Genomic DNA, 48,617 nt, shown 5'->3' with positions numbered 1-48,617 from the left:
GGTATTTTTGAGACTTGTGTCACAGCCTCATTCTTTAATTCGATAGACTGAACTGATAATCACGCTGTCAAAATCAACGAGACATTGATCCCAATCCCTTTATAAGGGGCCTGGGTTGTAATATTGATTTTGTTATAGTTATTACCTATAACTGATTCTTAAGGATCGATATTTCCCAAACTCCAAGAATTCCCTTATAGTGTAGCTATGACAAGGAGATGATCAAATGACGAATTATTCAAAACGATTTTTAACAGTGGGTTCTCTACTGCGACCGCAATCCCTACTCAAGTATAAGCGCGAGATTGAACAACGAGAAGATATCAGCTATCCCTTTTATCAGGATCTTCCGGGATATGAGGAAGCTGAGCAAGCTGCCGTTAAAGAAGTTGTAGCTAAGGAACTTGAGCATGGATTGAGCGAAATTTCGGATGGCGAGTACCAACGTTCCTTTTGGCATTTAGACTTTGTATGGGGCTTACAAGGGATCGAACGATTCATCTGTGATTCAGGTTATCATTTTTATGAAAAAGATGAAAAAGGGCATAAGCATGACTTCGAAACCCGTAAAGATATCGGACTGCGTGTTACTGGAAAATTATCCGGTAAGAACCATCCCTTTATTGATCACTTTAAATTGGTTAAATCATTGGCTCCTGATCATGTAAAGGTTAAGCAGACCATCTTTGCTCCAGGACATTTTTATTTTGAATTACTGGCATTAGAAGCAATCGGACAAAAAGATCAATATTATGAGGATTTAGCCACTTTTAGACAGGATGTTGTCAATGCCTATCAAGAATTCGTTAAAGAATTAGCAGAGGCAGGCTGTCAAATTATTCAATTAGATGATTGTGTTTGGGCCAGTTTTGCCGGTGAAGGGGATCAACTACACTTAGATTCATTAAATTTTGACTATTCAAACTTCTCTAAGCAGGATCTAGCCCAACAATTAATCGATCTTAATAATGCTGTAGCAGATTATGCTCATGAATTAGGTTTGAAAGTCTATGCGCATAATTGTCGTGGAAATTACGCTTCTCGTGCTTTTACAGAAGGAGCCTATACTGAAGTGGCAGAGTTTTTCTTAGCACGCCAGCACTATGATCGTTTCTTTTTAGAATGGGATGACGAACGAGCTGGAAGTATCGAAGCTCTTGCGGTCTTCAAGGACCGTCCAGAAGTAGAGGTAGTATTAGGGGTGCTATCTTCTAAAAGCGCTGGTTTAGATGATGAAAATCGTGCCTTAGCCTTATTAGAAGAAGCAAGCAAATATATTCCTAAAGAAAATCTTTACCTCTCTCAACAGTGCGGCTTCGCTTCTTGTGACTGTGGTAATGAATTAACAGAAGAACAACAATGGGCTAAAATTGACCAAGGTCATGAAATTGCCTACAAATTTTTTGCTGAATAAAAGAAAGACGGTGTTAATATGAAAAAATTGATAAAAATCTTAGCTTTAGCTTTACTTATCCTTACGAACGTTTTCCCACTATCCTTTGTTAATGCGGAAGATAAGCCCTTTGATGGCCAAAAAGTTCGCATTGGTGTTGTTGGAAGTGAAGATGAAGAAATTTGGAAAGATGTGGCCAAGCGTGCCAAAGAACAAGAAGGTATCGATCTAGAAGTCGTGCTATTTACAGATTATAATATGCCCAATCAAGCTTTAACGGATGGATCCATTGATTTGAATGCCTTCCAACATGATGTCTTCTTAGAAAATTGGAACAAAGAGAATAAAGGGGATATCGTAACTCTAGCCTATACGGTAGCTGTGCCAATTCGTATTTATTCAACAAAATACACTTCCTTAGAGGACTTACCTGAGGGCGCTAAAATTGCGGTTAATTCAGCGCCTACGAGTCTCAGCTATGATCTATTCAGCCTTCAAAGAGCGGGCTTAATCACTTTAAAAGACAACGGCGAACTCTTACCAACCCCTAGAGATGTTGAAGAGAACCCTAAAAATATTGAATTCGTAGAGTTAGAAGCTGCTCAAATACCAGCTGTAATTGAGGATGTGGATGCTGCTTTTATTGATGACTCCTTCTTAGAATCGACGCCTTTTGAACCTGCGGATGCGATTTATATTTATGGAGATACCCCTGAAACGATTAACCTCGATCGGGTTAATAATATTGCGGCTCGCGGCGAAGATAAAGATAATCCACTTTATCAAAAAATTGTGGAACTCTATCAAACGGATGAAACCAGCAAAAAGATTGAAGAGGTCAAACATGGCGGAGCTATTGCTGCTTGGGATTTAGTAAAAGAGGCTAAAAGTGCCCAATAACTAGTCATGAGCATCGTTAAACAGACTGCTTATTTAGAGAACTGAATAACAAAAAAGGCCCAAAGGATTGGAAAATCTTTTGGGCTTTTTGCTGTAAAAAATCATAATGCGATCAATTAAATAATGCATTAATAAATGAATAACGCCTTTAATCAGCCAATTCAAGAACAATTAACTGCTAAAAAAGAGTCTTTGATGCAGCATCAAAGACTCTCAAATAAATAGATCTGGCCAAGCCTGTCGTCATCAATCGCTTAAATAAAAAGCATTAAGAAAAATGTCGGTTTTTAAATCATTGAATGAGCCAACAGCATGGACTGGTAAACAAAAGGTGTATTTAACGATGACGGTGTTTCATCACATCAAGTTGATTCAAGGCTTTCTTGAGATCAAGCTCAGCCATCTGATAAGCACGAATATCTTGATTAATCTCGGCTTGCTTCATCGCATCTTCAGCCAATGTCTTCTCCATGGAGGTCCTAGCATCATCAATATCTCTGGCCCGAATTGCCATATTTGCAATGATATTGACCTCATTATCTCTGACTTCTAGCAATCCGCCATTGATCGCAATATAATCTTCGGGTGTTTCTTGATTAAAAGTTGTTACAATGACTGCCGAAATATCTAAGGCCGTCATCATTGCAATATGATCAGGCAGAATAGTCCGTCCTCCATCTACGGATTGAACATGGACTTTAAGCGCTTCTTCATTGTACACTAGACCATTTGGCGAGACAATCTGAACTTGCAGGCTCTTATTGGTCTGACTCATGCCAATCAACTCCTAATTTTTTAGCTTTGGCAATGGCTTCGTCAATATTTCCGACATTACGAAAAGCTTCTTCCGGTAAGTTATCATACTTTCCTTCAAGAATCCCTTCAAAACCAGCAATCGTTTCTTTGACACTGACATAAGACCCAGGAATTCCCGTAAAGGCTTCAGCCACATGGAAGTTTTGTGATAGGAAAAGTTGCATCCGACGAGCCCGTTTAACGGTAAGTTTTTCACTATCGCTTAACTCATCGACTCCTAAAATAGCAATAATATCTTTGAGATCCTCATAAGCTTGGAGGGTCTGTTGTACTTGGCGAGCGACCTTATAGTGTCGTTCACCTACAATCTCTTCCGATAGAGCAGAAGAAGAGGAAGCCAATGGATCGACTGCCGGATAAATACCTTGTTCGGTTAGACGACGTTCCAGGTTAGTGGTTGCATCCAAATGTGAGAAGGTCGTAGCAGGAGCAGGGTCTGTATAGTCGTCCGCAGGTACATAAACCGCTTGAATGGAGGTGATGGAACCAGATTTAGTTGAAGTAATCCGTTCTTGCATGGCCCCCATTTCAGAAGCTAAAGTCGGTTGATAACCCACGGCTGAAGGCATCCGTCCTAGTAGGGCAGAGACTTCTGAACCCGCTTGAGTAAAGCGATAGATATTATCAATAAAGAGAAGCACGTCTTGATGTTTAACATCTCTAAAGTGTTCAGCAATCGTTAGTCCAGACAGGGCAACCCGCATTCTAGCACCAGGCGGTTCATTCATTTGACCGAAAACCATGGCGGTATTTTTAGAAACACCGGACTCTCTCATTTCGCTGACTAGGTCATTTCCTTCCCGAGTCCGTTCACCAACCCCGGTAAATACCGATAAGCCGCCATGTTCTTGGGTAATATTATGAATTAATTCTTGAATCAAGACGGTCTTACCAACACCGGCTCCACCAAAGAGTCCAATTTTTCCTCCTTTTAGGTAAGGAGCCAGTAGGTCGATGACTTTAATTCCTGTTTCTAAGATTTCAAAGTTAGGGCTCAATTCGGAATAAGCAGGGGCTTGAGCGTGGATAGGAGAACGTGGAGTCTCCTTAGAAATAGCTGGTCCGCCATCAACCGTATCCCCTAAAACATTAAAGACTCGACCAAGGGTTGCATCGCCAACCGGCACTTTGATGGCCTCTCTTAAGTCAACAACAATCATACCACGAGATAATCCTTCAGTCGCTTCCATAGCGATCGTCCGTACGGTATCGTGTCCAATATCAAGAGCTACTTCCAAAATGACTTGACGGTGCTCAAAAACTAATTCCGTTGAAAGTTCGCCTTCAATATCAGCATCTGTTAAATCCGTGACAATAAGGGCGTGGTGGATATCAGGCGTTCCAAATTCGAGAGGAAAGGAGACATCCACAACCGGACCGATTACTTGGGTAATGTGTCCAATACGCATGCGTTATTTACCTTCTTTCTTTTTGTTGAGCTTGAGCACCAGCAACAATTTCGATGATTTCATTCGTTACTTTGACTTGTCTTTCTCGATTGTACTTTAATCTTAATTGGTCAATCATAGAATTAGCATTGTCTGTTGCAGACCGCATTGCGGACATGCGAGAAAGGTGCTCAGCGGTTTTGGCCTGAAGAAGGGCACCATAGACATTAGACTCTATAAATTGAGGAATTAATCCCTCTAGAACTTCTTCAGCACTGGGTTCAATTATATAAACTTGCTCTAAATTTTCTTTTTTATCCTTTACTTCTTGAGGATCTACCCGGCGGTTGAGTGCCACAACAGGTAGCAATTTATCCACACCAAATTTGGAACTAGAACCGGAGGCGTAATGATGATAAACCAAATAAAGAATATCGACCTCTTTTTCTACATAAGCAGAACGTAATTGTCGAATAAAATAATGGGCTTCTTCATAGGTGGGTTGGTCAGAAAGGGGATAATAGCTACGGGCAATTTGATAGCCAGCATCCTTGACATATTTTTCACCAGTATGTCCCAAAGTGTAAAAATAAAGTTGATCTTTGGAATAATCAGAATTCTTTAGCCACTCATCTAAGCCATGTAATAGGTTGCTATTATAAGGGCCGGCTAATCCTTTATCCGTGGTCACTAAAAAGATCCCAACTTTTTTAATCGGACGATCCGTAATAAGGCTTTTGATATCCATTTTATTAAAGTTAGGGGGAGTGACTTTCAAGGTGTAATAAAGTTGATCAATGGTATGTCTTAGATAGTCAATATATACTTGATAGGATTGAGACATCTCAAGCAGATGATTAACCTTATTGCGCGATACCATTTGCATAGCATTTGTGATCTTCGCGGTCTTTTGAGTTGCAAGGATCCTCTTTTGAATTTGGTTAAGCGCCATTATTCATCACTTCCTGCTTCAATGGATAAATTATGGCTGAGTTTAAAGGACCGACTGACATTACTCAATATTTCTTGAAGGGCGTCTTCATCACTGATAGCTTGATTGTTTTCAAGATTCTTAAGTAAGGTCATTTCATTTCTTTCTAGATGGTCCGTCAACTCTAATTCAAACTCGTGAATTAAATTCAATGGAATATCATCATAGAAGCCATGACTTAAAGCAAAGAAGTTTACGATTTGAACGCCAGCTCGCACTGGATGGTGAAGCGGTTGTTTGAGGACTTCCACAATGCGTTGACCGCGATTCAATTGACGAGCGGTCATTTCATCAATATCAGAACCAAAGGACGAGAAGGCCTCTAATTCACGGTAGGAAGCTAAGTCCAATCTTAATGTCCCAGAAACTTGCTTCATCGCTTTTAACTGAGCAGATCCGCCCACACGAGAAACGGATAGTCCGGCATTAATCGCTGGTCGAACGCCAGAGAAGAAGAGGTCACTTTGTAAGAATATTTGTCCATCAGTAATCGATATCACATTGGTTGGGATATAAGCAGAAATATCGCCGGCTTGAGTCTCAACAATTGGAAGTGAGGTAATAGACCCGCCACCCAATTCGTCGGATAGTTTAGCAGAACGTTCTAGGAGGCGTGAGTGTAAGTAGAAAATATCACCAGGATAGGCTTCCCGACCAGGTGGTCGTTTCAGCAAGAGCGACATTTCACGATAAGCAGCTGCTTGCTTAGATAAATCATCATAGATAATTAAAACATGCTTTCCTTGATACATAAATTCTTCCGCCATCGCTGTTGCGGCATAAGGTGCAATATAAAGCATTGGAGCCGGTTTTGAGGCAGAAGCCGTCATTACAATGGTATAGGGAAGAGCTTGATAATTATTCAAGGTTTTAACGATGTTTTTAACGGTCGATTCCTTTTGTCCGATGGCAACATAGATACAAATCATATCCTTGCCCCGTTGATTAAGAATGGTATCAATCGCTAAGGATGTTTTCCCAGTTTTTCGGTCACCAATAATGAGTTCCCGTTGTCCTCGACCAATCGGTACGAGGGAGTCAATGGCCTTAATCCCAGTCTGTAAGGGTTTTTTAACCGATTGACGTTCCATTATGCCCGGAGCAGGTGCTTCAACAGGACGAAAAGATGTGCTTTCAATAGGGCCTAAGTCATCAATTGGACGACCTAATGAGTCGACAACCCGTCCTAATAGGGCTGAACCGACAGGCACCTCCATGGTTTTATAAAGTCGGTGAACAATGTCTCCTTCATGAATATGTTCGTAGGAGCCAAATATGATAATCCCCACTTGGTTGCCTTCGAGATTTTGAACCATTCCAATCGTTCCATCCATGAATTCAACCATTTCACCGTACATGGCCTGGTCCAGCCCCTTACAAAAAGCAATTCCATCTCCAATATAAGATACGGTTCCGACTTCCTCCATCTTGTCGACTACCTGATATTTTTTAATACGATCTAACACATCTTGCGTAAAATCTTTTTCTAAGGTCATTCAATCACCTCTTCCGTTTGAATGTTCTTAATTTCTTCTTTAATTTGATGCAGCATATTTTGACCGGAAAGGTCGTAGTAGAAGCGTTCACTTTGAATCCGTAATCCAATGATCAGTGATGGATCAACAATGGTAATAAAGGATTGGACGTCTTGCTTTGTAATTCGAATAAATTCTTTTAAAATTCGAATCTTGTCATTCTTTTCCAAAGGAATCGCTGAAGTTAGAAAGACCCGATCTCCAAGGGGGACTGGTTCATCCTCACTAGCTTCCGGTAATGGTAATAAGCCTAATTCTTCTAGAACTTCTTCTAATAAATCATCTTCATATTGAACTGAGCGATTATCACTGGCTGCTAGTAGTTCAAGATCATTTAAATTTTGACTTGTACGTTTACTTGGTTTGTTCATCGGCTTGCTCCAATCTTTGGATAAAACGTTCAATCATTTGCCGATGATCTTGGGTACTTACTTCACGTTCCAAGACTTTTTCCGCCATTGCTGAAGCCATTGTAACCACGGATTCTTGCATATCTCGAGCAAAACTTTGACGTTTTAATTCGAGGTCTTCCTCAGTAGACTGAATCAAGTGCGCCTGCTCTTGGTAAGTCTCGGAAAGAATGGTATCGTGTAGTTTTTCAGCTTCTGCGTTTGCTCGACGAATAATCTTATTGGCTTCAATTTGAGCATTCGCTAAGCGTTCTTCCAACTCAGTCTTTGTTTGTTCACTGGATTCTTTAGCTTTAGCCGCCGCAGAAATATCCGATTGAATTTTTTGTTGACGATCTTCAAGGTTTTTATTGAAGGGTTTCCAGGCAAAATGATAAATAACAAATAACAAGATTGAAAAAGATAAGAGAGTCAGCAGGCCTTCACCTACGATTAATGATGAATTCAATGATGTCACTCCTTTATTTATGATTAATTCGAGAAGATTAAGATAAAGGCGATAACTACCGCCATAATTGGGATAGCTTCAATTAATCCAACCCCTAGGAACATTAATGTCCGAATCTTAGAATCAAGTTCAGGTTGTCTAGCGACCGATTCAATCGTCTTAGAAATAACCAATCCGTTACCAATCGAAGCACCTAATGCAGCTAAACCAACAGCTAATGCAGCAGCTAATGTATTCATATAAATAAAACTCCTTTAATTGTTAATTTTTTTCAATTTTATGTGATAAATAAACCATGGTTAAGGTTGTGAAAATATAGGCCTGAATAGCTCCAATAAAGACAGAAAATCCTTGCCAAGCAAATTGCAAGGGGAGGGCAAGCGGCCAAGTTACTGGCGTAAAAGCCATGGCAAAGCCAGCAATTAAGCCAAGCAAAATTTCACCAGCGAAAATATTACCAAACAAACGTAAGGCCAGGGTGGTTGTATTAATCGTTTCTTCAACCACTTGAATCGGTAATTTAACGAGATTGGGGGTTAAATAAAAGTTCTTAAGATGTCCCAATAAACCCATTTTTTTAATGCCCATTAGATGGCCCGATAAGATTGAGATCACAGCTAGCGTAACCGTAACGATTGGATCTGCCGTTGGGCTACGCCAGTAAGAATATTCATGACTCTTAATTAAAAAGGGGAGTCCAATCATATTCGCGACAAAAATAAATAAGAGGAAAGTCATTCCTAAAACGACATATTGGGGTTTGTGTTGCCCCAAGGTCGAATCACAAATTCCTTCAACAAATTCAATAATGGATTCCATCATAACTTGGGCTTTAGTCGGTCGATCAACCGATAAATTGTGACTGGTCCACAAGCAAAAACCTAAAACAATCAGAATAACGATGAGCATTGCCAATAAGGTATTTAAGTTAAAGGACAGACCTAAAAAATTGACAATGGGCGTCTTTTCCATTTACATCCCTTCTTTCCAAAGCAATATGGAGTTATTTTACGCCTTTACTTAAAATTTTCAAGGCAATTGACTAAATTTTTAGCCACCCCTACCCATTATAGAATTAAATACTTGAATTGCAAATAGTCTTCATGGCTATCATAAAGCTATTTATGCTTATTTTAAGCCGAGTATGTATCATTCTAACTAATTGTCTCAAATAATTGTTAGAAATTAATTTTAACGCCAAAAGAGACTGTCACTCAATGAGTACAGTCTCTTTTATTAATCTTCTATAGGGTGGGGATTAATTGTTTGAGATAAGCCCTAAATTCATCTTTAATTTCGGGATGCTCTAAAGCAAAATGAATGGATGCTTCCAACATTCCTTTAGGATCTCCTACTTCAAACCATTCTCCTTGATAATCATAGGCCAATAGAGGATGGTCTTTTGCATATTGAATGAGGGCATCTGTTAATTCGATTTCGCCGGTGACTCCCGCTTGCAATTGGTCGAGAATGGGGAAGATGTCCGCTTTTAGAATATAACGGCCAGCTGCAGCCATATCTGAATTAACTTTTTGGTCAGGCTTCTCGATCAATCCCTTGATGCGATACATCAAATCTTGATCCATGGAGTCCACTTCTAGCATGCCGTAGCGTTTGGCTTTACTTTCATGAACCCGAACACCCGCAATAATAGCTTGGTTCCATTTTTGATAGAGTTGAATGAGTGATTGAGAAAGATTTTCTCCTTTAGTAATATCATCACCTAATAATAGAAGAAATGGATCCTGTCCAACAAAGGTTTTGGCGTGGAGAACCGCATCCCCTAAGCCCTTAGGATATTGTTGGCGGGTATAATGAATGGTTAAATTAGAAGTTTGAGTCGCTAATTCTAGTAATTGATGCTTGCCTTTGGACTTTAAATTTTGCTCCAAAGCAAAGTTGGCATCAAAATGATCTTCAATTTCCTGCTTACCTTTTCCAGTGATAATTAATATGTCTTCAATTCCTGCCGCAATCGCTTCTTCCACAATAAATTGAATGGCCGGCTTATCAATAATAGGTAGAATTTCTTTAGCAATCGCTTTGGTTGCTGGTAGAAACCGTGTCCCAAGACCGGCTGCTGGAATCACAGCCTTGGTTACTTTTTGCTGTTTTTCATGAGTCATAATGGTCTCCTCTCATTAATCAAGCTTTAGACTTTTTAAATAGTCGATTAGCCCAGGACGAAATTCCTCTTGGGAGAGGGCATAGTCGATCATGGTTTGCATATAACCTAATTTATTTCCGACATCATAGCGTTTCCCTTTAAACTCTAAGGCAAAGACACGTTGGGTTTGATTAAGACGGTCGATGGCATCGGTTAGTTGAATTTCATTTCCAGCACCTTCCTTTTGTGTCTCTAATCGATCAAAAATCTCTGGCGTCAGTAAGTAACGACCGATAATTGCCAAATTAGACGGCGCTAAATAGGGGGCTGGCTTTTCGACAAACCGCTTAACATTATAGACATCTTTTTTATATTCCCGTTCTGGATCGATCACACCGTATTTATCAGTTTCCTCAGGATCCACGGGCATCACAGCAATCGCTGAAGCATGTGTTTCATGGTAGAGTTGAATGAGTTGTTGGGTTAGGGGAATGGTATCCGTCATTAGGTCATCACCTAGCATGACGACAAAGGGCTCATCACCCACAAAATGCTTAGCTTGCAAGACCGCATGTCCCAAGCCCTTTGGGTAAGACTGGCGGGTATAAAAAAGATTGATCTCATTCAATTGTTTAATCTTTGTCAATAATTCGGCCTCTTCTTTTTCAGCCAAGGCATATTCCAATTCTTCATTCGCATCAAAGTGATTTTCGATGGGGCGCTTGGATCGACCAGTAACAATCAGAATATCTTCAATTCCAGACTGAATGGCTTCTTCAACTATAAATTGAATCGTCGGCTTATTGACTATCGGAAGCATTTCTTTCGGCATGGCTTTAGTAGCCGGTAAAAAACGAGTCCCTAAGCCAGCAGCAGGGATAACAGCTTTTCTAACTTTCATATTAGTGGCCTCTCTATCATTTTTAATCATCTAAAGGCTATTGTAACGGACTTTTATAGGGGCTTCAAGCTTCTTACATTGCTTATAAAAATGAAAAAAGTATGATATTATCTGCTTAGGACTAGTCGATGACTAAAAAAATGGCTATAATAGGTCTATCTTCAGAAAGGAAGTTATTATGAAATCATTTAATAAGTTAGTTATCGTTTTTTTGGCTCTTGTCACATTTACCATGAGCTTGTTACCAAGTGTCTATGCCACAGACTTTAATAAGCCTTTTTCCATTCTATTAATGGGGATTGATAGTGGTGGCCTGGGACGGACTGAAAAGGGTCGTTCAGATGTAATGATGGTAGCAACCGTTAATCCGGATACGCAAGAAATTGCGGTTACTTCAATTCCTCGCGACTCCTATGTTGAGATTCCAGGACGCGGCATGGATAAGATCAACCATGCTTATGCCTTTGGAGGTCCCGAATTATCCCTACAAACCGTCAAAAATTGGTTAGGCATCGAGCTGAATGATTATGCCGTAATCGATATGCAGGGGTTGGTAGATATGATCGACTCAGTGGATGGCATTGATATTGTTCCTCCAGAAAGCTTTGAGATTGATGGTTATCAATTCGAAGAAGGTAAGTCCATTCATCTTGATGGCGATAGTGCCTTAGCCTATAGCCGTGAACGTTATAATTCGGGTGGCGATTATGCTCGTCAAGAACGTCAAAGACAGATTATTCTTAGCTTTATTGATAAAGTAAGACAAGAATCGAGCGATATTCCTTCAATGATCAGTGTCGTCAACTCTCTACGGAAGTTTGTTGACACGAATGTCTCCATGATTGATGTTGGTAAATTTGCTTTGAAGCATTCTGATTTTAATCCAAACATTGAATTTAACCAATTGCAAGGTCAGGGCTTTAAAAAAGATGGCGTTTATTATGAACAAATTGACGAGTCCTCACTAGCCCAAATCAAAGATGTAATGACTCGTCTTTTAGAGAACTAGGAATTTTAAGCATTCCAATCCCGTTAACTACTTAACCTAGCTGTTATCTAGTATCTCATTTTAAAAATATTAGAGGCTGCGACGCTTGTCTCAGTCTCTTTTTTTAAAAAGAATGGATTGAAAGGAGAAGGAGATCAATGCTAAAAATTAAGCCTTGTTTAACGAATGCTCATCTGAAGCAGATTGCACTGACTTGTATGATTATTGACCATCTAGCAGCTGCTTTAATTGCACGAGGTTATCTATTAGCTTATTGGCAAAGCCAACCACAGATTGTCGAGAGCTTAATCGGTCTTTATCCCATATTACGTAATATTGGTCGAATTGCTTTTCCACTCTACTTATTTACTCTGGTGGAAGGCTACCATCATACACATAGTTTTAAACGCTATCTAGAACGCCTATTGCTATTAGCCTTCGTCTCAGAGATTCCTTTTGATCTTGTATTATCTGGAAGGATTTGGGACTGGAGTCATCAAAATATTTTTTTTGAGCTGAGCTTATGCCTCTTATTATTTGTCAGCTTGGATCATTTTAAAAATCAGCCCCTTTGGCGAATCCTCATTTTAGGATCTTTTGCACTGATCGCCCATTTATTCGCTTTTGACTATGGTTGGAAGGGAATTATAGCAGCTAGTATTATCTTTGTGGCCCATGGTCAACAATTAAGACAAGCACTCAGCATCATTCCAGCTTTCTTTTTTGAGTATAATATGCCGATGGTCTTTTTAAGTGCTCCGATCGTCTATCTCTATAACGGCCAACGAGGTAAGCAACATTCACAATTCTACTATTGGATTTATCCGGGACATTTACTGATTCTTTTTTTACTGCAACAACTCCTTAAATACTAAATTAATACATCAACCAAAGAAGTCCTCACTCCGAAATGAATCGGAGCGAGGACTTCTTTAGTGTTTAATAGAATAAATGAACTTTAAATAAAGGAAATAACTGCCCGACAGAGAACAATTCCAATCGAATAACCGAGCGTTAATGAAGTAATAATCATGAAGGCATCAACCGCTTTGATGGAGCCAGCAAGGTTATTGCCTTTCAGAATATCCCGCATGGAATTAGTGATGGAGGTTCCTGGATAGAAGGGGATAATCATCGCCCCTAGTAAGATACTTTGATTAAGATTTTGTGGAAAATAGGCATAGATCAAACCGATAAAAAGGGTCCCAATCGCCACCGATAAAATATTATAAGAGAAGTTCGTAAAATAAATATGTTTACGAATCGACTTCATCAAAGTGAGTACGGAACCTGTTAGGATGGCTACAATAAAATCAGAAGAAGTTCCGCCAAATAAAATAACGAAAGCAGCTGCTAGAATGATATTTGTATAGTCAATCAGATCCCCATAATTGGTGGTTTTAAGTTCTTTAAGGGCGGCATAAGCCTGATCGACATCAATATTTCCCGATACATAAAGACGAGAAATATTATTAACCGCATCAATATTTTGAATATTATTGGATCGCTCATTAATCCGAACGATATTCGAGAAGTTATATTGTGACTGCTCGGTATCCGTCAGTGATAAAAATAATCCTGTCGTATTTGAGTAGGAGCCAGGTAGATTAAGGCCCGATGTTTTTAAAATACGATAAGTGGTATCTTCCACTCGATATTCTTCCGCGTTAGATTGAAGCAGAATTTTTCCAGCTAGAGAAGCCAATCGCATCACTTTTTCGTAATAGAGGCGCATCTTTGAGCTCCTTTCATCTTTTTTTACATTGTAGTAGCTAAGTGATAAACATGCAAGCTTAATTCCTTATTTTAAAGTTAAATTATTTTGAATCCGATACCAATTAGGTGTATAATAATTACAGTAGTGTAATCGATTTCATATCATTTCATATAGAAAGGAGAATTAACATGAAAATCATTGATGACGGTAGACGGCTAGCCTTATTAAATGAAAAAACAGATACTCTCGCTCAAATGGACTATCAAATAACCGCAGAGGGCGAATTATGGGTGACCCATACCTTTACCAGTCCAGACCAACGAGATCAAGGTTATGCCAGTGACTTGTTTAAGGCCTTGGTCGAAAAAGCGCAAAAGGAAAAACGCCATATTATATCAACCTGTTCTTATGTCAGTAAAAAATTAACCGAAGTGGATCAAGCATACTGAAACCATCAATTAAACACAAAAAAATGACTTGACTATAAAAACCTTATACTTCCTAGAAAAATCCGACTTCGGTGACTGGCTTGAATAATCTAGGAAAATATAAGGTTTTGGTCTATTTTTAAGGCTGAATGGCTCTTATTTGCCTTGAAAAGCTTGTTTAATTGAGACCTTTTCTTCGGCATTCAATAAAACAGCAAGTTTGATGCGCGCTTTAATCCCACTGAGACCTTGCGTAAAAATGACACCCATTTGGCTTAAGCGTTTCCCACCGCCAGGATAATCATAGATATCTTCAGTCACGCCGTTAAAGGCCCGTGAGACTAGTACGACTGGGATCTGAGCTTCCATAAATTGCTCAAGTATCGGAACAATCTGAGGTGGCAAATTACCAGCACCCAATGCCTCAATGACCAAGCCTTGATAGCCATGATCAAGCACTGCTTCAAAAAGGTCCGCTTTCATGCCGGCATAAGCCCTAAGCAAAGCAACATCTTGACTAATAGCGGTTAGATGATAATGTTCATGACGAATTAATTCTTGAAAGTAAGTAACTTGATTCTTATAGAGGATTCCGATGGGACCAAGGGTCGGGGTTTGGAAGGTGGCAAGATTGGTCGTATGGGTCTTGGTGACATAGGTTGCCGTATGGATCTCCTCATTCATCACCACCAGAACGCCTTTTTGGGCGGAATGATCTTCGCGTGCTGTAAAAATGGCACTCCTAAGATTGGCTAAGCCATCAGAGCCAATTTCATTACTCGATCGCATGGCTCCAGTAACGACAATCGGAATGGGTAGATCTAACGTTAATTCCAGGAAATAAGCCGTTTCTTCCAAGGTATCCGTTCCATGTGTAATAACAATACCATCATAGCTTTTAGCTTTTTCTTGGATCAATTGGCTAAGTTCTAGCATTTTTTCCAAGTCCATATGGGGAGAGGGAATATTCAAAAAATCCAGGACATCAATGTCGGCAAAGTTTTGTAAGAGATGACCTTGCTGGTGGATGGGATTGTCTGAAGTCGGCGATACCTTGCCAGTAGTCTGATCTTGCGACATGGCAATCGTACCGCCGGTATTGATTAAGAGTATTTTTTTCATAAGGGGACCTCCTTTTATGATTCACTTGCATTATAACCGTTTTGTAAAGCGGTAACAACAGAGCTTTTATCAAATCTTGCTGATATTTTACTTGCCTTGATTAGACAATTATTAGATAATAACGATATTAAAGGAGGAGGAATAGGATGAAAGAGTATGCCTTGATAACCGGAGCCAGCTCAGGGATTGGTCGGGAAGTCGCCTATCGTTTTGCTGAAAAATACTATAATTTAATCTTAGTCGCTAGACGACAAGACCGCTTAGATGCCTTAAAAGCTGAACTAGAGGAGAAGTATCAGGTTCAAGTTGTGGTGATCCCCTTTGATCTAAGCTTGACTGATGATTTAGCAGATTTTTATCAACAGACACGTAACTATGTGATTAAGTATTGGATCAACAATGCTGGTTTTTCTATTTCAAAAGACTTGCTTAAATTATCCGGTCAGGATATTGAACAAATGGTAAGAGTTAATGACATCGCCTTGATGACCTTATCCAACTTATATGCAGCAGATTATAAGGATCATGAAGGAGCACAGTTGGTGAATGTCTCTTCTGTGGTAGGCTATGCCTTGAGTGAGGGGAATCCCTTATACTCAGCCACCAAATTTATGGTCTCAGCTTATACCGAAGGACTGGATCACTACTTAAAAGTCAATGGACATGCTATGCGTGCGAAAGTTCTCGCTCCAGCAGCGACCGCTACAGAATTTACTCAAGTGGCCAAAGGAGAAAGCAAGCCGATCGATTATAGTCAACTTTATGACCGTTATCATACAGCAGAACAAATGGCAGGATTCCTAATCCAACTATTGGACTCCAATAAAACTGTTGCTAAAGTAAACTTAAGCAATTTCCAAATGGAGTTATTAAATCCTCAATTACCAGATCTTTACGATAATTAAAAAAGACCAATCAATTACCCAAAAAGACAACTTGCATATAAGTTGTCTTTTTTGTTTTATTAATTAAGACACTAATGATCACCCTATAAAAGCACTTATCAGACGTATTTTCAAGGAGAGCTTGACACGAACAAACGTTCGTTTTAGAATAGGTGTAGAAAAGAGGTGAATGGCTATGCCAATTATTGATTACAGCCGAGAGCCTAAATCAGATATTGCTTTCGTAGATATGAAATCCTTTTATGCGAGTGTAGAATGTGTCGATCGAGGCTTACACCCTTTAAAAACCAGTCTATGTGTGATGAGCCACTCTGATAATACCCAAGGGCTTATTTTAGCTTCTTCACCGGTTTTTAAGCGAGTCTTTGGCAAGAAGAATGTCGGACGTACCTACGATCTACCTTTTTATGTTCATAATCGTCGCTTTAACTATCGACTAGCAAAGTCAAAAGGGCAGCGAACCGATCCAGCCTATGTAGCCTTTATTGAGTCCTGGGCTAGGCGAACCTTATTTGTTCCTCCACGAATGAGCTATTATATTGAAAAGAATTTACAAATTTTGCAGATTTTCACTCGCTATACGGCGGAAGAAGATATCGTTCCTTATTCAATCGATGAGGGATTTTTAGATTTAACAGCCGTTTTAAATTACTTTATCCCAGATCCCAACATCAGTCGCCGTGATAAATTGGAGCGGGTGGCTAGCCGAATTCAAAAAGATATTTGGCAAGAATTAGGCTTAGCATCGACCATTGGACTATCAAATGCTAATCCATTACTCGCTAAATTAGCGTTAGATAATGAAGCTAAAAAAATGCCGACCATGCGAGCCAATTGGTCTTATGAAGAGGTTGAAAGTAAAGTATGGCAGATCCCATGCATGACTGATTTTTGGGGGATTGGACCTCGAACACAGAAACGACTTAATAAAATGGGGATTCATTCTATTTATGAATTGGCTCATGCGAGTCCAGAGGCTTTACAAAAGGAATTCGGGGTAATTGGCTTACAGCTCTTTTTCCATGCCAATGGCGTCGATGAGAGTAAAGCACGGGAAAAATACCATCCTAAAGGGCGAGGCATTGGTAATTCTCAGATTTTACCCCGAGACTACTATGATCAAGGTGAGATTGAATTAGTTCTATCAGAAATGGCTCAACAAGTAGCCATTCGTTTAAGGCGAGCCCAGAAAAAGACTACCTGTGTGTCGATTCAGATCGCTTATGCCCATCAAGCAGAAAAAAGACCCTTATCCGCTCAAATGAAGATCGATCCAAGTCAAGAAACCCAAAGCTTGGTTCAAGCCGTACTTTACTTGTTTCGGCAACATTACCAAGGGGATCCAGTTCGGCAAGTAGGCGTACGATATAGTCAACTCACGGATCAGGCGATCCATTACTATTCCTTATTAGATCCAGAAGATCAGGTGGATAAAAGGGAGCACCTGGATCAAGCTTTAGACCAGATCCGTCATCGCTTTGGTCATCTTGCTATTTTGCCCGCCAATTCATTAAAACAAGGATCCCGGGTGATCGCACGCAGTAAGTTGATCGGAGGGCATGCAGCAGGGGGCGCAGGGGGATTGGATGGTTTATCATGAGTGTCGATCGTTCTTATTTGAATTCCAAGGCTGCACGGCATTATCAAGATCGAAAGATGGCAAAGTGGATGGGCTTTTTCTTATCAGAGCATCAAACAGCCTTAAAAAAAGTTCCACAAGCCCAAGCCATGGACTGTCTTCCCATTGATCAAGTCTTTTTACAATTAAATCAAGCTTTTATTGGTCAATACCTTATTTCTATTACTTATAAAGTGAAACGCTTTCATAACAAAGAGCCATCCTATCAAACATCTACTGGCTATATTCAAAGCTTAGATTCAACTAAGCTGATACTTGCCTTAACAGCAACACCTAATCAACAAATCATTGATTTTATTCAGATCATATCGATTCAATTAGCAGAGGAGTCTTCGAATGAAATCACGGGCTTTTAAAAAAATGAAGTTCAGTTTGATTATTTTAGTGATAATTATCAACGCTTCGAACAGGACTTTTATGAATATTCAAAATTAGCATATCCTTTATCCTTAATTGAAGAAGATATTCTTCGAACGATGGCCGAAGGACAATGCAATTATTTTCGTATCCCACAATCTCAATCAAAGGATGGTTGGCAACATACATTTGTTTTTGAAGTGACTGTTGATCCAAAAAATCCCTTGATTCGTCGTTATTGTTATTTATACCATTATAAGGATTAAACCAAGCTGACCACCAAGGTCGGCTTTTATTTCTAATAAAAATAACATAATGTATATTATGTAAACTCAAATAAATAATTTTATTCCCTCTTACTGACTAACTTAAAAATCCAAGTCTGAGTCGACTTGGATTTGCCATAAGATGTTATTTAGTTAAAAAATGGATGGCCGTCTCTTTCAAAATCTCAATGCAGTCATAATACTCCTGCAACTCAATCCATTCATCGACAATATGGGCATTTTCTGTTAGGCCTGGACCATAAACGACCATCTGAATGTCATCGCTAATTTGACGATATCTGGATAGTTCGGTGGCTCCAGCTGTGGTTAGTACCTCAATCTTTTTATCCTTGGCTGATGCTAACAAAGCCTTGACCAGGTCGGAATCCTTAGCAGATTGAGCTGCGTCAAGGATCTGGTGATAATGAATAGATAATTCTGCATTACTAGGATCTTGATTCATTTCTTCAATCACAGATTCGAAGAGCTCACAGACTTCTTTAGTCCCAAATTCAGGCACTGATCGGACATTGCCTTGGAAGACCGCTAAGTCTGGTACCGAATTAATCTGTGATCCCCCTTCAATGGTTGAAAAGACATTTAAAGTATTCCCCATCTCGGAATTATGATACTTGGGGTCTTGGCTAATTTCATCAAAGCGTTCTTGGACTCGTAGAATGTATTTGCAAGCCGTCATAATAGCATTAACACCAAGATGAGGAGCGGATGAATGGGCCGCCTTGCCCTTGGCTGTAACTTGAAATTGAATCGAGCCTTTATTGGCATAGATGGCTTGATTGCCATTAGTCGGCTCAGGAATAATAATGGCATCCACGTCATCCAAGATTCCCTCATCGACTAAGGCCTTGGCTCCAATCATACCAATCTCTTCCCCAACCGTCCCAATAAACCAAACTTCCCCCGGAAAATCAATTTGACTTTCCTTCAGTTCAATTAAGGCGATGGCTCCAGCCGCTACGCCTGCTTTCATGTCGGCCGTTCCACGACCATACATCCGACCGTCCTCTATCTCACCAGCAAAGGGATCATGTTTCCAAGCCGATACATCACCAGTCGCCACGACATCCAGATGACCCGAAATCGCAAAAATCTTGCCTGGTTTAGACCCTTTTATTTTGGCGACAATATTTGCTCGACCTGCTTCAACCGGATAGATCGTGGATTCAATCTGATGTTGGTCAAATAGTTCCTTTAAATAACAAGCAACCGCTTCTTCTCCATCATTAATAGAAGGAAATTGAATTAGGTCGCCTAATATTTTTTGATAATCTTCTAACTTCATAAGCACACCCCTTTAATAACTTTGAGTTTGTTTGGCATGGTGGTAGCCCCATAACCAAGCTACCCCAACCAAGATTGAAATAACAATCATTATATACCAGGCAATCTGGTAACTTTGTGTCAGGTCGTAGCTTCCTGCCACGATCAATGGGCCGATAGCCGTCCCTATTTGAAAAGCCGATTGAAGAAAGCCAAAAGCCTCGCCATAGGCTTTTTTCGAATAGATTGATGCCGTTACAATTGGTAAAACAACCGTCCCCATCGATAAGCCGAGTCCAAAACAAATGGCCAGCATCCAGGGACCCCATGACGTTCCTGCAAAAAGCATAGCAAAGAAAGCGAGAGTCATTGCACTAACACCTAAAATTAAGCTAACAAACAAACCAAATCGATCCGAAATCCACCCCATTAAAAGCTTGCCAAAAATACCTATCAAAAGATAAGCTGAAACAATCACACTCGCAAACTGAAGGGGTTGAGCTTCTTGTAAAGCAGGTGGAAATTGTAGACTTGCTCCATTGACTACCCCATTTAAGATGGAACCCAGCATTAAAAGGAGAAAGAAAGCGAGTTGCCAAGATTGACCAGCAGAAATATCCAGATTAAGCGACTGAGTATCCAAGGCCTGTCGTCCTTGATCAGATGGTATCGTTGGATCTTCCGCTCCATAAGGTCGAAGACCTAGGTCAGCTGGCTTAGATCGCATTAAAAAGCCCCCACATAGAAGAGCGATAATAGCAATCAATCCCGCATAAGAAAAATAAGCCCAGCGCCAAGAAACATGGTTAATCAAATAAGTAACCATCGGTGACAAGATAAAGCCCCCAGCTGAGACTCCAGCAAAAGCAATCGAAGTGGCTAGTCCCCTTTGATGATCGAACCAATTATTAATCATCATGGTAATGGGAATAGCTGTCGTTGTAATGTAAGCAAAACCTATTACAAAGGAACAAAGATAAAATTGCCAAGGATTTTGACAAAGACCATAGCCAAAAACGCCTAGCGTAAACAAGAAAGCAAAACCTAGCCATACTCTTTTAAAATGATGCTTGAGAAGAATTTTAGAGACCATAGGACCCACAAAAATCCCGACAGCTTGAACGATAGTCGTATTCAATGAGAATTGACTCCGAGAAAAGCCAAGATCCTGCGTAACAGCAATTTGCCAAGTGTTCGACAAAGAATTGACGATCGGAGCATATACCGCCAAAATTAAAGTCGCTGCAAGTAAAATGACCCACGCGTAATGAACTTTGAAGCTCGAGCGCTTGTTATGAGACAAGATAAATCACCCTTTCTAAGGAGTTTCGACAAATGATATTAAAAATCAAACTTGATTGTAAACGTTTTAACTTTTGAGGAACAGATCTGACTAATGGTTCTGTCCACCAGATACCTTTAAGTCGACCTGATCATGGTAATTGACAATCGCTCCAATCGCCGCTTCCATTCCCAACACCATTTGATCAAGCGTCAGACTTGGTAAATGGGGCCGGTCGATCACTTGCTGCGTCAAATAAGGTAAATGAACAAAGCCCGCATGCGTCTTTAAATAACGCGTATGTGTCAAATATAAGGCTTGATACATCAGGTGGTTACAGACATAAGTTCCTGCTGAATTGGAGACTTGACTTGGCACCCCTGCTTCCTTCATCGCAGCTACCATCGCCTTAATAGGAAGTTGGCTAAAATAAGCAGCCTGTCCCTTTGATTGAATCGCTTGGTCAATCGGTTGGGCTGCTTGATTATCCGGAATGCGTGCATCGTCTAGATTAATTGCCACCCGTTCTGGTGTCACTGCCGCTCGTCCACCAGCTTGACCCAGACAGACAATATAATCATAAACAGCTTGATTTAAGGCTTGACTTAAAACCTGGGCTGAACTATGAAAGGCGGTCGGCACCATAAGTGTTGTAATCCTAGCCCCATGGATGGTCTTCGGAAGAGCCTTCATCACTTCCAAGGAAGAATTAATGGGCTCCTTATCAAAGGGCTCAAAGGCTGTTATTAATAAATTCATGATTTTAGCTCCTCAATTCTAGTCCGCTGCGTGATCGGTTTGAACTTGATAATCAGTAGGATTGTTGACAGGTAGGACGATGCCAGCCTGATGGAAGGCTTCCACCAAGGCTCGACGATACTGCCCCTGAACCGAGACTAAATCATCGTAATCTCTCACCCACAATTGGATCCGATAGTAAGTTCGATTGGACCCATCCGTAAAGAGTCCCGGTTGTACAAATCGCTTAATCACTCGTTTATCCTCTAAGAAAAGATCCTCGTAAACTTGATGAGCTAGTTGGTTCATCGCTTCAAACGGGGAATCCCCATTGACAAAAAAGTCTAGCTGAATCCGAGCCTCATCCTTGGAAAAGTTGGCAACGGTTGAGATATCCCCATTACTTAAATAATGGTAAGCGCCATCATAATCCTTAATAACCGTTGTTCGGACAGAAAATTTGCGGATAGTGCCTGAAATTTGATTAATGGTAACCAGGTCACCGATTCGATATTGGTCCTCCAGAAGAATAAAGAATCCAGCGATACAATCACTGACAAGGTCTTTAGCCCCAATCCCTAAGGCGATTGACAACATCCCTACCCCAGCGACCAACGTGGAAACCGGTACCCCTAGAATCGAAAAAGCAGAATAAATCAATAAGAAGTAATAGAAAAACTTATAAATACTATTAATAATTCCGTGCAGGGTTTTCTTACGAGCGCTATAACGATCAGGGGTGGATGCCTTAGTAAAATACCGGTCGGTTAACCAGATAATGAATCGATAGGTTAAAGTAAATAAGACAAAAACCAGAACTAAATCAATCCCCTTAGAGATGAGATGGGTCCAAAAGCTTTCACTTTGCAGGTATCGAATCAGATGATTAACTTCTTTATTACTAAGTAAGTCTGAATTTTTGACAATTTCGTTGGCCGCTGAGCCAATTTCATTTGGGCTAGTCATTAGAAACTCCTTTCCAGTGCTGAACACTCATCTTAATAAGCTAGTCTGAAACAATTTGATAGATATCTTTTGAGATCTGTCCAATCATCCTTTCATTGGGAGATTCAGTAAGAATCGTTAACAAATAAGGTTCATGCCCCTCTACCAAGGCCACAGAATGATAATAGGTTCCCTCCCAAGACCCTATCTTTTGATAGGTATTAACGGGCAACACATCGATAAAACGGCCATCCCAGGCGGTCTTATCCAAGGATTCAAAGCCCCATTGTTCATCTTGTTGATACAAATAGCGAAATAGTTGGTTAATCTGTTGGGCTGACATATCCCAGGACCAGGTCTTTTCTTGGTAGACTTTTTTCACAAAACGGTCGAAGGCTTTTTGTTGTGGCTTGGCAATATAATACATCAGCATATCAGCCGCAATATTATCGGACTCAGCCATGGTACGATGTACCAGGTCTTTCAAGCTATAGGATTTACCAGAGAGTTTTTCACGTTTGAGACTGCCTGAACCACTCGCAGGATAGGACAGCGATTGGTCCAATACAACGGGATCATACTTAAAGCGATCGTTCCAGGATAAGTCGCCCTTTGCGACAAGATCTTGACAAAAAGCCACAAAAGCAATCTTAGGAATGGATTGAGCGGAAACAGCTTGGTCAGACCTCAGACCCGCTCGTAGATTAGGATCCAAATCTAAAAAACAAAAATCAACATAAACTGACTTTTTCTGATAGCGTTCAAGGTAGCGGTCAATATCCTTGAGTTGTTGTTGAACACGCCAGTCTTGTTTTTTGGCTTGAATGGCTTCCTTAAGAGTTGATTGTTGTTTAGCAGAATGCTTGAGGGCTTCTTTTTGGTCATCGGTCAACTGATTAGCCTTAGCCGTAACATTAGCCTTAGTCACGGACGCTTGTGCCACTATCAATTGACCAAACACGCTAGACCACAGGCTGACAATCATGATAAAAAATGTAAAACGACGGAAATTTGAACTACGAGACACGGCTGAGACTCCTTTATTACTAATCATCCCTCATCTTTTAATATAAGAAAAAGGCCTTATCAATCATTCGAATAAATCTGATTCTTTAGCGAATGATTGCTCTTAAAGTCTAACGATCTTAGCCTCTAAAATCAAGACCCCCTCCCCTAATAAAAAAGGCGATAACCCCCTAGAGGGCATCGCCTTAAAGCGGATAGGTGAGACTTTTTAGTCCCCATTATAAATCGTTGGCACAATATTATAATCAACGGTTCGGATAGCCCCAATATCACGACCACCCGCATAAGAAATCGATGACTGTAAATCTTCTTCCATCTCTTTTAAGGTATCAAAAATTGATCCTCGACTCGGCAAGAGAATTTTCTTCCCTTCGACATTCCGATAAATCCCCTTTTGGAATTGTGAGGCAGAGCCAAAGTATTCCTTGTAGGTCACGCCATCTTCTTGGCTCGTTTCACCAGGGGATTCTTCATGGGCCGCTAAAAGCGAACCAATCATGACCATATCCGCACCAAAACGGTAAGACTTAGCAATATCGCCATGGGTCCGGATGCCTCCATCCGCGATAATCGGCTTACGGGCTGTTTTGGAACAGAGACGAATGGCTGATAATTGCCAGCCGGCTGTTCCAAAGCCGGTCTTAATCTTGGTAATACATACACGCCCCGGTCCTACCCCCACTTTGGTAGCATCCGCCCCAGCATTTTCTAAATCTCGAACGGCAGCTGGTGTAGCAATATTTCCCGCAATAACAAAGGTTTTAGGCAAGTTCTTTTTGATGTAGCGAATCATTTGAATGACATAATCAGAGTGACCATGGGCCACATCGATTGTAATATAATCAACTGGATAATTAGCTGCCTTCAATTCATCAATAAAATGATATTCATCATCCTTAATACCCACCGAGATCGATGCATAAAGGCCTAACTCATGCATCTTCTTCACAAAATCCAGTCGTTTCTCTGGCTCAAAGCGATGCATAATATAAAAATAACCCGCTTGAGCCAACTTAATGGCTAATTCTTCATTTAGGACCGTCTGCATATTGGCTGGAACAACCGGAATCTTAAAGCGTCTTGGTCCAAATTGAACAGAGGGATCACACTCACTACGGCTCTTAACAATGCACTTATTCGGGATCAATTGGACTTGTTCATAATCAAAAGTGTTCATGGTATAACTCCTTTATAAATTGAATTAATGACTAAGGTCAAAATGACTATCAAATACAGGGTCACAGGTAATATCAATACCCAATTGCAATAATTGACGTCGGGTATCTTGCGATAAAATTACCGTCGAATGGGCTCGGGTATCGCGTAATTTAGCCAGTTGCTTGTAGGCAAGCTGGGCTGTCGGGTTGGTCACAGCTGAGATCGCTAAGGCGATTAACAATTCATTCAGCGATAGAATGGAGTGGCGTGATTCAAGGGTCTGAGCCTTGAGATTTTGGATGGTCTCTAACACCATAGGAGCGAGTAAGTCGATCTGGTCACCAATACCAGCCAACTCTTTTAAGGCATTCATCAAGGCAGCTCCGGAAGCATCCATCAAAGAAGTGGTCCGACCTGTAATAAAGCTACCATCGTGTAATTCAATGGCTAAAACAGAAACCGGTTCTTCCGCTTGTGTCCGCTCTTGAACCTCCTTACCATATTGATGAGCATAGTAAACGCAACGCCGATCATCCGTCTTTAAGTTAGAATCTTCTAGGATCAAATGCATCTTAGACCGAACGGATTCATCCGCCAAGCCCATTTTATAATCTTGTTCTACTTGGAAGTAGCGGCGAATAATTTCTTGCTGAGCCGCTTCTTTAACGACCTCTTCATCAATAATACCCGCCTTAATACAATTTACGCCCATATCCGTTGGTGACTGATATTGGGTAGCGACTGAAGCGGTATTGGCTAATATCCGCTTAATAACTGGAAACATGACCATGTCTCGATTATAATTAACCGCCATTTCCTGATAAGCATCGATGTGATAAGAATCAAGAACATTAATATCATTAAGATCAACGGTCGCCGCTTCATAGGCCACATTTACCGGATGCTTTAATGGCAGATTCCAGACTGGGAAGGTTTCAAATTTGGCATAAGTAGCCTTCACCCCATGAGCTTGTTCATGATAGATTTGATTCAAGCAGGTGGCTAATTTACCTGAACCGGCTCCAGGTCCCGTCACAATCACCAGTGGCTTACTGGTTGGTATATAAGCATTCTTCGCAAAACCTTGCTCTGAGAATAAAAGATCTAGATCGGTTGGATAACCTGGAATCGCTTCGTGGGTGTAAACCTTAATACCGCGGTTTTCCAAATTCTTCTTAAAAGCGAATGCACTCTTTTGACCACTATAACGGGTTAACAGTACCGAATTCACTTGAATTTCTAGTTCATTGTACTCTTCAATCAAACGCAAAACATCTTGATCATAGGTAATGCCATAATCCCCTCTTACCTTATTATGCTCGATATCTTCGGCATAAATACAGATGATAATTTCTGCTCGGTCTTTCATTTCTTTTAAGAGGGTTAACTTCACATCTTCATCATAACCAGGCAAAACACGCTTAGCGTGTTTATCGCCAATCAATTTTCCACCGAATTCAAGATAGAGCTTATCGATTCCTTCTAAACGTTGATAAATATACTTGGATTGTTCCTTGAGGTATTTATCATTATCAAAACCGATTTTTTGTCCCATAGATGATCCCTTCCTTTATACACAAGTTCCAGATTGTATTTTACCAAAATTCTAACTAGAAAAAAGCTTTATTCGATAATTTTATCAAATACTTGTCAACTTATTTTAAAAAACGGTTGACTAATCGGAAGAAAAAGGTATCTTTTAACCAGGAGGTAAATTATGACAACGAAAGATTTAACTTATGGCGCTCTAGGCATTGGCTTGCTGACAATAGCTTCACAGCTATCCTTTCATCTAGGGCCAATCCCCTTTACCTGCCAGACCCTCGCCGTATTTATCCTGGCTTTATTGTATCCCCTTCGCTTGTTTTTGTGCCTATATGGTGTCTATTTATTGATGGGACTCATTGGATTACCCGTCTTTGCTAATTTTTCAGGTGGCGTTGGCTACCTTCTATCCCCTTCATTTGGCTTTTTACTGGCTTTCTTGCTAGCTGGCGTAATCATCGCTTACTATCGAGACCGAGGAAAATCGACTCTCCTCGCCCTATTACTTGCTCAAGTGATCATCTATCTCATCGGCTTAACCTATATGGCCTGGATCCTGAATGGCCATCTAGCTAAAGGCTTAAACTTTAAGCAAATCTTGCAATTGGGCTGCCTGCCCTTTATTCCAGGAGATCTAGTGAAAGCCTGGCTAGCCTATCGAATCAGCCAAATCTTATCCCCTCAGCTTCATTTCTCCCACTAATTAAATAGAGAGTGAGTTTGACTAAGGACAGTCGACTCACTCTCTTTATTTTAGGCTTGAATCAATCGCAGACATTCCTCAATGACACCCTGTCCATAGGCAGCTTTAGCAATGGAATCAGCTTGCAACTGAAGCTCTAGGATGGCATTAGCCACCGCAAAACCATGACCAGCCGCTTGGATCATAGGAAGGTCATTTTCACCATCTCCAACAGCGAGAACCTCCTGAGGGGCCAATTGCAGATACTGAGCAATCCACTTAAGGGCATTGCCCTTGTCCACTTGACGACTCACAATATCCATGGCCCAATCTTCAAAACAATGATAGTGATAATGAGGGCCTAAATTATTAGCTAAGGCATAAAGGCGACTGAGTCCAACGCCACTATTGGGGTCCGCAAGAAAAACCTTATCAACTTTTAATTCCTGCCAATCTCGGGCTACTATTGGCCGATAAATCTGAGTACTCAAATTAGCCGGATTGGGTTTTTGAATAAAGTCCGTTAGATTAGCTGCATATTCCACTCCATCGACTACATAGATAACACTTATCCCCATGGACTGAGCAATCTCAATCAAGGGACGTAAGGGACCTAGGGCCATCTTAAAACAATGGATTTTTTGGCCTTTTTGCATAATGACCGCTCCATTTGAGCTCGCATAGGGTAGATCAATATTTAAAGCATCGATAAAGGGCTGAACCGACTGATTCGACCGCCCAGTAGCTAACGTGAATTTGATTCCTCGTTCCTCCAATGTCTGCCTAAAATTATCAAATCCTACAGGCAGCTGTTTCATCGGATCCAAGAGGGTATCATCTAAATCACAAATGATTAATTTATACATGACTGCTCCTTCATAAGCACTCCTGCTACTATTGCTTAACAGAGGCAGGAAGACGCTGAATAACTTGATTAATCGCCCAATGAGCGATCAAAAGATCATCTAACCAGGCAAAGGGACCTAGGAAGTCCGGTAGTAAATCCGTGGGAAGGATGATATAGCCAATGGTCAAGAGGATCACCCCTCTCAAGGGCCACGAAGTATCCGGAGCCACCAGGGCTCTAAAAAATAAAGGTAATTTTTCGAAAAGTGTTAAGGGACGTTTTTTGAACATCTAATCATTCCTTTCATTGTCTAAAGCCTCATTGCTTATGACTAATATTAAAGGAAATAAGATGTTAAAACATCCATCTCAAGTTGGATTATTTTAAGGCCTGATGCAATAACTCATAAGACCGTAACCTTGCTTTTTGATCTGGAATCGGACTATAAATCATCAATTCATCGATACCAAATTCCTTAATCTCATCTTCTAAGATCGCCTTGACTTGGTCCGGTGTCCCTTTGATCATAAAATGCCTTTGATAATAACTATCGATGAGGGCTTGATCCTTCAATGAAAATGAATACTCTTGCGCAGCCTTTGGACTTAATAGAGGCTGTGATAGATCGCTGGCTCGTTGAATTTCCATGGGTTTAGCCAGATAGTCAGCCTCTTCCGGACTATCCGCACAAATAATCAGATAGGATACCATGACCCGAGGATCTGAGAAGAAGTCGGATGGCTTAAAATTCTTCCGATATTGAGCAAATACATCCGCATCCACATTCAAGGCAAACCAACGGGCAAAGGAGTAGCCTAACCCCATCTTTCCAGTCTGGATGGCGGAGTTACCTGAAGAACCCAACATCCAAGGCTGAGCAGGCTGGCCGACTGCCTCCGGGATAGCCTTGACTTGCCCATAAAAGGCACTCGGCTTTTGGTCCATCATATAATCAAGGATAACTTGCGCTTTCTCATAAAGATAGTCAAAAGAAATAGGATTCCCTGAAGCCAAGGCAATCATCCCTGCCTGGTCAGCTCCTGGGGCTCGACCTATTCCTAAATCAATTCGACCCGGAGCTAAAAGGCTTAAAGTCTTAAACCACTCAGCCACCTTCAAGGGAGAGTAGTTAACGATCATCGTGCCTCCTGTTCCCAAACGGATCGACTGGGTCTTAGCGGCCAAGTATGCGATCAAAATTTCAGGACTAGAACTCGCATTATTAACCATTCCATGATGTTCCGACGCCCAATAACGATCATAGCCCATCTCTTCTAAAGCCTGAACCATCTCGATGGTCTTTTGGTAACGGTCAAGCGTCGTTTCTCCCTGTTCCAAGGGAAGTAGATCATGAATTCCTAATTGCATGATATCATCCTTTCTACATCTCTACATCAAAGTATCTTCGTTAATGAACTGACAGGCCTTTAATGAGACGACCAATTAGACCACCTTAATACTGCGTATATTGGTTGTAATAGTCTTCAACCACACTGAAGATCGTCGTAGGCAACAAGGTTTTTAGCAGTTGAAGATCTGTCCCACTCGATAAGCGACTTTGTTCAATGTATTGACTGAGCAAAAGATTCTCACTCAAATTATAAATCGATTGAAGAATTAACTTCATCGGACCTGAGAGCACCTGTTCTTGGTAGAAATTCAAGAGATAGCTAAAGGAAGGGTCCGCCAACAATTCCTGATGTGCGACTAGTTCTGTTCCAATCAAGTTAATTAACTCTTTGAAATGACTGACCAATTCTCGTCGAGTCAGCTCATTCGTCCATAACTCATCGGAAGCTGGTTGAACTGCTTCAATGGCCTTAATATGAGTCGGATAGAGTTCATATTCCTGAATATCAGCTTGGGTCAAATCTAAATGCCCTTTTGAAGTTGAAGCCGTTGCTTCCGCTTCTAAATGAACCATATCTTTTAAGGGATAGGTTCCCGCTAAGTCTTGCGGTTCTTGAGTTTCTTTTGCTTGCGAGCTTTCCGCTTGCAAATCAGACAAATTGAGACTAATGGAGATCGTCTCTGGATTGACAGGCGCCTGCTCGTCTTCTTCTGCTTGTTGATCTACTTGATCAAGGTAAGTCTTTTCCACTGGTTGATCACTGTCTAGCGGGTCAAGATCGATATTTCGCTCCTCAAAAACATCCTTGGGCTTAATAATTAAACGATTATCATCCTCTTCTTGTGAGCGTTCTTGAGAACGAGAATCTCGAGATCGACTTCGAGTCCCATAATCAGATGACTTGGGAGTGTGCGTATTGGCAGGTGGCTCACCCACTTCCTTATTCAAGTAGGTAAAGGACATGATCAAATAAATCAAGCCTTCCAATACAAAACAAGCATACCAAACCATCAGCGGTATCCAACTAAGCTTCCAACCAACAAGGCCCAAGCCAATAGTGATCAAGAGAGTCAGGAAGAATCTCCGATCTTGTTTGACATAGAGCCGGTGGTAACCTAAAGGCCCCACCAAGAAGCAAAGAAGTGCCGCAAATGCCGGCGATTTTAACTGCTTGCGAAATGTCTGAGGGCTAATCAATAGGAAATTAAATATTGCTTTCATAATTCACCGATCCTTATCATCCATTTAATACATCACCTATTATAACAAGGATTGTTTAATTTCCCTAGTAAAAAAATCCCTTTTCCTGCGAATAATGGTCTAACAAACGGACAATCTGCTGAAACATCGGGGGATCATAGGGACTATGGCCTGCTTCTTCAACAATAAATAACTTGGCTTGGTCTAGAGCTTGAGCGAGTTCATAGGCACCGCTTAAACGACAATCCACATCATAACGGCCATGAACAATCGCGCAGGGAATCGCTTGAATGGGAGCTAGATGGTTAAGCAGATAATTATCTTCTTGCCAGAAGAGCCCATTGGCAAAATAATGGGCTTCCAGTAAGGCAATCGACTGGTCAGATGGCGTTAATTCACACGATAAATTCTTATCGGGTAATAAATGAACCAATCCCGCTTCCCAGTCTGCCCAAGCCTTAGCTGCTTGGCGAGCTTGATCTTGGTCACCACTGGTTAGCCGTTGATAATAAGCTTGGACCAAATGATCTTGATGGGCAGGATCGATATGATTTTTAAAGGCGGCAAATTCCTCTGGATAAAATTGACCAGCACCCCCTTCATACAACCAATCAATATCACATTGACGTCCGAGAAAGATGCCTCTTAATAAGAGAGCTTCAACTCGCTCAGGATGGTGAATGGCATATAAGAGAGCTAAAGTTGAACCATAAGAACCGCCAAAGAGAATCCATTTTTCAAGGCCTAGCTGGCTTCTTAATACTTCCATATCCTCAACGGAAGCCTGAGGCGTATTATGATGCAGACTTAAAAAGGGACGACTCTTTCCAGTACCACGTTGGTCGAAAAGAATAAGGTGATATTTTTCAGGATCAAAGAATTGACGACACTGGGGCGTGATCGATCCACCAGGTCCCCCATGTAAAAAGACAACGGCTTGTCCTTCAGGATTACCAGCCTCTTCGACATAAAGCTCATGACCATCTGCAACCCTTAGGTAAAATTGCCGATAGACGGGACAATCATAACGGTATTTCATGAATGTATTTCCTTTCAAAATATAATAAGTGAGCCGATCACTTGAATCCAGTGACCCGCTCACCCTAACTATATGACTTTAAGCCTTAAAGTTTTTCGACGGATTCCACAACAAAGGCTGGTACTTGAGTCTCTTGAACGGAGTCAATAGATTGTAAGTAGCCCTTCACCCGAATGGATTGATTCGTTTCCAAGTCTTTTGGCTCCTGAAGAAACTTCAAAGCAACCAATTGATCACTGTCTTGTGAATCCATTAAGAGTGACCCCAAGGCCTTGGCACCTTCCACTTGTAGATCTTGCGTATAGAATGAGACAAGTTCGCCCTGCAATTGACCATGAGCCCCTTTTTCTTGACTTAACAATTCCTTAAAAGTCAAAGTTGGATGGTCTGTAGCAGGTGTAGCTTCAATGGTCACCGTTTCTCCAGTCAAGTTAACCGCTTGGTCTTCCTTAACACTCGCTTCCGGTTGTTTAACTGAATCATCCAGACCTAAGTCAGCCGGCTTATTACCTAGTGGGTCAGCGACAGGCTCCCCTTGATGCGTGAGATGGTCAATCTCTTTTTGATGCTTGCGCCGGTAGTAGATAAAGTAAATAACCCCCACCACAATAATCAAGATTAAGATCCATGTCTTTGTATCCATAGTCATCACTACTCCTTTCAATGATTAAGCTTAGTATACTAAAAATAAAACTGAAATGAAAACGTTTCGACTTGAATCCTTTCAAAAAAACCAGCCCTCTTTTATGAGAGGGCTGATGGCAATCCATTAGTTTAATCGACGGCTCGTCTTTTTGACCAGTAATGGATAAATCAAGCTAGCCACAAAGGCCCCTACCATTCCTTGGAAGAGATTCATTAGGAAACCCCCACTCGCTGTCGCAAAATTATATAACAAGCTATCCACAATCAGATAGCCAAGAGCCATTAAAGCTCCTGCTAGGATACTGGCTAACCACTTGTTGGACACTTTATGAATAAGGTAGCCAGCTAAACAACCTTCTAAGCCCTTAACAACAAGCGTAAAAGGCGCATAGAAGGCATAGGCCGATAGGAAGTCAGCCATAGCTGAACCAATTCCACCCACTAAGAAGCCAACCCCCGGTCCAAATAAAAGTCCCGAAGTAATCACAATTGCATCTCCTAAGTTAAAATAACCCGATCCATTAGGGATAGGAATTTGAACTAACATCGTGGCCACACAGGTTATCGCAATCAATACTGCTACCATCACTAGAGTAAAGGTCCGTGTATCTTTTTTCATTAATATTCCTCTTTCATTCTTATATTTTAGACTTAATGACTAATTAATCGAATCAAGCTCTAACAGTAAATCACCCGCCGAAACTTGCGCACCTTCTTCAATATGAAGGGCCTTTACCTTACCGTCACGGGGAGCCTTAATGGCATTCTCCATTTTCATGGCTTCACTGATCACAAGCGTTTGGTTTTGTTTAACGGATTCGCCGGCTTGGACTAAGACCTTGGTGATCGTGCCCGGCATCGAAGCCGCAATCTGATTTGGATTTGATTTGTCAGCCTTAGGATTGACTGTGACTTTCCCTTTAAAGGACCGGTCCAAGACTTCACTACGATAGTTCAAGCCATTAATTTCAAAGTGAACCGTCTTAAAGCCATTCGCCTTGGTTGGACCAATATTGACCAGTTCAATCAAGATGGTCTTACCCTCCTCCAATTCATAAAGAATCGATTCATTGATATCCATTCCATGGAAGAAGGTTGGCGTGTCTAAACGCCAGATCAAGTCATGGGCATCCACAAACTCTAGAAAAGCTTTGACAACCTTAGGATACAGCGCATAGGACAAAACCAAACGATCAGTAATCGCCTGATTGGTCATAAGTGCTAATTCTTCTCTGGCCTTATCAAAATCATAAGGCGCCAAATGATTGCCGGGTCGGTCCTCATAGGAGGCTTCTCCCTTTAAGACCAAGGCCTGAAGCTGCTTATTCATGCCCTTAGGTGGCTGTCCAATCTCTCCTTTCATAAAGGAGACCACTGAATCTGGGAAATCAAGCTCTGCTCCCCGTTCGTAGAGACTACTTTCGTCGAGGTCATTTTGAACCATAAAGAGAGCTAAGTCTCCGACAACCTTGGAGGAAGGTGTCACCTTGGTAATATCTCCTAATAGTTGGTTAACCAATTTATATTTATCCAAAATCTCATCAAAACGATCGGCTAAACCTAAAGACGATGCCTGAAATTGGAAATTGGTATATTGCCCGCCTGGCATCTCATATTCATAGACACCGGGCCAAGGAGATTGGAGCTTGCTTTCAAAATCACGGTAGTATTGGCGAGTTAGCTTCCAATAATCCGCTAATTTTTCATTGGCCTTGATATGGGCTTGGATATTGTTCGATCGACCTTGCCGCAAGATCTCTAAAGAACTGGCATTAGGCTGACTGGTAAGACCAGAAAAGGCCTGATTAGCCACATCCAAAATATCCACCCCAGCGTCAATTGCCCGTGAATACATGGCCAAGGCATTACCCGAGGTATCGTGGCTATGAAGATGGATAGGCAGTGCCACTTCTTCTTTCAGAGTCTTGATTAATTGATAGGCTGCTTCTGGCTTTAAGATACCTGCCATGTCTTTAATGGCCAAAAGATGTACACCCAGCCCCTCTAATTCCTTAGCCAATTTGACGTAATAGGCCAAGTCATAGACGCCCGACCGTTGGGGATTGAGAATATCCCCCGTGTAACACAAGCTCCCTTCAACCAGCTTATCGGTTTGTAAGGCCGTCTCAATGGACAGCTTCATATTTTCGACCCAGTTTAAAGAGTCAAAAATCCGAAAGACATCAATGCCACTTTGAGCGGCTTCATGAATGAATGCCTTAATCACATTATCCGGATAATTGGAATAGCCTACCGCATTAGAAGCTCGAAAGAGCATCTGCAAGAGGCTGTCAGGGGCTGCTTGACGAATCGCATCTAATCGTTCCCAAGGACTCTCCTTGAGGAAATTATAAGCCACATCGAAGGTAGCTCCCCCCCAGACTTCGAAGGAGAAATAGTCCTGGAATTCCTGATTCATATAGCTAACCGCTGGTATCATATCCACCGTCCGTAAGCGTGTAGAGATCAAAGATTGATGCGCATCCCTTAGGGTCGTATCCGTTAATAGTGTCCGTTCTTGTTCCTGAATCGCTTGAATAACCGCCTTGGGGCCTTGTTGGTCGAGCAAGTGTTTAAAACCAGACTCATTGACGGAATGATTGCTTGATCGTAAGATAGGTCGCTTGGCAAAATGCGGCTTGTGGTCTTCTTTTTGGACACCTGGGAATCCATTAATAGAGACATTCCCAATGTATTGCAAGATCTTGGATCCACGGTCTCTTGAAGGAGTAATTTCAAAGAGGCTCGGTTTATGATCGATAAAGCCGGTATCGTAATTGCCTTGAACGAAGTCTTCATCCTGCATAATATTTTGTAAGAAGCCAATATTCGTCTTCAATCCACGCACTCGCAATTCAGACAAAGCACGCTTCATCTTATCAACCGTCGCTTTAATCGATGGTGCATAGGTAGAGATTTTAACCAATAGAGAGTCATAATAAGGTGAGATGTTCGCCCCTGTAAAGGCATCCCCTGCATCCAGTCGAACCCCATAGCCCCCCGGTGATTGATAACCCGTAATATGGCCAGCATCCGGTGCAAAGTGATTGAGTGGATCTTCCGTCGTAATTCGACATTGAATGGCATACCCATCCAATGGGATCGCCGTTTGATCAGGAATATTGATCACTGGCCCATGCAAGTCTTCCCCTTGAGCAATTAAGATTTGTGTCTTAACAATATCAACATGGGTGATTAATTCAGTAATCGTATGCTCCACTTGTACTCGAGGGTTTACCTCAATGAAGTAAAAATCATCCCCCGCTACCAAAAACTCACAGGTTCCTGCATTAAGATAATGAACATGCTTCATTAATTGGAGTGAAGCATGAGTTAGTTTTTGCCGCATACCGGGTGATAAGGAGAAGGAAGGGGCGACCTCCACCACCTTTTGGTGACGACGTTGAATCGAACAATCTCTTTCATAGAGATGGATTAAGTTGCCTGCCTGGTCTCCTAAGATCTGAACTTCGATATGCTTAGGGTTTTCGATATATTTTTCGACATAAAGTCTGGCATCGCCAAAAGACTTAAGTGCTTCGGATTGGACTAATTGATAAGCATCAGCCGCTTCCTGGTCATTAGTCACCTTGCGCATCCCCTTACCACCCCCACCTGAGAGTGCCTTAAGGATCACTGGGTAGCCATAGGTCTTGGCGAATTGATAGACTTCCTCAACCGAGTGAATCTCTCCTTGACTCCCTGGAACAACCGGAATACCAGCATCCATGGCTGTTTGACGAGCAGACGTCTTATCTCCGAACATCTGTAAGTGTTCGATCCGAGGACCAATAAAAATAATTCCCTCTTCTTGACAGCGTCTTGCAAAAGTTTGATTCTCACTTAAAAAACCATAACCCGGGTGAATAGCGTCCACACCCTTTTGCTTGGCTAAGGCAATAATGCCCTCGATATCCAAGTAGGCCTGGGTTGGATCCATTCCCTCACCAATTAAATAAGACTCATCCGCCTTTTGCCGGTGAAGGGTTCCAATATCTGCGGTTGAATAGATTGCGACGGTTTTGATATCTAATTCTTTACAAGCACGAATAATTCGTATAGCGATCTCGCCCCGATTCGCGATTAAAACTTTTTTGATAGTCTGCATAAGCGCTCCTTTCTGAGTGTAGCGTCTTCATCCATTATACCCCATTATGGAAAAAGAAAAACCAAAAAAGCCCTTCCTCAGATGAGAAAAGGCTTAGTATTTATCGATCTTACTCACCCCATTTGAATAAGATCCTTAGAGTCAAGCACTCAGGCGATCGACGAGTACTTGATGGCTTAACTCACTTTAGATCCAAGCAAGTAAAGCCAATTCAATTTGCTTATAAGTATAATACAATTGCCATAACCAGTGCCAGTATCCTGTTTTTGATGGCTTGTTTGACGCAATTTGGCAAAGACGTGCTATCAGAAGCGCTAATAGATTGTCCTTTTCCTGTGGACGAGCTTCTTTTAGCAAACCTGCTACTAAGCGATCAAATACATCGTCACTTGCTTTAGCTTTTTTGGCTTCTTTAGCAGCTTGTCCAGTCGCTTTTTTCGAAGAAGTCCGATTTGCCTTTAAAGGAACAAGACTAGCTTGAGCCTTACTAGAATGAGTGACTTGTTTGCTTGTTTGGCTAGTTTGACTTTCAGAGACTGACGATTGATTCTTATTGCCATCTAGCGCTGGCTTCCTTGAGTCTTCTCGATCGGATTGATGGTTTTGATCTAAGTCAGCTTCTTCCTCATCCTTAGTTTCACAACTTGGTTGATTCTCTTCGGCTTCTCCTGTTTCTTCAGCTGGACTTGGATTTTCTTCACCAGGTACTTGTGGTTCTTCCGGTTGTGGTTCTTCTTCTCCAGGCACTTCTGGTTCTTTCGGTGTTTGTGCTTGGCTATCTTCAAAAGCTTGAGCTCTTGGGATAATGTGAGCATCGATTAATTCCGCATTAGTCTTAGCTGCTTCAATCGCTTGATCCAGTTCTTTGATTTGAGCTTCTGTTAAGTCATAATCCTGACGAATCTTAGCCTTTAAGGCAGCTTTAGCGTCTTGTAGACCAGCTTCTTCAGATGGACTTGGGCTTTCTTCTCCAGGTACTTCTGGTTCTTCCGGTGTTTGTGCTTGGCTATCTTCAAAGGCTTGAGCTCTTGGGATAATGCGGGCATCGATTAATTCCGCATTAGTCTTAGCTGCTTCAATTGCTTGATCCAATTCTTTGATTTGAACTTCCGTTAAGTCATAATCCTGACGAATCTTGGCCTTTAAGGCAGCTTTAGCGTCTTGTAGACCGGCTTCTTCAGATGGACTTGGGCTTTCTTCTCCAGGTACTTGAGGTTCTTCTGGTTCTTCCGGTTGTGGTTCTTCTTCCGCCTCTTTAAGCGGTAAGTCTTGAACTAGAAGGGTCTGAATGCTTTCATTACCCTGAGCATCATCATAGGCTTTGAAATTCAATTCAGTGCCGATAACTTGATCTGGTATATAATAAGTCTTCTTACCCTTTAATTCCCATGGCTCTAGGGTCAAGAATGTCGCATCCAAACGTTCTAATAAATGATTATTAGCCCAGAGTTCCAAGTAGTTCATATTCTCTTGGTAATCAATCTCGAAGGCCACATAACCTGGACGATCAGAAGCCACTTGTTGAATCGACTTGAAGATCGGGCGTTGACCATCCAAACGGAATTGCCGTTTAATATTATGACTCACGAGGTGATCCTTTTCAGATAAAGTATAGACCGTTACATCTAACCAATATTGGCCAGATACAACACCCGATACCCCTTTATCGGTTTGGTGAAGATCGGCCTTACCGGCAAATTCAAAGACGGTGCTATCCAAGTCTTTGCTGGCATTTTGCGTATGAACCTTAACTAGTTCATAAGGAAGGTTAGCTAAAACTACTCGACCTTGATCGTCTAATAGGTTGACTTGTAAATCATGAATTTCCTTGAAGTTCATTAACTCTCCGTTGAATTCAATCAAGCCCGATTCCTTATTATTCGCCAAATAATAATTTGGATTAATGAGTTTGATTTTTGGTAATTCTTGAGTAGTCACACCTGCTTGATCGGTGTAAGGACCTTCTTGTTGGCCAGGTAATTGGACTGGATTACGGTCCACCTTGTCTTCTTCTTGGCCTGGTTGATCAGGCTCTTGAGGTTGATTTGGTTCTTCTTGGCCTGGAGCTTCTTCTTGGTCAGCTGGTGGATTTGGATCCTCACCACGATTGATCATTAAAGAAGTCACATTACCTGAATTGTCATAGACTAACAATTCAAACTCACCCCACAGATCGCCTAACAATTCATCCAAGTGATAAGTCACTTCTTCATGAAGCGTCCGTGCTTTGCGTTCACGATCGATTGGAATCCAACCGAACCATTGATCACTACCAGGGTGATAGATCTCTACACCAGTTAAGCCTGAACCTTGATCGGTCATCTTGACTTGAAGTTGGTCATTGTCCAATTGGGTTTCTACAAGAGGCTTCGTATTATCGACAATAATTTCATATTGATAGACTTGGCGCTTAGCTCCTGGGTAATCAATAACCCCATTAATCTCATAGATATAGCTGCCTTCAGCGACTTTTTGACCTAGGATATTGGTCAAATCCCATGCAGCACCATCTAGCTTACTTAAAAATGCATATTGGTTTTGATAGATTCGACCGGCTTTCCAGACTTTATTATCAATCATTAATTGACGAATCACACGACCTTCTTGGTCTTTAATCAAGTAATGAACATCGGTCGCATTCCGTAAGAAAGAAATTACCGGCACGACTTCATTAGGACCATTATTAACTTGTTTCCAAGTATTAACGAAAACATAACGTTTGTCGTCCACCTTGAAGGCATTCCAATAATCATAGCCACCCTTAGGATTTGAAATCACAAAGGCAGTCTTATCAGTACCCCCATTTGGATAGTCGATCGGCTTGAAGTTCGATTCTTCGCGTGGATTCTTAGTAAAATCATGAATCTCATCCACGAAATGAGGCGCTGACCAATCCCCCTTAAAGCCTAAGAATGGCAAGGAAAGACTCGGATAAAGAGCTTCATTAGCAGAATGGAAGAAGAAGTAACCTTCAACTAATTGTTGATTAGGCACATCAAACGTAGATAAAGTATAGTTCAAGTCTAACTTTTGACCAGCAGCCACAGAAATACGTCCTAAAGCTGATTTTTGTGCTAGGGCGTTTGTTTCTGTGTAGCGACCAGACCCATCTACTTGGCTAGCTAGTAAAATATATTCCACCGTATATTCAGCATCGATCTTTCCGGTGTTTTCCACTTGTAACTTGGCTTGGAATTCATCCTGAACCTGACCGATTTCTAACTTACCATCCGCAACTTGGTCGTGATCATTTTGAGCCGTCACCAAAACACGGTTAAGAATCGCTTTATAGATGTTAACCATTCCCGCTCCTTGTTGGCTTGGGCCATAGTAACTAGCATCTGCCTTAGCCTTGTTGTCTTTAGGAACAGCGGTGTTCATTAAGATTAACTTAAGCATTTCTGCCGCACGAGGATCGGGCTGTCCTTGGTCGCCTCGCTTAAGAATTCCTTCTTGATAGAGATGTTGCAGTAAGAGAGCAGACAAACCAGCAATATGTGGAGTTGCCATGGAGGTTCCTGACATTGTTTGATAACGATTGTCAGACATCAAGCTGTAGATGTTTCCTCCAGGTGCCGCAATCTCTGGTTTTAGGCTTAAGTTACCAGTTGGTCCCCAAGAAGAGAAGTCGCTTAAGTCACCGGCTTTAGGAGAAGGTAACGAGGTTTGTCCTTTAGGAATGCGAACTTGTGGGTTCATACCATTCAAGATGGCCTCTTTTAGCTTCAAGCCATCCTTCATCCGAATGAACATGACTGGCTTATCCGCTTGAACATCAATCCCAATCATATTCATGGCAAAGTCTGCTTCCGCATTATCATAGATAACGACCCCAGCTGCACCTTTTTCAATCGCAATCCGGTATTTCTCACCAAAAGAACTTTGACCCCGTTGAATAAGAACATACTTACCAGTTAGATCTTCATCGGCAGCATATTCCTCTTCCTTACCTAGGTCCTTAAGAACAATTGAGTGATAGTCATTATGATAGATCTCTTCAGCAGGGTTCGTCCCCATCAAATTCTCTTGTTGGTTTGAATCCTTGTAATCGAGATAATTCGACATCAATTTGTTATTCTCGAAGGAAGCAACCGATAAAGAATTCTCTTCACTAGCCGGACTACCGACTAAACCTTGGTCAGGGTTCTTGTCTAGGTTATTGTATTCCGGATAATCAGGATAGTTATTGCCTATCCAGGAATTATTGTGGTCATTCCCTGCCGCAACCGCAATGACGATACCGTGTTCTCGTGCCTTCTTAAACATTTGATTCAAAGGCGACAAGGCATCCGTCGAAAAACCGGCCATAGATCCAAGTGACATATTAATCACATCGGCGCCTAGTTTAATCGAATCATCAATGGCTTTTAGGTAAATATCGGTATAAACCACTGAGGTCAATTGGTCATTCGAGAAGGCCTTCATCACCAAGAGTTGAACGTGCGGTGCAACTCCCTTGATGCCACCATTTTCTAAATCACCATTGGCACCGATCGTCCCTGCCACATGCAGACCGTGCTCATTGGTATCCTTCACAATTTGATTGCGATCCGCATAGTTATAGGCGTAAGGAATCTTGTTAGATAGCCATTGACCCGGCAGATTCAATTCTTTAATCTTAGCCTCCATGGTCTCCTTGTCATAGCGTTTTTCGACGCTATCTTCAAGGACGAGGTCTTTGTGGTCCGGATCAACCCCGGTATCAATAACGGACACCACCATATTTTCCCCTTGGTAGTCAATACCGTGAGGCAATAATTGATCCAATCCGGTTTGATCCGATGAATTCAACATCTGTGTCCCTTGCTTTGGAGCTTGAATGGCTCCTTGCTCGGTAACTGCCTTGACCTCTTTCAATGTTTTTAGAATATCCACTGCTTGCTTGGATGTCCGCGTTGAGAATCCAGCAAAAGCCGTTGAATAGTCATAATCCACCTTTAAGTCAAAGCCTCGATCTTTCATCAGGCCTTTCACCAGGTCAATTTGTGCTTGAATCCGTGTTTTAGCTAATTGACTGGCCGCATTAAAGGCTTCTTTGTCGGCATAATCCGCTTGATCTAGGGCTGTATCGCTATTTAATTCCACGATTACTGCCAGATCCTCTGCCTCAACCGATTCAGTTTGAGCTTCCGTTGACTGTTCAGCGCTTGCCGTGCCTTCTAGTGAAGACTCGGCAGCTTCTTCTGAAGCTTGGCCTGCGACTGACTTTTCTTCAGGCAAGCTTGTCTCAGTGACCTCACTGCTGGTCGCTTGAACAGCGTCTTCCTCCACTTGTAAGGGAGCTTCATTCGACGCTTGAGCTTCAAGGTCTGATTGCACAGGCAGGCTTGCTGGATCGCCTTCAGCAACCGCCGGCGCGGGTGTATCTTTTTCATGAATTTCTTGGCTAGAATCAAGATCTACTTGATCATTTAATGGGGAAGTGATCGGAAGATCTTGGCTAACTTCGATGCCATCTGCTTGTGGCAAATCCGTCGCTTGGACACGACCTGTTGCCATGGACATTAAGAGCATGGACGATAGTAACAGCCAAGAAATCGTTTGAGGACGTTTCTTCACCTCAATACCTCCTTTTTATTAAAATTTGCTAAGAAATTCCATATCCTCCTTTCTGTGATAATATAAGCATTGTAAGCGATATCGAAAGCGTTGTCAATTCCATATTTAGAATTTTTATTAAAAATATTAAAGACAATGTTAAGCCTTAATTAATCTCTCAATTCATGGTAGACTATCCGTAATAACAAGCAAGAATTAGAAAGGACTTATTATGCTCACTGATGAATGTGCCTACCAGACCCTACATGCCATGATGGACCTCTTCCCCGATGCTAAGCCAGCACTAAACTTCGATAATCACTATCAATTACTCTTAGCTGTCATGCTCAGCGCCCAAACAACTGATGTTCAAGTTAACAAAGTTACTCCCGCTCTTTTTAAGGCTTATCCCACGCCCTTTGAGTTAGCAAAATCCAGCCCCAGCGAAGTTGAGACCTATATCAAGAGTCTGGGCTTATACCGCAATAAAGCGAAGTATCTAGTCCAAGCCGCCCAACAATTAGTCAATGACCATCACGGCCAAGTACCAAACTGTCGCAAGGATTTAGAAGCACTGGCCGGAGTCGGTCGTAAGACAACCAATGTCGTCTTAAGCGTCGGTTTTGATATTCCAGCCTTTGCCGTTGATACCCATATTCATCGAATCTGCCTTCACCATAAGATTGTCGATCAAGGTGCCACAGTTAGAGAGGTTGAACGTCGGGTCTGCCAAGTCTTAGATCCCAAGGACTGGCGTCAAGCCCATCAATCCCTCATCCTCTTTGGCCGGCAAATCTGTCATCCTCGAAATCCAGAATGCCATAACTATCCTCAACTCTATTGCTGCCAGGAAGAAATCGAATAAATAACAACTAAAAAGGACTCCTTGGTCGATTACTCGTAAACCAAGGAGTCCTTTATGATTTGCTTATTTAGAAGAACCATCTTCTAAACGTCCTTTATTCTGATTGAGTTCAACCCGTCGTCCTTGACGATAGCCTGTTCGATAGGACTGACTCGTCTCCGCATAGACCGGTTGATTAAAGGCCAAGGAGCCTTTGACCTCACGATTAAACTTTTCTTTGACCGCTTGAGGTGTCTGGATCACTAAGGCATAGCGTTCATTTTCTGCTTGCAGATCGGCTTGTTGCTGTTTGAATTTTTCCGCTAGACCATCCAAGAAGCCCAGATAATAGGCCTTGCGTCGGTCTTTTTCTGGAATATTTTCTTGTTGACGCTTAGGATCCGTCAGGTAGATCTTGGCATAATAGCGCATCGCTTCCGCCGCTAGATGATAAATCTCATAGGCTAGCTCAATATCTTCTGGATAGCCCATGAAGACAATCTTACGCTGAATCGAAGATTGATGAGGGAGCTTGTTGCTTTGCACATAGAGCATGCAACGGAAATTATCCGCAATAATTCCAGCCAGCGTCTTCTCCCACCAATAAAGGCGCTTATAGACCGATAGCGACTTGAGTTGAATCTCTTCAGGATGTTCCTTAGAAACCTGATCTTGCGAGATTTTATACTTGACCATCAGCTTTTGTGCCATCAATAAGGCCGTCTGACTCTCTTCATCATTCTTCCCATCTTCGGCTAGGGATAAGAGATGACGAATCTTTTCAAGGATTTTTTCAGGGGTCTTAGACATAGAGATCACCCCTTTTTATTGGTAAGGAGTCAATCATCGCTTGCATCCTTGCGGGAATCGGACAAGTAAAGGTCATCCATTCCTGACTAACCGGATGACGAAAGCGAAGTTGATAAGCATGCAAGTACTGACCATCCGTCCAATGAACATAAGGGCCTTTTTGTCCTTCTAATCCACGGCGGTATACAGGATCCCCGATAATCGGATGACCAATGGCTTCCAGGTGAACCCGAATCTGATGGGTCCGCCCCGTATGTAGTTTTAAGCTGAGTAAAGAATAATATTCTCCCACCGCCAATACACGAAAGTCCGTCCAGGCTTCCTTACCTTGAGCATCAACATGCCATCGTAGTCGGTTCTTGGGGTCACGCTTAAGGGGCAAGTGAATCTCTCCTTCGGACTCCTTGACCTGTCCATGAACCACCGCCAAATAGGTCCGAGCTAGACTATGATCCCCTAGCTGTTGACTTAGGGCTTGATGCGCCTGATCGGTCTTAGCAACCACCAAGAGCCCAGAGGTATCCTTATCAATTCGATGAACAATGCCTGGTCGATAAGCAGCGGATCCTTGAGCCAACTGACCATTCAGATAATAAAGAAGTCCATTGACCAAGGTTCCTCTGGGATGGCCTTTCGAGGGGTGAACCACCATTCCAGCAGGCTTATTAATCACTAAGAGGCAGTCGTCTTCATAGACAATATCCAATGGAAGATCCTCAGCTAGAACAGCTATGTCTTCAACCGTCTCTTGATCGGGACTTTGAATGCTTAAACACTCACCCCCTTGCAATTGGAATTTGGCCTTTTGAACTTCTCCATTTACTTGAACCTTACCCGCTTGAATCAAGTCCTTCACTTGCGTTCGACTGACTCCTGGAAGAAGCCCTGCCAACACCTTATCTAGACGTCCTTGATGGTTAACTTGCTGATTCAATTGAATTGTTTGATCCGTAATCATTCAACCCCTCCTTTCTTTCGAGAATCAGTTATTAATAGCACAATGAGCAGAAATCCCCCCAAGGTCAAGGCCATATCTGCCACATTAAAGACTGGAAAATCCATAAAAGTCAAGTCAATCATATCCACGACATACCCTAAACGAATTCGGTCTAGCAGATTCCCCAAGGTCCCCCCTAGAAGCAAACTGTAAGTCAGCTTGGCTATCCGCGAATCCTGGGCCTCATATCGCCATAAATAAAACAAATAGGCCGCCGCAAGCGTGGAGATCGTAATCAAGAAAAAACGCTGATTCGCAAAATGCCCCCAGCCTGCCCCGTCGTTATGCAGATAGAACCATTGGAACAAGCCCTTAATAGCAGGCCTAGCTTCATGTAAAGCGAAGTTTGTTTGAATATAAAATTTCACTGCTTGATCTAAGATCAAGACTCCCAAAATGATCAAAATCCCCATACAAAGCCCCCCACTTGTCGACTTGCTGCTTAGTTTGTTATAATAGCCCTGTTTATAATACTCTTTATTATAAACCAATCCGAAGTGGAATAGCAATTAAGACATTGCAGTCCATTTAGATAAGGAGTTAACGATGAAAAAAACAAAATTAGTGCTCATCCTCATCTCAATCTTGTTCTTAGTAAGCGGCTGTGGTCGTTCGATTCAGCGTGCTAATCGAGCCATCGGATTAATCCAAGATCATGTCACCAATATTATTGGTAAGATCTCTGAAGTCCAAAACCGAGAATTTGATTTACAGGCGAACTTTGAAGCCACCCTCAAGCAAAGCGAGGACCTCAGTGCCTTTTTAAGCAGTGATACTCCACTGGCCGAGAACATCAGCAAGCGCCAAGCTCTGATCGATGAGATCGCAAAAAGCCAAAACACCCTCCAAGAGATGGTCGAAGAATTGAACAGCCTGCCTGATAAGGAACAGCTTCCCAAGGAACAAGTCCAAAAACTGATTGAATATGTTAAACAACTTAATCAAGATCTGAACACCTATGTCGCACAATACCGGACGAATCTCAAACAAGAAACCGCAACCTTTAAGGCCTTAGCCAACACCAAAACCAATCATGAGTCCTTCTTCAAGGTCTTCAATAATATCAACCAACTCTATACAGAGAATAATATGAATCTCGACCAGGTGATCGCCAACTTCGATCCCTTGAATTCCCTCTTAGTAAACCTCAAGGTCTACCTGGTCAACCTCACTGAAAAATCCTAAAGGAGGGATGAAATGTCTATTAAGCGTCAAAGCAACTCAGTCAAAAAAATCCTGCTCTTAATCGCTTGCTTAGGTCTGGTAGCCTGTCAATCCTTCAAAAATAAGGACCAAGCTACTCAAGCAGAAGATTATTCCATGCCAGAATTAAAGCCGACCTACTCCAATGATGAAGTCGTCGCCTTTAATAATAAGCTCAACCAAGGTAAAGCCAATCAATACGAGGGATTAAAACCCTATAATAAGCCGATCCTAACGGCTCCAGAAGAACTCCCTTCTTCCCTCTTCTATGATTCCGGCATCCAAATTCCCTACCCCAAGGAAGGAGTCAAGGGAATCTACCTGCCTCAAAGCGTCTTTGGCGATCCTGAACAATTCAAACAACTCATCGACTATATCGACCAAACCGCCCTCAATGCTGTCGTTATCGACTTTAAAGATGACTACGGCAATATTCTTAGTGACGTCGATACCAAAAATGAACTCATCCAAAAACATGTCACTGGCAATGTCGACTACAAGCAAATTCTCAAAGAATTAGAAAAACATCAAATCTATCCAATTGCCCGGATCGTTACCTTTAAGGACAATCGCTTATCTGACGACAAGCCCGACTTCTCCTTTAAAGACAGCCAAACCGGCGAGATCTGGCAAGATGGCAATGGGTCCCAATTTATCAATCCCTTCTTGAAGGATGTTTGGGACTATAATGTCCAAGTTGCCATCGAAGCGGCCAAGCTAGGATTCAAGGAAGTTCAATTTGACTACGTCCGCTTCCCTGAAGGTTTCGAGACGTTTGCCAGTCAATTGACCTATGACTTGGGAGATTTTGCGGCCTATGTCACCGATGACCCCGAAAAATTCGGTCAAGAACGTGTCTACGCCATCAATGGCTACCTGGAATATGCTAAAGACCAGTTAGCTCCATACGGTGCTGATATCTCAGCCGACGTCTTCGGTTACACCGCCATCGCTCAAAATAGCGCCGATGTTCGCGGGATCGGACAAGACTTCAAAGACATGGCCGAACGCGTCGATGTGATCTCCTCCATGATCTATCCATCCCACTGGGGTCCCGGCTTCTTCGGGATTGCCTATCCAGACTTAGAACCCTATAATCTGGTCAACCAATATATCTATTCCGAGAAACTATTGCTCGATACTGTATCTAATCCGGTTGTCACCAGACCTTGGTTACAAGACTTTACTTCTTATGGAATGCCAGCTGGTACCTTCCAAGAATATGGACCGACCCAAGTTCAACAACAGATCGTTGCCCTGGAGGAAAATGGGGTCCACGAGTTTCTCCTTTGGAATGCTAATGGCATCTATACGCAAGGTGTCGATTACGCCCCTGAATCTTCTGGCAATGATTATTACTACTAGACGAGCCATCATTTTAAAAATCCTGATCCATTGGATGCACGTTCAATGAATCAGGATTTTATTTTTTTAAATTTCCTAACAAAGAATGCCGATTATCTAGTCCAAAAATAAAGACTCTCTATTCGCCGTTAATAATCCCTACGAAGCCAATTAAGACCAAATAAGGATCTTTTTCTATCCAAAACGAACCAACACCCCTCTAAAGCGATAATTAAGCCAATATAAGCTGTTTCAACTCAAACAGGACCAATAAGCGATCCTTTTCACCTATGATTGATTGAAAGTACCAAGAGGCAAACGGCTAATATCTAAAATCAATAATCAGCAGGAATCAAGGAGTACGGAATCGGACATCATTCATTCATAATCATTCACATTTACATTATTATTTTCATTATCTTTATCTTTTTCATTATCATTCTTATTCTCATTATCATTCTCATTATCGAATTGCTGTTCAAAGAATTGGGGTTTTCACCAGATAATTGGGGATTTGCATCTTTTTCTTAAGAAAGCCCAAATATTATGGGGATCCAATGAAAGATCCGTCAAATAGAAGGACCGAACGGATTGTTATAAAATAAAAACGGCAATTAACTTTCAATGAACTTGTCTATCAAAATTCGCACGCAAAGACCATTCTCCAAAAGCAAACTAAAAAACCGACTGTCCTAAGACAGCCGGCTTTTCAAGAGAATTCAACTTATTTGCGGCGACCTTTGTAGATGAGGATTGCTCCTCCAATGACTAGACATAGGACTGCTAATAATAGAATTCCAGTGAGATTGTTTTCACCTGTTTGAGGTAATTGTGGTACCCGCTTTCTTTCCTTCGGCTCTTCCGGTTTTTCAGGTTCTTCTGGTTTTTCAGGAACTTCTGGAATTTCAGGGGTATGAGGAGGTTCTTCTGGTGGAATATTTGGAATGTATTCATTAGTAATCGTGAAGCCATTCGTTTGATCTCCACTAATTTCCTTCTTATATCCTTGGACCTCATCTTCCTCGACCGTATAAGTATAGCGATTGCCATCTTCATCGGTTGCTGGAAGATCGAGCCATTGATAATGCACATTACCATTTGATAATTGAATCGAATTTATTATCTTACCATCTTGTAACAAGTGAATCGTGATAGTTGGATGATCACTTGGACCACCCTTCCATTGCTTGGTCACTTCAATCTGGGTCTTAGGAATTACGAATGTATTGGTAACCGTTAATCCATCTTCCAACTTATCGAAGTGTTCCAAAGTCAATTCATTACCTTGATGATCGACTTCTTTGACGAAGTAGATATAGTCTTGACCTTGGTCATTGGTTTTAGCAAGTTGATTCCAAGTCACCGACGCTTGATCGGTTGTTGCCACTTGCTTCAAGTCACCAACAGACTCAGCTTGACCATTTTCCCCTACCTTACGGAAGAGCTTGAAGTAGACTTCTTGGCGAAGCTTTTTCCCATTGACCCAACGCTTAGTCGCTGTAATATCAATGGTATTTGGAACGTAAGTATTAATGACTTCCAAGCCTTTTTCTTCTTTCTTGAAGTTTGGTAAAATCAATGGATTTCCTGATTTGTCGACTTCTTTCACGAAGTAAGTATAATCCTGTCCTTCGTTATTCGTCTTATCTAAACCGGTCCATTTAACTGGATCCGTTCCAACCTCCAAGATATCACCAACAGACTCAGCTTGGCCATTTTCCCC

The 48,617-nt window shown here is 41.7% G+C and carries 44 protein-coding genes and 1 pseudogene; 13 read left to right on the top strand and 32 right to left on the bottom strand.

Annotated elements, in window-relative coordinates; all coding sequences use genetic code 11:
- Positions 1 to 226: 226 nt before the first annotated feature.
- Together HMPREF2758_RS03735 and HMPREF2758_RS03730 are read left to right on the top strand one after the other, a co-directional pair.
- Complete coding sequence (locus tag HMPREF2758_RS03735) at positions 227 to 1,414, top strand: uroporphyrinogen decarboxylase/cobalamine-independent methonine synthase family protein (protein WP_070609239.1); 1,188 nt, start codon at positions 227 to 229, stop codon at positions 1,412 to 1,414.
- A gap of 18 nt (positions 1,415 to 1,432) precedes the next feature.
- Entirely contained in the window at positions 1,433 to 2,293 is an 861-nt protein-coding gene (locus tag HMPREF2758_RS03730; RefSeq protein WP_070609237.1) for a MetQ/NlpA family ABC transporter substrate-binding protein, read from the top strand.
- 337 nt (positions 2,294 to 2,630) lie between these two features.
- On the opposite strand, the gene atpC is transcribed toward HMPREF2758_RS03730, so the two are convergent.
- From atpC to galU, 10 genes are all read right to left on the bottom strand, one after another.
- Positions 2,631 to 3,068, bottom strand: a complete 438-nt coding sequence (gene atpC / locus HMPREF2758_RS03725; protein ID WP_070609235.1) for an ATP synthase F1 subunit epsilon — start codon at positions 3,066 to 3,068, stop codon at positions 2,631 to 2,633.
- Positions 3,052 to 4,518 carry a F0F1 ATP synthase subunit beta gene (gene atpD / locus HMPREF2758_RS03720; RefSeq protein WP_070609232.1) on the bottom strand — a complete coding sequence of 489 codons (1,467 nt, stop codon included), beginning with the start codon at positions 4,516 to 4,518 and terminating at the stop codon, positions 3,052 to 3,054. Before atpD ends, atpC begins: the two co-directional genes overlap by 17 nt.
- Positions 4,519 to 4,525: 7 nt before the next feature.
- A complete protein-coding gene (gene atpG / locus HMPREF2758_RS03715; protein WP_070609230.1) occupies positions 4,526 to 5,449 on the bottom strand; it encodes an ATP synthase F1 subunit gamma in 924 nt (307 codons plus the stop codon).
- Positions 5,449 to 6,984, bottom strand: a complete 1,536-nt coding sequence (atpA, locus tag HMPREF2758_RS03710) for a F0F1 ATP synthase subunit alpha (protein ID WP_070609228.1) — start codon at positions 6,982 to 6,984, stop codon at positions 5,449 to 5,451. Before atpA ends, atpG begins: the two co-directional genes overlap by 1 nt.
- A complete protein-coding gene (locus HMPREF2758_RS03705; protein WP_070609226.1) occupies positions 6,981 to 7,394 on the bottom strand; it encodes a F0F1 ATP synthase subunit delta in 414 nt (137 codons plus the stop codon). Before HMPREF2758_RS03705 ends, atpA begins: the two co-directional genes overlap by 4 nt.
- A complete protein-coding gene (gene atpF / locus HMPREF2758_RS03700) occupies positions 7,378 to 7,890 on the bottom strand; it encodes a F0F1 ATP synthase subunit B (RefSeq protein WP_246823250.1) in 513 nt (170 codons plus the stop codon). The genes HMPREF2758_RS03705 and atpF overlap by 17 nt, the downstream gene beginning before the upstream one ends.
- A 14-nt stretch (positions 7,891 to 7,904) precedes the next feature.
- A complete protein-coding gene (gene atpE, locus HMPREF2758_RS03695) occupies positions 7,905 to 8,120 on the bottom strand; it encodes a F0F1 ATP synthase subunit C (protein ID WP_006907559.1) in 216 nt (71 codons plus the stop codon).
- A gap of 22 nt (positions 8,121 to 8,142) precedes the next feature.
- Complete coding sequence (gene atpB, locus HMPREF2758_RS03690) at positions 8,143 to 8,853, bottom strand: F0F1 ATP synthase subunit A (RefSeq protein ID WP_070609224.1); 711 nt, start codon at positions 8,851 to 8,853, stop codon at positions 8,143 to 8,145.
- Between the two features lie 272 nt (positions 8,854 to 9,125).
- Positions 9,126 to 10,007, bottom strand: coding sequence for a UTP--glucose-1-phosphate uridylyltransferase (locus HMPREF2758_RS03685; RefSeq protein ID WP_070609221.1), 882 nt, complete (start codon positions 10,005 to 10,007; stop codon positions 9,126 to 9,128).
- A gap of 15 nt (positions 10,008 to 10,022) precedes the next feature.
- Positions 10,023 to 10,889, bottom strand: coding sequence for a UTP--glucose-1-phosphate uridylyltransferase GalU (gene galU / locus HMPREF2758_RS03680; RefSeq protein WP_070609219.1), 867 nt, complete (start codon positions 10,887 to 10,889; stop codon positions 10,023 to 10,025).
- A gap of 178 nt (positions 10,890 to 11,067) precedes the next feature.
- Between galU and HMPREF2758_RS03675 the strand changes: the two genes are divergently transcribed.
- On the top strand, positions 11,068 to 11,898 hold the full coding sequence (locus HMPREF2758_RS03675; protein WP_070609217.1) for an LCP family protein: 831 nt from the start codon (positions 11,068 to 11,070) through the stop codon (positions 11,896 to 11,898).
- 137 nt (positions 11,899 to 12,035) lie between these two features.
- Positions 12,036 to 12,752 carry a TraX family protein gene (locus HMPREF2758_RS03670; protein WP_070609215.1) on the top strand — a complete coding sequence of 239 codons (717 nt, stop codon included), beginning with the start codon at positions 12,036 to 12,038 and terminating at the stop codon, positions 12,750 to 12,752.
- Between the two features lie 83 nt (positions 12,753 to 12,835).
- Here HMPREF2758_RS03670 and HMPREF2758_RS03665 read toward each other — a convergent pair whose 3' ends face one another.
- Positions 12,836 to 13,612 (bottom strand): threonine/serine exporter family protein, encoded by a 777-nt coding sequence (locus HMPREF2758_RS03665; RefSeq protein WP_070609213.1) that lies wholly within the window; start codon positions 13,610 to 13,612, stop codon positions 12,836 to 12,838.
- A gap of 170 nt (positions 13,613 to 13,782) precedes the next feature.
- Here HMPREF2758_RS03665 and HMPREF2758_RS03660 point away from each other — a divergent pair, with 170 nt between their 5' ends.
- Positions 13,783 to 14,043 (top strand): GNAT family N-acetyltransferase, encoded by a 261-nt coding sequence (locus HMPREF2758_RS03660; RefSeq protein ID WP_016647754.1) that lies wholly within the window; start codon positions 13,783 to 13,785, stop codon positions 14,041 to 14,043.
- A 135-nt stretch (positions 14,044 to 14,178) separates the two neighbouring features.
- Here HMPREF2758_RS03660 and HMPREF2758_RS03655 read toward each other — a convergent pair whose 3' ends face one another.
- On the bottom strand, positions 14,179 to 15,144 hold the full coding sequence (locus HMPREF2758_RS03655; protein WP_070609212.1) for an asparaginase: 966 nt from the start codon (positions 15,142 to 15,144) through the stop codon (positions 14,179 to 14,181).
- Between the two features lie 146 nt (positions 15,145 to 15,290).
- Here HMPREF2758_RS03655 and HMPREF2758_RS03650 point away from each other — a divergent pair, with 146 nt between their 5' ends.
- From HMPREF2758_RS03650 to HMPREF2758_RS09010, 4 genes and pseudogenes are all read left to right on the top strand, one after another.
- Positions 15,291 to 16,049 (top strand): SDR family NAD(P)-dependent oxidoreductase, encoded by a 759-nt coding sequence (locus HMPREF2758_RS03650; RefSeq protein WP_070609210.1) that lies wholly within the window; start codon positions 15,291 to 15,293, stop codon positions 16,047 to 16,049.
- A gap of 175 nt (positions 16,050 to 16,224) precedes the next feature.
- Positions 16,225 to 17,649 (top strand): Y-family DNA polymerase, encoded by a 1,425-nt coding sequence (locus HMPREF2758_RS03645; protein WP_070609209.1) that lies wholly within the window; start codon positions 16,225 to 16,227, stop codon positions 17,647 to 17,649.
- Positions 17,646 to 18,044, top strand: coding sequence for a hypothetical protein (locus HMPREF2758_RS08960; RefSeq protein ID WP_070609207.1), 399 nt, complete (start codon positions 17,646 to 17,648; stop codon positions 18,042 to 18,044). Before HMPREF2758_RS03645 ends, HMPREF2758_RS08960 begins: the two co-directional genes overlap by 4 nt.
- A gap of 69 nt (positions 18,045 to 18,113) precedes the next feature.
- Positions 18,114 to 18,311, top strand: a pseudogene (locus tag HMPREF2758_RS09010) (DUF5960 family protein); the annotation flags it as partial.
- Between the two features lie 145 nt (positions 18,312 to 18,456).
- On the opposite strand, the gene HMPREF2758_RS03630 reads toward HMPREF2758_RS09010, so the two are convergent.
- From HMPREF2758_RS03630 to HMPREF2758_RS03600, 7 genes are all read right to left on the bottom strand, one after another.
- On the bottom strand, positions 18,457 to 19,614 hold the full coding sequence (locus HMPREF2758_RS03630; RefSeq protein ID WP_070609206.1) for an ArgE/DapE family deacylase: 1,158 nt from the start codon (positions 19,612 to 19,614) through the stop codon (positions 18,457 to 18,459).
- 12 nt (positions 19,615 to 19,626) lie between these two features.
- On the bottom strand, positions 19,627 to 20,895 hold the full coding sequence (locus HMPREF2758_RS03625) for an MFS transporter (protein ID WP_070609204.1): 1,269 nt from the start codon (positions 20,893 to 20,895) through the stop codon (positions 19,627 to 19,629).
- Between the two features lie 90 nt (positions 20,896 to 20,985).
- A complete protein-coding gene (gene pcp, locus HMPREF2758_RS03620) occupies positions 20,986 to 21,633 on the bottom strand; it encodes a pyroglutamyl-peptidase I (protein ID WP_070609202.1) in 648 nt (215 codons plus the stop codon).
- 18 nt (positions 21,634 to 21,651) lie between these two features.
- Complete coding sequence (locus HMPREF2758_RS03615) at positions 21,652 to 22,578, bottom strand: mechanosensitive ion channel family protein (RefSeq protein ID WP_070609200.1); 927 nt, start codon at positions 22,576 to 22,578, stop codon at positions 21,652 to 21,654.
- A 40-nt stretch (positions 22,579 to 22,618) separates the two neighbouring features.
- The gene (locus HMPREF2758_RS03610) at positions 22,619 to 23,584 is read right to left on the bottom strand and encodes a serine hydrolase (protein WP_070609198.1); all 966 of its coding nucleotides are present in this window, start codon (positions 23,582 to 23,584) and stop codon (positions 22,619 to 22,621) included.
- Between the two features lie 207 nt (positions 23,585 to 23,791).
- Complete coding sequence (locus HMPREF2758_RS03605) at positions 23,792 to 24,760, bottom strand: GMP reductase (RefSeq protein WP_006907577.1); 969 nt, start codon at positions 24,758 to 24,760, stop codon at positions 23,792 to 23,794.
- Positions 24,761 to 24,784: 24 nt separating this feature from the next.
- Complete coding sequence (locus HMPREF2758_RS03600; RefSeq protein WP_016647762.1) at positions 24,785 to 26,296, bottom strand: DUF1846 domain-containing protein; 1,512 nt, start codon at positions 26,294 to 26,296, stop codon at positions 24,785 to 24,787.
- A gap of 162 nt (positions 26,297 to 26,458) precedes the next feature.
- Between HMPREF2758_RS03600 and HMPREF2758_RS03595 the strand changes: the two genes are divergently transcribed.
- Positions 26,459 to 26,989, top strand: coding sequence for a biotin transporter BioY (locus HMPREF2758_RS03595; protein WP_006907580.1), 531 nt, complete (start codon positions 26,459 to 26,461; stop codon positions 26,987 to 26,989).
- 50 nt (positions 26,990 to 27,039) lie between these two features.
- Here HMPREF2758_RS03595 and HMPREF2758_RS03590 read toward each other — a convergent pair whose 3' ends face one another.
- From HMPREF2758_RS03590 to HMPREF2758_RS09090, 9 genes are all read right to left on the bottom strand, one after another.
- Positions 27,040 to 27,834, bottom strand: coding sequence for an HAD family hydrolase (locus HMPREF2758_RS03590; RefSeq protein ID WP_070609194.1), 795 nt, complete (start codon positions 27,832 to 27,834; stop codon positions 27,040 to 27,042).
- A gap of 28 nt (positions 27,835 to 27,862) precedes the next feature.
- Complete coding sequence (locus HMPREF2758_RS03585) at positions 27,863 to 28,105, bottom strand: YkvA family protein (protein ID WP_016647764.1); 243 nt, start codon at positions 28,103 to 28,105, stop codon at positions 27,863 to 27,865.
- 88 nt (positions 28,106 to 28,193) lie between these two features.
- Entirely contained in the window at positions 28,194 to 29,183 is a 990-nt protein-coding gene (locus HMPREF2758_RS03580; protein WP_070609192.1) for an LLM class flavin-dependent oxidoreductase, read from the bottom strand.
- An 85-nt stretch (positions 29,184 to 29,268) separates the two neighbouring features.
- On the bottom strand, positions 29,269 to 30,387 hold the full coding sequence (locus tag HMPREF2758_RS03575; protein ID WP_070609190.1) for a TM2 domain-containing protein: 1,119 nt from the start codon (positions 30,385 to 30,387) through the stop codon (positions 29,269 to 29,271).
- Between the two features lie 64 nt (positions 30,388 to 30,451).
- Positions 30,452 to 31,405, bottom strand: a complete 954-nt coding sequence (gene pip, locus HMPREF2758_RS03570) for a prolyl aminopeptidase (protein ID WP_070609189.1) — start codon at positions 31,403 to 31,405, stop codon at positions 30,452 to 30,454.
- An 85-nt stretch (positions 31,406 to 31,490) separates the two neighbouring features.
- The gene (locus tag HMPREF2758_RS03565) at positions 31,491 to 32,048 is read right to left on the bottom strand and encodes a hypothetical protein (protein ID WP_242491970.1); all 558 of its coding nucleotides are present in this window, start codon (positions 32,046 to 32,048) and stop codon (positions 31,491 to 31,493) included.
- Positions 32,049 to 32,174: 126 nt separating this feature from the next.
- A complete protein-coding gene (locus tag HMPREF2758_RS03560) occupies positions 32,175 to 32,669 on the bottom strand; it encodes an ECF transporter S component (RefSeq protein ID WP_070609185.1) in 495 nt (164 codons plus the stop codon).
- A gap of 39 nt (positions 32,670 to 32,708) precedes the next feature.
- Positions 32,709 to 36,158 carry a pyruvate carboxylase gene (locus HMPREF2758_RS03555; protein ID WP_070609183.1) on the bottom strand — a complete coding sequence of 1,150 codons (3,450 nt, stop codon included), beginning with the start codon at positions 36,156 to 36,158 and terminating at the stop codon, positions 32,709 to 32,711.
- A gap of 186 nt (positions 36,159 to 36,344) precedes the next feature.
- Positions 36,345 to 41,717 carry a S8 family serine peptidase gene (locus HMPREF2758_RS09090; RefSeq protein WP_070609181.1) on the bottom strand — a complete coding sequence of 1,791 codons (5,373 nt, stop codon included), beginning with the start codon at positions 41,715 to 41,717 and terminating at the stop codon, positions 36,345 to 36,347.
- Positions 41,718 to 41,928: 211 nt separating this feature from the next.
- Here HMPREF2758_RS09090 and nth point away from each other — a divergent pair, with 211 nt between their 5' ends.
- The gene (gene nth, locus HMPREF2758_RS03545; protein WP_371440322.1) at positions 41,929 to 42,561 is read left to right on the top strand and encodes an endonuclease III; all 633 of its coding nucleotides are present in this window, start codon (positions 41,929 to 41,931) and stop codon (positions 42,559 to 42,561) included.
- Between the two features lie 63 nt (positions 42,562 to 42,624).
- Here the strand turns inward: nth and HMPREF2758_RS03540 are convergent, their stop codons facing one another.
- The 3 genes from HMPREF2758_RS03540 to lspA are packed head-to-tail and all read right to left on the bottom strand — an operon-like array spanning position 42,625 to position 44,838.
- Positions 42,625 to 43,350 (bottom strand): DUF2786 domain-containing protein, encoded by a 726-nt coding sequence (locus tag HMPREF2758_RS03540; RefSeq protein WP_006907591.1) that lies wholly within the window; start codon positions 43,348 to 43,350, stop codon positions 42,625 to 42,627.
- Positions 43,343 to 44,308 (bottom strand): RluA family pseudouridine synthase, encoded by a 966-nt coding sequence (locus tag HMPREF2758_RS03535; protein WP_070609177.1) that lies wholly within the window; start codon positions 44,306 to 44,308, stop codon positions 43,343 to 43,345. Before HMPREF2758_RS03535 ends, HMPREF2758_RS03540 begins: the two co-directional genes overlap by 8 nt.
- Positions 44,305 to 44,838, bottom strand: a complete 534-nt coding sequence (gene lspA, locus HMPREF2758_RS03530; protein WP_256388680.1) for a signal peptidase II — start codon at positions 44,836 to 44,838, stop codon at positions 44,305 to 44,307. The genes HMPREF2758_RS03535 and lspA overlap by 4 nt, the downstream gene beginning before the upstream one ends.
- A 55-nt stretch (positions 44,839 to 44,893) precedes the next feature.
- On the opposite strand from lspA, the gene HMPREF2758_RS03525 reads away from it, so the two are divergent.
- Positions 44,894 to 45,532, top strand: coding sequence for a YkyA family protein (locus tag HMPREF2758_RS03525; RefSeq protein ID WP_070609173.1), 639 nt, complete (start codon positions 44,894 to 44,896; stop codon positions 45,530 to 45,532).
- Between the two features lie 12 nt (positions 45,533 to 45,544).
- Positions 45,545 to 46,915: a putative glycoside hydrolase gene (locus HMPREF2758_RS03520; RefSeq protein ID WP_070609171.1), complete on the top strand. Its 1,371-nt coding sequence runs from the start codon at positions 45,545 to 45,547 to the stop codon at positions 46,913 to 46,915.
- Positions 46,916 to 47,618: 703 nt separating this feature from the next.
- Here the strand turns inward: HMPREF2758_RS03520 and HMPREF2758_RS03515 are convergent.
- Positions 47,619 to 48,617: Cna B-type domain-containing protein (locus HMPREF2758_RS03515; protein ID WP_148128877.1), on the bottom strand; the 999-nt coding region annotated here is incomplete at its 5' end.

This window comes from Facklamia sp. HMSC062C11 (assembly GCF_001810675.1).
GTDB lineage: Bacteria > Bacillota > Bacilli > Lactobacillales > Aerococcaceae > Facklamia > Facklamia hominis.
Note: the sequence above shows the minus strand (reverse complement) of the source record. Positions and strands in the feature narration are given on the sequence as shown.

Excerpts from the sequence above, each read along its gene's own strand:
- HMPREF2758_RS03735 (WP_070609239.1), top strand. The coding sequence starts at position 227 with ATGACGAATTATTCAAAACGATTTTTAACAGTGGGTTCTCTACTGCGA.
- HMPREF2758_RS03730 (WP_070609237.1), top strand. The coding sequence starts at position 1,433 with ATGAAAAAATTGATAAAAATCTTAGCTTTAGCTTTACTTATCCTTACG.
- atpC (WP_070609235.1), bottom strand. The coding sequence starts at position 3,068 with ATGAGTCAGACCAATAAGAGCCTGCAAGTTCAGATTGTCTCGCCAAAT.
- atpD (WP_070609232.1), bottom strand. The coding sequence starts at position 4,518 with ATGCGTATTGGACACATTACCCAAGTAATCGGTCCGGTTGTGGATGTC.
- atpG (WP_070609230.1), bottom strand. The coding sequence starts at position 5,449 with ATGGCGCTTAACCAAATTCAAAAGAGGATCCTTGCAACTCAAAAGACC.
- atpA (WP_070609228.1), bottom strand. The coding sequence starts at position 6,984 with ATGACCTTAGAAAAAGATTTTACGCAAGATGTGTTAGATCGTATTAAA.
- HMPREF2758_RS03705 (WP_070609226.1), bottom strand. The coding sequence starts at position 7,394 with ATGAACAAACCAAGTAAACGTACAAGTCAAAATTTAAATGATCTTGAA.
- atpE (WP_006907559.1), bottom strand. The coding sequence starts at position 8,120 with ATGAATACATTAGCTGCTGCATTAGCTGTTGGTTTAGCTGCATTAGGT.
- atpB (WP_070609224.1), bottom strand. The coding sequence starts at position 8,853 with ATGGAAAAGACGCCCATTGTCAATTTTTTAGGTCTGTCCTTTAACTTA.
- HMPREF2758_RS03685 (WP_070609221.1), bottom strand. The coding sequence starts at position 10,007 with ATGACTCATGAAAAACAGCAAAAAGTAACCAAGGCTGTGATTCCAGCA.
- galU (WP_070609219.1), bottom strand. The coding sequence starts at position 10,889 with ATGAAAGTTAGAAAAGCTGTTATCCCTGCTGCTGGCTTAGGGACTCGT.
- HMPREF2758_RS03675 (WP_070609217.1), top strand. The coding sequence starts at position 11,068 with ATGAAATCATTTAATAAGTTAGTTATCGTTTTTTTGGCTCTTGTCACA.
- HMPREF2758_RS03670 (WP_070609215.1), top strand. The coding sequence starts at position 12,036 with ATGCTAAAAATTAAGCCTTGTTTAACGAATGCTCATCTGAAGCAGATT.
- HMPREF2758_RS03665 (WP_070609213.1), bottom strand. The coding sequence starts at position 13,612 with ATGCGCCTCTATTACGAAAAAGTGATGCGATTGGCTTCTCTAGCTGGA.
- HMPREF2758_RS03660 (WP_016647754.1), top strand. The coding sequence starts at position 13,783 with ATGAAAATCATTGATGACGGTAGACGGCTAGCCTTATTAAATGAAAAA.
- HMPREF2758_RS03655 (WP_070609212.1), bottom strand. The coding sequence starts at position 15,144 with ATGAAAAAAATACTCTTAATCAATACCGGCGGTACGATTGCCATGTCG.
- HMPREF2758_RS03650 (WP_070609210.1), top strand. The coding sequence starts at position 15,291 with ATGAAAGAGTATGCCTTGATAACCGGAGCCAGCTCAGGGATTGGTCGG.
- HMPREF2758_RS03645 (WP_070609209.1), top strand. The coding sequence starts at position 16,225 with ATGCCAATTATTGATTACAGCCGAGAGCCTAAATCAGATATTGCTTTC.
- HMPREF2758_RS08960 (WP_070609207.1), top strand. The coding sequence starts at position 17,646 with ATGAGTGTCGATCGTTCTTATTTGAATTCCAAGGCTGCACGGCATTAT.
- HMPREF2758_RS03630 (WP_070609206.1), bottom strand. The coding sequence starts at position 19,614 with ATGAAGTTAGAAGATTATCAAAAAATATTAGGCGACCTAATTCAATTT.
- pcp (WP_070609202.1), bottom strand. The coding sequence starts at position 21,633 with ATGAATTTATTAATAACAGCCTTTGAGCCCTTTGATAAGGAGCCCATT.
- HMPREF2758_RS03615 (WP_070609200.1), bottom strand. The coding sequence starts at position 22,578 with ATGACTAGCCCAAATGAAATTGGCTCAGCGGCCAACGAAATTGTCAAA.
- HMPREF2758_RS03605 (WP_006907577.1), bottom strand. The coding sequence starts at position 24,760 with ATGAACACTTTTGATTATGAACAAGTCCAATTGATCCCGAATAAGTGC.
- HMPREF2758_RS03600 (WP_016647762.1), bottom strand. The coding sequence starts at position 26,296 with ATGGGACAAAAAATCGGTTTTGATAATGATAAATACCTCAAGGAACAA.
- HMPREF2758_RS03595 (WP_006907580.1), top strand. The coding sequence starts at position 26,459 with ATGACAACGAAAGATTTAACTTATGGCGCTCTAGGCATTGGCTTGCTG.
- HMPREF2758_RS03590 (WP_070609194.1), bottom strand. The coding sequence starts at position 27,834 with ATGTATAAATTAATCATTTGTGATTTAGATGATACCCTCTTGGATCCG.
- HMPREF2758_RS03585 (WP_016647764.1), bottom strand. The coding sequence starts at position 28,105 with ATGTTCAAAAAACGTCCCTTAACACTTTTCGAAAAATTACCTTTATTT.
- HMPREF2758_RS03580 (WP_070609192.1), bottom strand. The coding sequence starts at position 29,183 with ATGCAATTAGGAATTCATGATCTACTTCCCTTGGAACAGGGAGAAACG.
- HMPREF2758_RS03575 (WP_070609190.1), bottom strand. The coding sequence starts at position 30,387 with ATGAAAGCAATATTTAATTTCCTATTGATTAGCCCTCAGACATTTCGC.
- pip (WP_070609189.1), bottom strand. The coding sequence starts at position 31,405 with ATGAAATACCGTTATGATTGTCCCGTCTATCGGCAATTTTACCTAAGG.
- HMPREF2758_RS03565 (WP_242491970.1), bottom strand. The coding sequence starts at position 32,048 with ATGGATACAAAGACATGGATCTTAATCTTGATTATTGTGGTGGGGGTT.
- HMPREF2758_RS03560 (WP_070609185.1), bottom strand. The coding sequence starts at position 32,669 with ATGAAAAAAGATACACGGACCTTTACTCTAGTGATGGTAGCAGTATTG.
- HMPREF2758_RS03555 (WP_070609183.1), bottom strand. The coding sequence starts at position 36,158 with ATGCAGACTATCAAAAAAGTTTTAATCGCGAATCGGGGCGAGATCGCT.
- nth (WP_371440322.1), top strand. The coding sequence starts at position 41,929 with ATGCTCACTGATGAATGTGCCTACCAGACCCTACATGCCATGATGGAC.
- HMPREF2758_RS03540 (WP_006907591.1), bottom strand. The coding sequence starts at position 43,350 with ATGTCTAAGACCCCTGAAAAAATCCTTGAAAAGATTCGTCATCTCTTA.
- HMPREF2758_RS03535 (WP_070609177.1), bottom strand. The coding sequence starts at position 44,308 with ATGATTACGGATCAAACAATTCAATTGAATCAGCAAGTTAACCATCAA.
- HMPREF2758_RS03525 (WP_070609173.1), top strand. The coding sequence starts at position 44,894 with ATGAAAAAAACAAAATTAGTGCTCATCCTCATCTCAATCTTGTTCTTA.
- HMPREF2758_RS03520 (WP_070609171.1), top strand. The coding sequence starts at position 45,545 with ATGTCTATTAAGCGTCAAAGCAACTCAGTCAAAAAAATCCTGCTCTTA.